The following is a 48,226-nucleotide window of genomic DNA, read 5'->3' as shown; positions in this document are numbered from 1 at the left end:
GCCACGCGGGCAAATTCTTCGGGTTTTCCCATCCGACCTAACGGGCTTTCGCGCGATTGCTTTTGGATTTCTTCCTCAATCGTCGTGCCGTTCATTTCAGCACGGTTGCGCATCAGTTCAATGACCCGTTCGGTTTCGGTCCATCCGGGCAGGATAGAATTGAATCGAATTCCTTTGTGACCCAATTCCAATGCCAAGGATTTCGTTAATCCGACCGTGGCGGCGCGGATGCTGTTTGAGAGAATGAGATTGGGGATGGGTTGTTTGACGGCATAAGAGGTCACTGTAAGAACTGCAGGAGTGGTTGATTTTTCCAAATAGGGTAGTGCTGCCCGAATTAGGCGTACTTGGCTCATCAATGAAAGTTCTATTGCTGCATACCACTTATCGTCATCTAGGCTCGCAAAAGGACCAGGTGGGGGGCCTCCGGCGTTTGCGATGACAATATCCAATTGGCCATATGTCGAAACCACTTCCTGTACGAGGGTTTGAGCCATTTCTGGAGCAGTGATATCCCCGGGTATGGCCAGGACCGGATGCCCGGTTTGTTCTTGGATTGAGGCAACTGCCTTTTGTAAGGCTTCGGCATTGCGGCTGTTGATAGCCACACGGGCGCCCTCCTGGGAGAGCACCAATGCGGTGGCATATCCGAGGCCACGACTGGCTCCAGTGACTAAAGCAACTTTATTGTGTAAACCAAGATCCATGATGAATCCTCCGCGGTGAAGATTGCTTATAGGCATTCGATATGATGTTCAAGGATATCCATATCCGGCCAATTAGCGGCAGTGAAGTTTACCACTTTTTGTAACACCGAGTGGGCATGGGCGGTATCATTGCTGACCAACGCACAAGCGATGACCGCCTCCTGCCAAGCATCATGACAATCAACCTCGGCGGCGGAAATATTGAATTCGCGGTGTAGCCGATGCAGAAGGGGTTTGAGCCGGCTGCGTTTTTCTTTAAGGGAAAGGCAGGTAGGCAGATGTAAATGCATCGTCAAAACACCAATCATAGTCGTACCCTTACAAAAGGTTCTGCCATAACTCTAATCTATCTCTTAATTGACGTCAATAATTTGACCCGGATATGGTGAAAACCTTGCTTACTCTTCCTCTCTCCATTACAATCCCCCTGCATTGAGTACTAGATTGTGGATAGGATTATCTTATGTCTCCATTCACTTACCAACAAGCCCTAGATTACCTCTATAGTTTTGTGGATTACAGCCTGACCCGGCAGTTGCGGTATTCACCAGAGAAATTTGACCTGGGGCGGATGAAGGCGTTTTTGGAACTGTTGGGCAATCCCCATTTGAAGTATCCTACAGTTCATGTGGCAGGGACAAAGGGTAAAGGTTCTACCGCTGCCATGATCGCCAGCATCCTCCAAGCCGCGGGTTATAAGGTGGGTTTTTACAGTTCTCCGCATTTGGAGGATTTTGTTGAGCGGATCCAAATCAACCAAGTACCTTTGAGTCATGAAACGCTAGCGGAACTTGTAGATGAAGTGCGTCCATTTGTGGCTCAAATTGAGCGCTTGACCACTTTTGAGATCACGACCGCGGTTGCCTTTTTAGCCTTTCTCCGTGCTGGGGTTGATGTGGCTGTGATCGAGGTTGGCTTAGGGGGGCGGCTAGATGCTACCAATTTAGTGCAACCTGAGGTATCGGTAATCACTTCAATTTCGTATGATCACATGAAAGTGCTGGGAGAATCGCTGGGACAGATAGCCCGAGAGAAGGCTGGTATTATCAAACCCCATACCCCGGTGGTGGTTGCACCACAGTGTCAGGAGGCTTTGGCAGTTATCCGGGAGGTGGCAAAAGAGCGATTAGCGCCATTAATACTAGTAGGAGATGATTATCGTTACCGCCTTGCCGTTCATTCTTTAGACGGACAGGCTTTTTGGGTCTGGAAGGCAGCTGACCAACCCAAGGTGGATGAATGGATTGAAAATGGAGCTGAGCACGATGAGCCGCTCCGTTTTGAAATGCCGTTGTTGGGCGCCCACCAGGTGGATAATGCGGCCATGGCGTTTGCGGTGGCCGATATTCTGCGTTCACGGGGTTGGGAGATAAGCGATGTGGCTATCGCCAAAGGATTTCAGCACGTTAAGTGGCCGGGACGCTTTGAGGTGCTTTGCCGTGAGCCCTATTTGGTTGTGGATTCAGCGCATAACCAAGATTCGGCGCTTAAACTGAGATTGGCGTTAGAGGATTATTTTCCAGGCAAGAAGGTTGTATTAATCTTTGGGGCATCTGAAGATAAGGACATTGAAGGGATCTTACGAGAATTGTTGCCGAAAGTAAAAGGCGTCATTGCTACTCAGTCGTTTCATCCCCGCGCAATAGCCCCCGAAGTCTTAGTACAAATGGTACACCGCTTCGGTTATCCAGCGCGGGTTGTGGTTCCGGTTGAGGAGGCATTATCGTTGGCCATGAACCAAGTGGGTGATGACTCTCTGGTATTGGCGACGGGGAGCCTATTTATCGCTGCGGCAGTGCGGCAGACCTGGCGGGAGCACTTTCGGGTATAATACCCTGTCCGAAAATTCTTTAATGTTCTGAGCAGATAAGGCATATGAAGAAAAATCATTGGTTTCAAGACAACGAAGACGAGGATTTCAGCACCATTCTGCACCAGCGGACGGAAGAACTTTATCAAATTCCCGATGCAAAACCGGACCGCAAAGGTCTTATTGAGTGCAATGTGCTGATCTTGCGCGATATTGTCATTTTTCCACGCATGGTCTCGCCCATCTTTATTGCACCAGGACCGAACCTGTTGGCTGTGCAAGAGGCTCAATATAATTACGAGACCATGATCGCCTTGGTTTTGAAGGAGGTTGAGAAAGAAACCTTCGATCTGGAGGATTTACTACCCATCGGTGTTGAAGTGGCCGTTGGGCGGTTATTGACCATGCCCGATGGTAACTCTTCGGCATTAGTGCAAGGGCGCCGCCGGGTTGAGGTGGTTGAATTTGTACAAGAGGCGCCGTATTTACGTGTGCGGGCACGCCCAATAGAGGAAAGCGTGGAGGTAGACCGGCAGGTAGAGGCACTCATGCGCACCACGCGTGACCTCTTTGAAAAATGTGTTCAATTGGACCGTAGTTTACCTGAGGAGGCGCATCTCTTCTCGTTGAATATCCACGAGCCAGGCTGGTTGGCAGATATGGTCGCCACAGCCATCTCGTTGCCATTCCCGGAACGACGCGCGTTGCTGGTGCAGACGGATCCGGTTGAGCGTCTTAAGCGGGTGAATTGGCTCTTAGCCCAGGAATTGGATGTTTTACAGTTAGAGGATGAGATCCAGACGCGTGTGCAAAGTGAGGTTGATCGCACACAGCGCGAATTCTACCTGCGGGAGCAGATGAAGGCGATTCAGACCGAATTGGGCGAAGGGGATGTCTTTACCCGTGAGATTAATGAACTACGCGAGCGGGTGGAAAAGAAAGCCATGCCTGAGGAGGCCAAGACTCAGGCGTTAAAAGAAGTAGAACGTCTGGCTCAGATGCCTCCGATGTCGCCTGAAGTGAGTATTATCCGCACCTATCTGGACTGGCTGTTGGAGTTACCCTGGACAGAAGAAACCGAAGATAACCTGGATGTCAATCATGTCGCTGAGGTGTTGGAAAAGAATCACTACGGTCTAGGCAAAGCCAAAGATCGCATCCTGGAATATATTGCCGTACGAAGTTTAAAGCCCAAGCGTTTACGCCAGCCGATTTTGTGCTTTGTGGGTGCGCCAGGTACAGGTAAGACCTCTTTAGGCCGTTCTATTGCCGAGGCTCTTGGTCGTAAGTTCGTTCGTGTGTCATTAGGTGGGGTGCGGGATGAGGCCGAAATTCGTGGTCATCGCCGCACTTACATCGGTGCACTGCCCGGGCGTATTATTCAAACCATGCGTCGCGCAGGAACGATTAACCCTCTGTTTATGCTGGATGAAATTGACAAATTGGGGGCTGATTTCCGCGGAGATCCGGCAGCCGCGTTATTAGAGGTATTGGATCCGGAGCAGAATTTTGCCTTCTCGGATCATTATTTGGAAGTACCTTATGACCTCTCCAAGGTCATGTTTATTACTACCGCCAACACACTGGCGACCATTCCTCCGGCGCTATTGGATCGTATGGAAATCATTGAGTTTCCGGGTTACATTGAAGAAGAAAAGGTAGAAATTGCTAAGCGTTTTCTCATTCCGCGCCAACTGGACGAGAGCGGTCTGGAAGCCGGTGAGGTTGACTTCCAGGAAAAGGCGTTACGCAAAATTATCCGAGAGTACACCTATGAGGCCGGCGTACGTAATTTGGAACGTGAAATCGGGCAGATTTGTCGTAAAATTGCCCGATTGAAGTCCCAAAGGCGTTCATACCCACATCGCATTACCCCGCGCCTGGTTGAAACGTATTTAGGACCGCCTCAATTTTTTATGACCGAAGCTGAGAAAGAGGATGAGGTCGGCGTAGCAACGGCAATTGCTTGGACCGAAAATGGCGGTGAGATTATGCCGGTTGAGGTGCTCATTTTGGAGGGAAAAGGCAATCTCCAAATCACCGGCCAGGTCGGGGAGATTATGCAGGAATCGGCGCAAGCGGCACTCTCTTATGCCAAATCCCGCGCGCGTGACTTCAGCCTCGACCCCGACATCTTTGAACGCCTGGATGTGCACATTCATATTCCTGAGGGGGCGGTGCCTAAAGATGGTCCGAGTGCTGGGGTGACGATCGCTACCGCCCTGATTTCTGCCTTTACGGACCGGGGGGTCGCCAAAGATATTGGGATGACTGGCGAAATAACCCTACGTGGGCGCATCTTACCGGTGGGCGGAATTCGTGAGAAAGTTCTGGCAGCCCACCGCGCAGGGTTAAAGAAGGTACTCTTACCGGAACGCAACCTCAAAGATCTGGTAGATATTCCCAAAAAGGTGCGCTCGGATCTGGAAATTATCCCGGTTTCTCACATGGATCAGGTGATTGAGATTGCGTTACGGCCCCCAGACCGCAGTCACAGCCGGCGCAAGTCAGTGGTCAGGTTGGTTTCACAGGAATTGGCGCGCGAAAAACGGCGCGAGCGTGAAGAGGAAAGGCAAGCCGAAAGCGAAGAAGGGTAAGTATTATTGATTGGATGAGTTAGGAGGAGAGGGGTAACGTTCACTTTGCAAGGTGCGGATACCGTTGCGCACCTGGTTAAGCACACGTTCCAATTCTGCCTCAAGGCGGGTGAGTGTTTCGAGGACATACTCATCCGCCTCGCGGCGGGTTACATCGGCTTCTAAACGGGCCTGATTGATGATTTGCTCCGCGCGCGCTTGGGCGGCCTGGGTGATGGCATCGCGTTCGACGAGGGATTCGGCCTTCTCACGTGCTAACTGCACAATGCGGTTGGCTTCCTCTTGGGCTTGGGCCAGAATGCGGTCGCGCTGGGCAAGCAATTGCTGGGCTTTGCGAATTTCCTCCGGAATAGTAGCCCGCATTTGATCGATAATATCAATCAAGCGATCTTCATCTACCAACACGCTGTGGGTAAACCAGACCTGACGGCTTTGGTTGAAAAGTTCTTCCAGGCGATCCACCAGATGCAAGATGTCCATATCCTCCTCCTTACTCTTCCCTACCCCGATGCAATTTTCAGGCCAGTTTTCTGCTCATTGTTTCTAATCGCGTAGCGAATCGATGATTACAGGTTGATTTCCGGTTTTGTGAAAATTAGCACTGAATTTGGACCGTAACGCTTCGGCAACGTGTGCGGGCACCATGGTAGAAACATCTCCGCCTAAAGAAGCAATTTCACGAACGGTTGAAGATGAAAGAAAAGAATGTTCCTCGCTGGTGATCAGCGCAATAACCTCAATCTCGCGGTCAAGGCGATGGTTGGCCAATGCCATGCGGAATTCGTGCTCAAAATCCGAAAACACGCGTAATCCGCGCACGATGACCTGAGCGTTAACCTGACGGCAGAATTTGACCGTTAAGCCACTGTAACCGGTGACCTTAATTTTTGCTTCGCCATCGAACGCCTGGCGTACCAGCGCAATTCGTTCTTCTGGGCTGAAGAGGGCATTTTTGAGCGGGCGGTCGTATACGGCTACAATCACCTCGTCGAACAGGCGAGCGGCTCGCTGGGCAATGTCAATGTGACCGTAATGAATAGGATCAAATGTGCCGGGGAAGACTGCGCGAACCATTTTCTCTTCTCCTGAAACTAACTGATATCTCCCCGGCCACCTTGCCAGAATCGCTCAAAGTTAAGCCGCAAGGGTTGATGCTCTGGGAGGGATAAATCAGGGTCTTGTTCAAATAGCGACTGGGCTAAGTGGCGGGCTTTTTCGATGAGGTGCACGTTGGCCAAGTTGGCCATACGTAGTTCCGAATAGCCTGCCTGGCGTGTGCCCAAAAACTCACCCGGGCCACGCTGTTGAAGATCAAGCTCGGCTAGCAAAAAGCCGTCATTGGTTTCGACCATGGCCAAGAGGCGTTCATTTTCGATATCATCATTGGTCTCAGGGATGAGCAAACAGTAAGATTGGGCTTGCCCACGCCCAACACGCCCGCGGAATTGATGAAGTTGGGCTAATCCAAAACGATTTGCCCCTTCGATCAGCATGACGGTAGCATTTGGGATGTCCACTCCTACCTCGACAACGGACGTGGAGACTAGAATGTGGAAGTCACCATTCCGAAATGCGCGCATGATGCGATCTTTTTCTGCTGGTGGCAAACGCCCATGTAAAAGCCCAAGGCGAAGATCGGGGAAAATCTCGCGCTGCAGCCGTTCATATTCCTCAACTGCCGCCTTGGCCTCATCATTATTATTGTTTTGGCCTTTTTCGATCAAAGGATAGATAATAAAGGCTTGATGGCCTTTCTTTATCTCTGCCCGGATAAGTGCATAGGCGCGTTCGCGTTCCAGAGGAGAAAGCAAGTAGGTTTCTACGGGTTGACGCCCGCGGGGCATTTCGTCCATGACTGAGAGATCCAGGTCGCCGTAAATCGTCAAGGCCAGCGAACGCGGAATGGGGGTGGCTGTCATGACTAACAGGTGAGGGTTATTCCCTTTGAGACGCAACGCCGCACGTTGTTCCACGCCAAAGCGGTGTTGCTCGTCAATAATGACAAGTTCCAGGTCGGCAAATACGACCGGGTCTTCAATCAACGCATGAGTGCCAATGACCAATTTCACTGAGCCGTTAGCAAGCCCGGCTCGAATGGCTTCTTTCTCGTTCTCGGCGGTATCGCCCACGAGTAGGCGAATAGCATCCGGCGCAAGCAGGGGATTCTCGGGGTTTGAAAGCAATCGGGAGAGATTGCGGTAGTGCTGTTCGGCTAATATGCTAGTAGGGGCCATAAAGGCGGCTTGTGCTCCGTGATAAGTCACCAGGGCAATAGCCAGCGCAGCGACGATGGTTTTTCCGGAGCCAACGTCTCCCTGGAGCAAACGATTCATCGGGTGACCTGAACGCAGGTCATTACGAATTTCGGCCAACACACGCCGCTGGGCACTGGTGAGTTCAAACGGCAGGTTGGAAATGAGGCTTTCAAGCCACGAATCGGGAACCTCGAAGATAGTTGCTGTGTTGGCTTGCCAGGCGCGCTTTTGCTGTAGCACACCTAGTTGGAGCAGGAACAACTCGTCAAACGCCAGGCGGTCCTGAGCGGCTTTCAGGTCTTCATGGCTTTCGGGGAAATGAATGTTTAGTAGGGCGCGTGGCAGGGGCATTAACTCCCCGGCCTGGCGCGCCCACTCGGGAAGGTAATCCTGAATACGCGGGGCCCAGAAAGAGACGGTTTGATACATGATTCGGCGCAGCATCTTCTGGGTTACTTTGGCCGTGAGGGAATACACCGGTACAATGCGATTGGTGTGGAGGTGTTCCTGCTCCAGGGGCTCCCATTCGGGGCTGTTCATCACCAATCGTCCCAGGTACATATCCACTTTACCGGAGAGAACAATCTGCATGCCCGGGGTAATGGATTTTGCTAACCATGGTTGGTTAAACCAGTTCACCCGTAATGCGGCTGTGCCATCGCTGACGATGACCTCGGTCAGGTTGAGCCGACCTCCGCGCGTATCTCGGTTATTGACGCTTTGCACGGTGCCAATGACGGTTACCTCTTCGCCATAGCGCAGGCGATTAATGGGCTTGAGGCGGCTATAATCGTCATAACGACGAGGAAAGTAATAGAGAAGATCTTCTAAAGTCTCCAAACCCAGCTGGCGCAGGGTTTGGGCATAGCGTGGACCAATTCCCGGCAACACCGTGAGAGGGGCTTTAAGTCCGTGGGCTGGGAGGGTGTCGGCGGGCAGGGTATATCCACGTGATCGAGAGCGGGAGGAACTTTTACTCCTCTCGCGCTGCGTCTGGGAGGGAGAAGAAATTCCTGCGGGTCGGATCTGGGGTGAGGCTGTCTCGGTGGTTTCGGAGGCAGTTAGATTATTAATTCTTATGAGGAGAGTCTGCAAACATTCAGCCCGTTCCAGGACGGAGTAAGATGCATAGCCTTCCAAACAATGGATAACGTCTTGGATAAAATCTTCAGGCACCTCATCTTCGCGTGCCTCTTGCTGCCAGACCGGGAGGATTTTATCCAGGCCACCTAAAACTGCCCGGTTGTCGTAGCCACGCTCGGCCTCTAACCTGATAAATTTTTGGAGTTTCTGTAATGCGGGTAACATGTTTTTATTTTACCCTAATCTTAGGGTTCAAAAGCCTCGACGGCAATCAGGCATACGAACCGCGGACCGAAAAGTGTCATCATGGGAAGATTGGCTTTGTGCTCGGTAAAAGCAGTACTGGAAAACGTTTCGCCAACATATTGACGCAATAGATAAGATTCGCTCAGCGGTGCATTGCCGGTTTGGATCAGAGCCACGTGGGTGAGATCTTCAAACTCACTCAGAAATTCGATAAAAAACTCAACGGCGTGGCGATAGTTGCGCACTTTTTCGATGGGCACCAAGTGATCTTCTTCAAGAGTGAAAACCTGAATCAGATTTAGCATTTCTCCCGCGATAGCCTGGGGATGGGAGATTAACCCGTTATAAGCCAAATAGGAAAAGGCGGGTGTACACAGCAAGGTATAGATTTTGGGTACGTTTCGGCGCACCAGAGTTTCGATTTGGTCAAACGTGAGACCCTGAGAAATATATTGGGCTGTGGCTTGGACTAGCAAACCCAATCCTGCTGAAATGGTTTGGGCGTTAATGACAGCGATTCGGGAGGTGCCGTGAAGGATTTCAGCAGCTTGTAGCGCATTCTCATACGTTGGACTTAATTGGGCCGAATGGGTGATGACCAACAGGTGCGAAAAGCGTTGATGTAAAAGGAGATAGTGTTGATAAAATTCTTCCACCGACGGTGGACTGAGGTGAGGGGCTTTTTCCGGTTCCCACCCGATCAAGGTATGGGGAAGATCGAGCGATTTATTTTCGTGACATTCTCCAAGGGGGGCGCCCTGGAACGTAAGTGAAAAGTCAATTAAGATAATTTGATCTTGCCCAGGGAACTTGGGCTGAGGAAAATGGGCGGTAGTGTCGGTGAGGATGCCGATGGATGCCATAAAGATGATTCACTCGATGGAAAGGATCAATTGATAATGGGGTTGTCCCCCTTCATGAATCTCGATCTCATGGCGGGGGTAGATCTCGCGGATTTTATCTGCAATTTTATTGACTTCGGCTTTGGAGATATTTTGACCGTAAAAGATGGTAATCCGCTCACGGTCTTGTGCGTTGGCTTTTTCGAGCAACGTTAAACAAGCATCCATGATGTTGGGCGAGGAGCAGATTAGGTTGCCATTCAGTAGCGCAATGACCTCCCCTTGAGAAACCTTGACCCCATTGATTTCAACCGAACGGGTGGCAGTGGTGATTTCTCCGGTTTCGACGTCATGAAGTGCGGCTTCCATCTCGCTCACGACGGTGTCAAATTCACCATCGGGGTCATAACGTAATAAGGCGCTCAATCCCTGGGGTACGGATTTAGAGGGGATTACCGCGACCTTTTTGACCGTCATACTGGCAGCGTTTTTGGCGGCTAAAATGATGTTTTTGTTATTGGGGAGAATAATTACTTTATCGGTGGGTAAGTTTTCGAAGGCGCGCAGGATCTCTTCGGTGCTAGGATTCATGGTTTGCCCGCCCTCCACAATTGCGGCCACACCAAGGCTGGCAAAAATGCGGCTTAATCCGGCACCCGGGGATACAGTTACAACGGCAATTTGCCCTGGCTCAATTTTAGCCAGGTTGAGGCGGGTACCGGAGCCCTGTTCCTGTTTGCGTTCTTCGATTTGAGCGAGCAGGTTTTCGATGGAGACTTTGGTGATGGTGCCAAGTCCCATGACATAATCAATCGGGCGGTAGCGATTCTCGGTTGGGACATGGATGTGCATACGATACATTCCATCGCCTTCACCCACTTGGATGGATGTACCCATTTCTGCAAGGTCAGAATAAAACTTTTCTAAATCTAAGGGGGCAGTGGGGCGAAAGTCAACCACAACTTCGTAATCTTGCCCAGGCTCTATTTCTTCCATTGTCTCATCCATTTTCATCGCAGAAAGGGGTTGCACCACTGTGGTCAATGGTGTATCGAGTGGTAAACCTTTCACGAACCGCAACATTCCCTCAAGAATGAAGAATAAGCCCTTACCCCCTGCATCAACAACACCTGCTTGCTTGAGGATAGGTAGCAAATCTGGGGTCTTTTGCACCGAGCGGTTCGCTGCCTCGACTAGGGCTTCAAGCATTTCGACGTAAAGATCTTTTCCCTCAAAACTTTCGGCAGCCTGGGCAATATCTTTGATCACAGTCAGAATAGTGCCTTCCACCGGGCGAACGACGCCTTTATATGCGGTGTTGCGTGCTTCCGCCAGGGCTTTAACCAGAAGAGGGGCATCCATTACCTCAAAGTTATCCAATGCGCGGGCAAATCCGCGCCAGATTTGGGAGAGGATCACACCTGAGTTACCTCGTGCTCCAAGCAGAGCCCCCTGGGCGATAGCATGAGCAATTCTGCCAATATTATGTTCACCCAAGGTGGCGATTTCGTTATAGGCCGCCTGCAATGTAAGGACCATATTGGTTCCAGTATCACCATCAGGCACTGGGAAAACATTCAGGGCGTTTACCGTCTGTTGGTTGTTGCGCAGCCAGGTTAATCCTGCTTCGAGGAGGGCTTTTAGCCCTTGTCCGTCCAGGGTGGGTGACTCTAGTAACTTGCGTCCATCCGGAATGGGGGAAAATTGAATCTCATGGCCCATGTGTTTACAACCTTACCTCTACCTTAGGATTGGAATTCAATCGGTATTGCTCACACGCAAACCGCGAATGTGCACATTGACTTCTTTGACGGGTAACCCGGTGCTCTTTTCGATCTGATAACGCACATTATCGGCTACACTGGAAGCAACGGTTTGAATGCGTGTGCCATATTCGACAATGATATAGAGATCAATGACCACTGAATCATCAGTGAAATGGACATCCACACCATGCATAGGTTCTTTAACCAAGACCTGCGCGATCCCTTCGGCAAGATTCTTAGGGGCCAGGCCGACCACCCCATAAGACTCAAGTGCAGCATGATAAGCAATGGTCGCAATTGCTTTTGGCGAAAGATAGATGTTACCATATGGATTGGCCGACTGCTTCATTTCTGCCCACCCTTCCTTCTTATCAGTTTAACCGAATAGGTTGAAATTCGATGCGGAGTGTGATAAAATTCGCCATTGCTGATTAATTCTGGATGCGGAAAGGATTGATAACCATGGCAAAGTGTGAACACTGTGGTAAAACGACGACCTTTGGCCACCGGCGTTCCTTCTCTATGCGCGCCACCAATCGCGCTTTTAAGCCTAACTTGCAGCGTGTTACGCTGTTTATCAATGGGCGCAAGGTGCGTAAGACGTTGTGCGCTAAGTGCATCAAATCCCTGGCCAAAACTTCGTAGTTGTTTCTCTTTCATCATCTCTTGAACAAAAATTGCGGCGTCAGCCGCATTTTTTATTTTACTGCAGTACGCAACGATTTTACCCCCGCTTGAATACCCTGGGGGTGATTAAAGATGGCTGTGGCTGCGACAAAAATGCGCGCGCCAGCCTGATAGGCCATGGGAAGTGTCGCCGCATTTATGCCTCCATCCACCTGGATTAGGGCTGAACTGGGGTGCCGCTTGAGCATGGCTTTTATTTCTGAGATCTTTGTGACACTCTCAGCCAAGAAAGATTGACCAGAGTAACCCGGGTTGACTGTCATAACCAGGATGAAATCTACTACTGGAAGAAGAGCACTGATCGCACAAGCGGGAGTGCCAGGGTTAAGCACGATGCCCGCTTTAGCCCCAAGGCTCCGAATCGTTTGTAGGGTGCGGTGGATATTGGGGTTGCCTTCGACATGGACACTAACATAATTTGCACCGGCGCGAATAAAGGCCTCTACGTAGCGCTCCGGTTTTTCAATCATCAGGTGCACATCTAAGGGCAGAGAGGAAATACGGCGACATGTTTCAACGATGAAAGGTCCCATGGTGATATTAGGGACAAAGTGACCGTCCATAACGTCAATATGCAACCAATCCACCCCGGCGGCTTCAGCTTGAGCAATTTCATCGGCCAGGTGAGCAAAATCAGCAGAAAGGATGGAGGCGGAGAGAATAATGTCGTCCATAATACCTTAGCGGGGAGGGTTAAACGTGAGCCATATCCACAGCCAGAATGGAATCAGCCCGCCGACGGCAATAACAGCCAACAAACCCAGCAGGATTGTAATCCAGTCAATGTTTTGCGTATCATCTGTGTTTTGAACAGGAGGCACTTCGCTTAGGGCATAAGCGGGAGATACCGTTTGAGATTCGGGAGGGGGTTGCGTAATTTCAGAATTTTGAATTTTTTGTAGCCAGTCTTCCAAAACAAGAGCCAATTGCTGAGCAGTGCGATAGCGCCGCGCGGGCTCTTTTTCCAGAAGTTTGAGCACTATTGTTTCAAGTGAGGACGGAATGCTGGGGTTCAAAGTACGCGGAGGACGAGGGGGGGCTTCACGATGTAATCGCGCAAGTTCGACTGGGTCACTGGCATAAAAGGGAGGTTGACCGGTGAGTAATTCATAGAGCACAACCCCAAGCGAATAAACATCGGAGGCGGGGGTAGGGGGGGTGCCGGTGGCCTGTTCGGGTGAGAAGTAGAGTGGGGAACCCCAAACCACATCGGCGCTCTCGTGGGGTTGAATTGAAGCAATAGCCCGCGCGATGCCAAAATCAGTCACCTTAAGCGTTCCATCTGGGGTGACCAACATATTGTGGGGTTTTACATCACAATGAATGACGCCCATACGATGAGCGTAACCGATACCCCTGGCGGCTTGAATCACCAGCTGAACGGCTTGATCGAAAGGTAGAGGGCCTTGGTCTTTGAGAATACTCTTGAGATCCGTGCCCGGTACATATTCCATCACCAAATAAAGGGCGGCCGTGTTTTCGTCATAACCGAAGTCGTACACCGTAACGATGTTGGGATGGGAGAGGTTAGCGGCAGCGCGGGCTTCATTTTGGAAGCGTTCGCGGAAACCTGCCTCACGAGAAAAAGGCTCACGAAGGACTTTTACTGCTACTCGCCGATCAAGCGTTTTATCGTGCGCCAAATAGACTAAAGCCATTCCGCCGCTTCCAATCACGCGTAGAAGGCGATAGCGTCCACCTAATGTCGGCAATGTTTGAACGTTAGAGCCTGCTTTGTCCATTCAGGACCGATTATATCATACCCCGCGTGGCATAAGTTTCAGCCTGCGTTTTGGGTCATACCGTGGTAAATTATATGGGATTGTGAAATCTGGGAGTGGGAGATTAAACGTTGGCAGTAAAAATAGGTGTTTTACTCAAAGATCCAATGAAATGGTTGCTGACAGCAGCACTTTTAGCCATTCTGGCAAAGATCCAGGGATGGGGGGATTATTGGGTGTTTGGACTGTCGGCGCTTGGACTTATTCCTTTAGCCGGGTTAATCGGTGAAGCCACTGAAGCCCTGGCTAGTCATACTGGTCCCAGAATCGGAGGATTACTGAATGCCACACTTGGTAATGCAGCTGAATTGATCATTACTCTGGTGGCTATTCGAGCGGGGTTGTTGGAATTGGTCAAAGCCTCGATTACCGGCTCTATCCTGGGCAATCTGCTGTTTGTGATGGGCTTATCCATGTTGGTGGGGGGCTTAAGACATGGGGTGCAGAAATTTGATCGTCGTCAGGCGTCTAATTATGCCATTCTATTGCTGATCTCCGTTGTAGCATTATTGGTACCTTCATTATTCAGCCACTCCATTGGACCAGAGAATAGCCCAGGCGTAGAAGCGCTTAGTTTAGGGGTGGCAGGAATAATGATTATTCTATATACTGCTGGGTTGATTTATAGTTTGCGGGGGGCGAGAAATCCGGTCGCAATAAGTGGGACACAAATGGAAATGGTGGTGCCGCATTGGGGGGTAAGGACAGCGGTAGGGGTCTTAGCTGTTGCAACGATTGGCGTAGTGGTTTTGAGCGAACTCTTGGTCGGGGTGGTGGAACATGTGGTGGCTTCACTGGGCGTTTCTGAATTCTTTCTAGGGATAATCCTTATTCCGGTCATCGGAAATGTGGCTGAGCACCTGGTTGCAGTTAATGTTGCGGCACAAAATCGGATGGAATTGAGCCTTGAGATTGCAGTGTCCTCGAGTCTTCAAATCGCTTTGTTTGTTGCGCCATTGTTAGTGTTTGTCAGCCTCATCATGGGTAATCCACTAACATTGATCTTCAATCCCTTTGAACTCATTGCGCTTACAGCCACGATTTTCATTGCTGCTCTGGTGGCAATGGATGGCGAATCAAACTGGTTGGAGGGCGCGGCGTTACTTGCGGTTTATTTGATTTTGGGGTTGGCGTTTTTCTTGCTACCCACAAGCGGTTAGGGAGGTGGCAAAAGCCATGTCGAAACCTTCTCTAGTTGTCTTAATCGCCGCTGGCATAGGTTTGGGGGGATTGGGGTTTGTGATATTGCTGGTTTTAATGATCTTGCTCCATACCGGCTCTACCCCGGCTATCGAAGTTACTGCTGTTTATACGATCATCCCTGCTCCCACCTCAACTTCGCTACCGGATGCATTCCAAGCGCCTACGGCGACGTCAACCATAGACCCACTTCTAAATCCAACCGGAATTCGATTGGGAGGGTATGTTCAGGTTTATGGGACCGGGGGTGAAGGACTGCGGTTGCGCATGAAACCAGGTACAAGTTCAGCCGTGATGTTTTTAGCCATGGAGGAGGAAGTGTTTCAGGTTTTGGATGGCCCGGTGCCGGCAGATGGTTATGTGTGGTGGTATTTGCAAGCCCCCTACGATAAAAATCGAAGTGGATGGGCGGCGGCAGATTTCTTAAAAATTGTGGAATTGACTCCACAACCATAATCTTACCGTGGAGAATTGATCATGTCCTATTATCCAGTCTCGATTTCTGCTAATAAAAGCGCAGGTTGGCTGAAAATCACTTGGGATGACGATCATGTCAGCACATACCCTTTCGGTTTACTACGAGCGGCATGCCCATGTGCCACATGCCGAGGGGGGCATGAATACATGCGGTCATCCCCTGACCCCGAGGTCTTTGATGTGATATTGCCCGATTCACCAGCCACACGCCTGAAAAACATTGAGCCGGTGGGGAACTACGCTATCACCATTGAATGGGAAGATGGACACCATTTTGGTATTTATCGTTGGGATTATCTCCGCGAGCTATGTCCTTGTCCCGAATGTCGTGGCATGGCTTGATTCCTATGAGGGATTACAGGTTGTAATAAAGTTCAATCTCATAAGGGTGAGGGCGTAAGCGAACCTGATTTTCCTCATCCAATTTTTTTCGAATCCAATCCTCAATTAGATCAGTTGTAAATACCCCACCTTGAAGGAGAAATTCATGATCGGCCTGGAGAGCCTTGAGTGCTTCTCCTAACGAGGCGGGGAGACTTTTGATTGTTTTGCGTTTCTCAGGTGACCAGGAGAAAACGTCCTCGTCAATAGGACCAAAATGATGCTCTGAAGGGTCTATATGATGGCAAATGCCATCTATGCCGGCCATCAACATGGCGGCCATGGCCAGGTAGGGGTTACAGGTTGCGTCAGGCGGGCGAAATTCAAAACGGAAGGTCTCTGGTTCGGTCGCATATTTTGGAAGACGTATAGCAGCGCTGCGATTGCCGCTGGAGAAGAAGCAGTTGACTGGAGCTTCAAACCCCGGGACTAAGCGACGGTAGGAGTTCGTTGTAGGATTGGTAAACGCCAGTAATGCAGGGGCATGGTAAAGCAAACCGCCAATATAGAAGCGCGCCTCCTGACTGAGATGATCAGGGGCATTGGGATCATAAAAAACGTTTTTCCCATTCCGTTTCAATAATTGGTGAAAATGCATGCCGTTCCCGGCTTCACCATATAGCGGTTTTGGTAAGAAGGTTACAGATAGTCCCTCGCGCCAGGCTGTCATTTTTGTGACATATTTTATGAGCAAGGTGGCATCAGCAGCGAATAGCAACTCCATTAGAGGGATTTCAATTTCACATTGACCGGGTCCTCCAACTTCATGGTGGTGGTATTTTACAGGTAATCTCAGTTCTTCAAGATAATTGACCATGCGGGCGCGGAGGTTGAAGAGTTGGTCATTAGGAGGAATGGCATGATAACCCCTGTGAAGGGCAATATAATGCCCATGTCCTCCAGTACTGCTTTTCCACGCCGATTCGATGGACTCGACCCGATATGAGGACACATTGATGGCATTCTCAAACTCAACATTGCTGAAGATATAGAATTCAAATTCAGGACCCCAAATGGATTGGTCGGCGATCCCAGTTTGTTTAAGGTAAGATTCGGCGCGGCGAGCAATTTCACGCGGATCGCGCGAAAAAGGTTCACGTGTATCTGCTTCATGAACATTGCAGATGAAACTTAACGTGGGCTGTTCCCAAAAGGGGTCCTGGAAACCCGTAGTCAAGTCTGGAATGAGCACCATGTCGCTCGCCCGCACACTCTTAAAACCTACACTAGAGCCATCAAAACCAACTCCATGGGTGAGCAAATCGGGGGTGAATTCGCGCGCCGTAATAGTGACATGACGCCAGCCGCCCCATAAATCGCAGAACTTCAAATCTATTTGATGTATATGATGTTCAACAATGTAAGCCTGGGCTTCCGAAAAATTTTTGAACATCTTTACTCCATGAGGTAAGATTTTCACAGCCTGTGGTTTCCACAGGCTGTGAGGTTCAAGGTCAATGCCGGGATCGTTGGCGCCGTCGGTGCCCCAGCACACCAAAAAGCAATATCAATCCTCCCAAAGCCGCTGCAGCCTGCAGTACAGTTTTCGGCTCCATGCCCGGCATCACGACTTGGCCATCACCATAGGATTTAAAAAGTTTTCCCCATTTTGTCTGTAATGCTGCCTCAACACGCTTGCGACCGATAAAAGGATACCAATAAACGTTGTGATAGAAGTTACTGGCAAAATAACTCCAAGGCACCAGGGGGCTTTGTAAAAGGATTTTCTCAAAAGGTTTGAGCGGGCCATGATAGATCATTTTCTGCCCGCGGGAGGCAAATGTGTCTTCCTGGACAAAATTCCACGGAGGTTCCTGCTCGATATCGTAGCCCACAATCTCTATCTGGCGCGGGTTTCCAATACCTAGATCAAGTTCATGGGCGATGCGGATGAAAGGGATGCTAAGGGGATCAAACCCCTGAAGTTTAGCCGAAACGGCATCAATAGCGACTTGGTCGGCAGAAGCAAGCAAAATATCTTTTTCGTGCCAGCGCATAGCCCGAGGACCAGGGCCATCACCAGCGAAGGTGCCATCCATAACCGCAAAAATGCCCGGATGGATTTCTTGCTGAATCATCAGCAAGTCAACAAGCGTCTCGTGAATGACACTATGAGTCCAGTGACGGTTGCGATGAAGAAGCCCGCCAAAAGCATTCTTCATGGCTCCCGTGATGGTCGTAAATACATGGGTTTTCACCGTTGGAAGGTGAACAATGTTTATCCCAATAAGATCTTTGGGAATATAAACACCCTCTGGGTAGACTTTATCCAGAACCAAGAAGGGACGGGTGCGGGGCTGATAACAAATCCACTCAAATTGATCTTGATAAAGATAGAGACAAGGCACCTGATATTTATCGGTGATGTAGCGATGTTTGTTATTGTATTCACCCACCCTGGTATCTACGACCACTGTATCATTATGAATGCCCACCAAGTCTTGGTATCCCATGTTACGCAAGGCCAGGATCACTCCTTCTAATTGCCAGGGCGTCGTGGAGCAAGCGGGGTACCAGGTTTGCCAGGAAATATTGATTTTCAAGCCTGTCCTTATGCCATGGGGAAGGGCTAGTTCCACGCCAGCCATTCTCATCAGCCGTTCGATGTCTTCAAGTACGATCTCGGGTTTGGTTTTGAGAACGGCGACTTTACCCTTACCGGGAAACTGACTCACCAGAGGACCTCCCTAGAATGATTCTTTCAGTTTATGCCTAGCGGATATTAATCCACGAAGTCTTACATAAGCATTTTAGCCAAGCCCAGAAAGGTCGTCCAGTTGTTTTCGTCACCCTCGAGCTATGCGTTTATCACTCAACAGCGCGGGAAAAACGGATAGGGATCTATGAGTTGATTTGTTGACGAATGCGCTGGGCTAATGCCAAGGCACGTTCGACAGACGTTCCAAGATATTGCGCTGTGTTTTGGAAAATTTCCAATATTTCGTCGGTCGCGAGATAGTTTAGCAGGATTTCATCCTGACTGAGCATTTGAGGAAGAGGATTGGGTTGACCTTGTTGTAAGGCTCTCCATGCCATTAGCGCATGCTGGCGTAAATGCTCATGCATGGTTTGACGGTCGGCACCTTTTTTGACCAGATTCATAAGCACGCGTTCCATGGCCGCGAACGGTAGGTAATTGCTGAGGTTGCGATGTATGGCAGTCTCATCAACTTCTAGTCCTTTCAAAATTGTGAGCGCGCTCATCAGAAGTTCATCGGTCACTAGAAATGCCTCAGGAAGGATGAGGCGACGGTTGGCCGAATCGTCCAAGGTGCGTTCGAGGAGTGAGTGGGCAGCATTTTGCCAAGCAATTGAGGGGTAGGTAGCTAAAAGTCGGGCTAAGGAGTTGATGCGCTCAGCGCGAATCGGATTTCGTTTAAAAGGCATAGCCGATGAACCAACCTGGGTGGTACCAAAGGGTTCACGCCATTCTCCGATCAATGGGTTTTGAAGCAGACGCAGGTCGAAGGCAAACTTATAGAGGGTTGCTCCCAAACTGGCCAGCGCACTGAGGATGACAAACTCCTGTTTTCGGGGGTAGGTTTGGCTGGCAATTGGATAAAAAGGCAAGTTTAGTTTATGGCTGAGAAGTGATTCAAAGCGTTCGAGATTTTCAGCACCAATAAGTTCGGCGTATGATGCTGCACTCCCCACAGCCCCCTTGAAACCTTTGCCTCGAATCTTACCTTGCAATTCACTCAGAGTCTGATAATCCTCGAGAAGATCTTGCGCATAAAGGGACAGACGGTAGCCAAGAGTAATAGGTTCCGCGGGCTGTAAATGCGTATAGCCGATGATGGGCAGATCGGCGTAGTGTTCAATTTTATCGGCGAATATGGCTAGTAAAGAGGAGAGTTTTTCAAGCAATAACCCCAGCCCTTGGCGTAAACGCAAGGCTTCGGCGTTATCCTCAATATCCATTGACGTTGCGCCAAGGTGAAGCACTTTTCCACCCAATGAGCATTGCTCAGCGAAGGTTTTCAGTTCAGCCATGAGGTCGTGTTGAATTTCGCGTTCAATTTCGAGGGCACGTTGCAGATCAATCGCATTTTGATGCTCACGCAGGTCTTGTACTTGCTCCGGCGATACTAACCCAAATTCTGCTTCTGCTTCTGCCAAAGCGACCCAAATCCGACGCCATAGTTGACGTTTAGTATGCTCGCTCCATAGCGTCCGCATTTCCGGGCTTCCGTAACGCCAAGAGAACGGGGATTGGTATGATATTGGGGCAAGGTTCACGGTTAGGGCCCTCAGTAGAGCGGAATTGAAAATCTAACTTTTGAAATTATAATTTATTAAGGTCGCTGGACAATCGTAAGGGGAGTTGAGCGGGATAGATCGTTTGGATTTATTCGTGCATAGCATATAATAGATAAAAACATTTTCCAGTTTATCGGGGCTCGAGGGAGGCAACTCTGGAAACTCAACGTATTACTCAAAGTTTTGGTGGAGGCGGTGTAAACCGCCAACTTCCTCCCGGCTATGTGCTTGTTGATCGGTACTTGATTCAGGAAGTAATTGGTGTGGGAGGAATGGGCTCAGTTTATCGAGCCCGTGATTTGCACTTTCCTAATGTGGTCAAAATTGTTGCGGTGAAAGAGATGATCAATCAGGCGCGCGATCCTATGGTGCGCCAAACCATTTTGCACAATTTTGAACGTGAGGCAAATTTACTGGTTACGCTAAATCATGTTGCCATTCCTAAAATTTTCGATTATTTTACCCATGACGAACGTTCTTACTTGGTCTTGGAGTATATCAATGGAAAAGATTTGGAAGCCATCTTAAATGAAACAGAGGGTTTCCTACCAGAGGATCAAATAATTAAGTGGGCAATCGAGATTTGTGATGTATTAGATTATCTTCATAATCACAAACCCGAGCCGATCATCTTTCGAGACATGAAGCCTTCCAATGTCATGATTAATCATAATGGGCACGTGATGTTGATTGATTTTGGTATTGCCAAAATCTTCCGTGAAGGTCAAAAAGGTACGATGATTGGCACAGAAGGTTATAGTCCACCCGAACAGTATCGAGGTGAGGCAACGCCTGTGGCTGATATTTACGCTCTCGGCGCAACACTACACCATCTACTGACAAAACGCGATCCGCGACTAGAACCTCCCTTCTCATTTTCCGAACGCCCAATCCGCAAGATTAACCCCAGTGTTTCGCCGGAATTGGAGGCAGTCATTAATACTGCGCTCCAATACAACCCCACAGATCGTTTTCCTTCTGCGATTGCAATGAAAGAAGCCTTGCTCGCCGTTGCGCGCAAGACGGGGATCCTTTCCCGCATCACATTACCCGTAACAATGAAAGAGGAAAAGATCAAACCGTTGTGGGTGTTTAAGTGTGAGGATGAGGTGAGAGGATCGCCGTTTTACGATAATGGGGTAATTTACATTGGTTCATATGATAATAATCTGTATGCTCTGGATGCCACCAGGGGGGAATTTCATTGGAAGTTTCCCACTGAAGGTGCTATTGTTGGCCGGCCAATCGTTTATCAGGATATGGTGCTAATTGGCTCTAAAGATTCTAATTTATATTGCATCTCGGCTAAAACCGGAAAGCTTCTATGGAATCATAAAACAGATGGGGCTATTCATAGTTCCCCACGGGTGGGCGAGGGACACGTTTTCTTCGGTAGCGATGATGGCTACTTATATGCGATTAACCTGACTTCTGGACGTCGAGCATGGCGTCTTGATGCGGGTGAAGCGATTCGCTCGACGCCCTTTCTGACCAATGAATTTATTTACTTTGGTACTGAGGCTGGTGACTTCCTGTGTGTGGATTATCGGGGGCAAATTAAGTGGCGCTTTCGCGCCAAACGGGCGATCACCTCTTCGCCAACCGTGACCCAAGGTATGGTGTACTTTACGTCGCTAGACGCGTCATTTTATGCCCTGGATTCAAAATCGGGTTGGATGATTTGGCGTTTTCGGATGGGTAAGGGCTCTGTGTCCTCACCCTGTCGTGTAGATAATTTTGTGTTTGCAGGTTCTGCCGATGGATTTATCTACTGCCTGGACGCCAATACATCTAAAGAAATCTGGCGTTTCCAAACCGATCACCAGGTTAGTGGTTCTCCTGTGATCTACAAAGATAGTTTATATTGTGGCTCGGCAGATGGGAATCTCTATTGTTTAGACTATAAGACGGGGAAATTGCGCTGGAAGTTTGCGACTGATGGCCCGATTACAGGTACACCTATGGCTTTTAATAATGTGATTTATTTTGGCTCGGCGGATCATATGGTTTATGCATTGCTTGCCTGATCCCAACTTCGGTGGGAGGAAGAGGTGATTAAATTTTTAGAACGTTTACTTAATCGGCAAAAACCGAAATCCTCAGGAGATGAGAGCGGATTTGTTCAAACTGCTCCCTTGACCGAGGAGCAATTGCAACCAGTTACAGTAATGCCATTAGTTATAGAACCGGCTCATTTACTAGTCGGGGTCGGACAATCGGTGGGCAAGCAACGTGAGCGAAATGAGGATGCTCTCTTTTCGCTCTCCTCAATTTTATCCGATGGAAACTTAGAATTGCCTTTTGGGGTTTTCATCGTTGCAGATGGGATGGGAGGGCATGAACATGGCGAGATAGCCAGCGGTGTGGCGGTACGAGCCATGGCTGAATTTATTTTGTCCCGTTCTTATCTACCCTTTTTATCCATGGAAGACCGCCAGCGCAGCAGTTTGCAAGAGGTGATGGAAAATGGTGTTGTTCAGGCTCAACAGGCAGTAGTTAGGTATGCGCCAGGTGGGGGGACAACGCTAACGGCTGCCTTAGTGGTAGGCGAACAGGTCACTCTGGCTCATGTGGGGGATAGTAGGGCATATTTTGTTTATCCCGATGGACGAATGCAGGTTGTTACGCAGGATCATTCTTTAGTACATCGTTTAGTGGAATTGGGGCAACTTTCAGAGCAGGAAGCGCAGGTTCATCCTCAAAGAAATGTGCTCTATCGTGCTTTGGGGCAATCTGAACCCTTTCGACCGGATATACACACCCATCCAATGCCTCGCCCGGGCTTTTTACTTATATGTAGTGATGGGTTATGGGGGGTGCTCTCTGAGAAAGAAATGTTTCAAATTATTACTAGCGCACGTAACCCAGCCATAGCGTGTAAGAACTTGGTGGATGCGGCAAATGCGGCTGGTGGACCAGATAATATCAGCGTTATTTTAGTTCAATACCTTTAACAGTGGGTTATGACGACAGGGATAGCCGAGTACTATAATCTCCTACGAGTTCCTATAGATGCAACGGCAGAAGAAATACGTTCAGCCTATTTTGCTGCGACTCGTGCTTATCATCCCGATGTTAACCCTGCACCGGAAGCGCGCCAGCTATTTATACGGGTACAGGAAGCTTATGAAGTGCTATCGAATCCTCAACGGCGTGCTACTTATGACGCGAATATTCCGTCAGACCTTCGCAAGCCCCCGCCTGTTGCCTTAGAATGGATACTGAGCCGCACGGTTATTCCACGACTGAATGAACCACAATTGATCTACCTCATGCTCGATCTAAGGGTTACAACTTTAGAACCGACCGTAGGCCCTCCTGTTCATATTTGTTTAGTAGTTGACCGCTCGACTTCAATGCGGGGTGAGCGGATCGAGATGGTTAAGCAAGGCATTGGACACTTGGTCCGTAACCTAGGACCTAATGATTTAATCTCATTAATTGCATTTGGTGATCGTGCAGAGGTCATTCTTCATGCTACCCCTGTTCAACATCAGATTGATATCCTACACGCCGTTAACCAGTTGCAGGTTAGTGGAGGTACTGAAATTCTACGCGGAATTGAAATGGCGATTAACCTCTCTCGCTATGCCAACCATTTGAACAACACGAGCACCCAAATTTGGTTGATTACCGATGGACATACTTACGGCGACGAGCAGGCAAGCATTGAATTGGCGGCGAGTGCACGCCAAGAGGGAATTACTATCAATGCCTTTGGAATTGGGGAGGACTGGAATGATGACTTTCTAGACGCCCTTACAAGCATTGCAGGCGGAAGTGCTCATTATATTCAACATGTAGAGGATCTGTACCTGTGTTTTGAACGCAAAGGCAGAAGTACTAAGCAAACCTTTGCACGAGGATTAGAACTCTACTTCACAAACGATTCGGGAATCAACATCCGCTATGCGTTTAAATTGGGAGATGAGGTTGCACCTCTGGTCGTTGAGCCGCCAATGCCTTTGGGGGATCTGTATTATGATCAAAAAATGAATGTTGTGTTAGAGTTATTGATTCCGCAATTATCTCCAGAGATCACCGAGATTTATCTTCTGCGCGGTAAGCTAACAATGGAGATTCCATCTCTGGAGGCGCGCTTTTGGCGCATTCCCTTTTCGGTTGCTTGTGAAGTCAGTGATGAGGTGGGATCTGTTCCTGTTCCAGAAGTCCTTCTTCAGTCTTTATCGCGCTTGACACTTTACCGTATGCAAGAGAGAGCACGTCAGGAAATTTCTGTGGGAGAAATTTCTCGAGCGGCCCGGCGTTTACAGTATTTGGCGACCCATCTACTGGCGAAAGGTGAACGAGCTTTGGCCCGCACCGTGCTGTTAGAAGCTGAACATTTACATCGTACACACCAGTTGAGTGGTGAGCGTGGAAAACAAATCAAGTATGGCACGCGATCTCTTCTCATGTTGCCCGAACCACGTAAGGAATAGGCTATGATCACCTGTCCAAATTGTCATCATCAGGAATTGCCAGGCACACTATTTTGCAGTGAATGTGGGGCCCAACTTGTGGTCATGGATCGTAGTGCAACCCAGACCTTTAATACGGTGCAATCTGATTATTTTGAGAGAAAGCGATCTAAGCCGTTGTCTCCCGTTCTAGAAAGGGGAGAAAGTCCGGCAACTACGACGGTAATTGCTCTGCGTATTGTAGACTCGGATGAAATCATCCATCTGGGTGGGCGATCAGAGATCACACTGGGGCGGGTTGTGGAGGGACAGCCGATCTTGCCAGACATTGATTTGAGCCCTTATGAGGCTTATACCCAAGGGGTTTCGCGTTTGCATGCGGCGATAAAGATTACCCCCCAGCGAGTCTCGATTATGGACTTGGGATCGTCTAACGGCACGCGGGTCAATGGCCAGAAAATCGTGCCTCATGTAGAATATCCGCTAAACAATCATGATATTGTTGCTCTCGGTAAATTGAAAATCCAGGTTATTATTCAATAGGCGAGGAAACCATGCCAAGTGTTATCATCCACCTGAATAATGAAGATCCAGTGTTGGGGGAAATTGATGCTCTGCCTTCTCCGACCGACTATTTGATCATCGTCAAGAACCCTCGCAAGCGGGATGGTAAGGATCTTCACTACATCGAGGCGAATGTTACCACAGTGATCTGGCCGGTGAGCCGGATCAATTTCATTGAAGTGTTGCCTGCAGCCGAAGAAGAGGAAGTGATTTCTTTTGTGAGGGAGTGATCTATTTATGACTGATACCAGTCTAAGAGACCGCCTAGTCCTCGTGGTTGATGACGAGGAAAAAATGGCGCGTTTTATTCGGCTTAACCTGGAGCATGATGGCTTTCGGGTGGTAGAAGCCCACCGCGGTGAGGAAGCAATTCGTGTATTACGTGATGCGCTACCGGATCTGGTTATTTTAGATGTGATGTTACCGGATATGGATGGATTCGAGGTATTGCAATTGATCCGTGAAATCAGTCAAGTGCCGGTCATCATGGTTACGGCCAAAGGTGAGGAGGAAGACCGCATTCGGGGTTTGGAGCTTGGTGCCGATGATTACGTGACCAAACCTTTCAGTCCGCGCGAGTTAGTCAGCCGAGTTCGAGCCGTGTTACGGCGCACTGAGATGGCCAGCCCCATTTCTAAAGAGGTGGTTGAGGTAGACGACCGCCTGAAAATTGACTTTGGACGTCGCGAAGTATGGGTAGAGGGCAAACTGGTCAAATTGCGTCCTACCGAATACCGTTTGCTGTATCACTTGGTGCAAAATGCCGGGTGGGTGCTTACCTATGATCAAATTCTTGCCAAAGTATGGGGATATGAATATCGTGATGAACCCCATTATGTGCGCCTTTATGTTAACTATCTCCGTCAGAAAATAGAAAAAGATCCCGCAAATCCCAAATATATCCTGACCGAGCGTGGTGTAGGATATCGGTTTGTGGATTTTCGGCGCCAGAAACCAAGCGAAACAAGCCAGGAATCTACAAAAAATTGATATTTCTCTAGTAAAAATCTTATGCATTGGGCTTATATAAAAGGGTGTCATCAAAACCTTCTTGGCTAGGAGGTGGACGATGGCAAATCTGATGGTCTTTGATCCCATGCGTGAATTGGCTGCTTTGCGCTCGACCATGGATCAACTCTTTGATGACCTCTTCACCCGGCAGGTAGATTGGCTGCGGGGCACAGACTGGATGGCGGTGGACATGTATCAGACCGATAACGACATAGTGGTCAAAGCCACTATTCCTGGGGTAAAGCCCGAGGATGTTCATGTGACGGTCAACAATAATGTGTTGACAATCTCGGGCGAAGTAAAACAGGAAGAAGAGGTCAAGAATGCAGTTTATCATTTGCGCGAACGCCGCTACGGGACGTACACCCGCAGCATTACGTTACCGGTGCCGGTGGAGGTTGATAAAGCCAAAGCCGAATATGAGAACGGCGTGCTAACGCTGACCTTGCCCAAAGCCGAAGCAGTGCGACCGAAGACCATTACGGTAAAGGCGAAATAAGTCCTTAGAAGCAGCCGCCTCGCCAGAGGCGGCTGAAAACCTCTAAGATAAGGAGGTCAAGATGCCAGTTTATCAATATGTGTGTGAGGAGTGTGGGCAACCCTTTGAGTATTTTGCCCGTTCCCAAAACGGGCGCATTCCGCAATGTCCTCAGGGACATCTTCGCGTGCGTAAAGTATATCAGGTGCCTGCTGTTATCTTCAAGGGGAGCGGTTGGTACAGTACCGATCATCGGCCTAAGCCTTCTGCTGAAGAGAAATAAGTCATTGTGACGACCTTGACCTTTAGGATAGTAAAATTGTGATATACTAAACCCGATTTACTTTTGGGTATGAAGGGAGAATGTTAGAATGATTAATTCACCAATTCATGTGACTGATGCCGCGTTTGAGAAAACGGTGTTACAATCAGCCTTACCGGTAGTGGTTGATTTCTGGGCTCCGTGGTGTGGTCCTTGCCGCTTGATTGCCCCGGCACTGGAAAAGATTGCAAAAGACTATGCCGGTAAATTGATTGTTGCCAAGGTTAACACTGACGAAAATCCAGAGTGGGCGACGCGCTTTGGCGTGCAAGGAATCCCCACTTTGCTTTTTGTCGCAAACGGTAAGGTCATCCATCGTCAGGTGGGGGCATTACCGGAGGGAATGCTTCGAGATGTAGTAGAGCAATTTCTGGATGTGGTGCAAACGGCTTCGGCCCAATCCAAATCCTGATTGGAATAACCCATGAAAGTAACAAAAAACCCGGAGTTGCACGCCCGGGTTTTTTGTTATCTGGTTTGGAAAATTTATTCGCGAACACGTTGGATGTGAGCGCCAAGCGCAGCCAGTTTTTCATCCACCCGCTCGTAGCCGCGGTCAATTTGTCCGATATTGCGGATGACCGAGGTGCCGCGGGCAGATAAAGCGGCTAGCACCAGCGCCATGCCGGCGCGAATATCTGGGCTCTCCAGCTTTTCGCCATATAACTCGGTAGGCCCTTGCACAATACAACGGTGCGGGTCGCAAAGGACGATTTGAGCGCCCATGCTGACTAATTTATCCGTGAAAAACATGCGACTGGGGTACATCCAGTCGTGGAAAAGTACAGTGCCCTTGGATTGGGTGGCAACGACCAGGGCGATGCTCATCAGGTCAGTAGGGAAAGCCGGCCAGGGCATGACACTGATCTCGGGAATAGCCCCTCCTAAGTCGGGCTCGATGGTGAGGCGTTGCTCGCGGGGGACAAAAATATCCTCGCCTCGCACGTCCCAATGGACCCCTAGGCGTCCAAATACCAATTGGATCATGTCCAGGTATTCCGGGCCTGCTTTGCGGATGGTGATTTCACCACGGGTTACGGCTGCAGCGCCAATAAACGAGACGACCTCAAGATAATCCGGGCCAATGGTGAATTCACCGCCATGTAAGCGTTCCACGCCAGTAATGTGTAGGGTGTTGGAGCCGATGTTCTCTATTTTTGCCCCCAGTAAGTTCAAGAAGTGACACAATTCCTGGATATGGGGTTCAGATGCCGCATTGCGAATGACGCTTTCTCCCTTAGCCATAACCGCAGCCATAATGGCGTTTTCGGTTGCGGTGACACTAGCCTCATCGAGTAGGATATTAGCTCCGCGCAGACCGCTGGCACGAAAGTAGAAATAACGATCATAAGAGACATCTACACCGAGTTTTTTTAGGGCTAAAAGATGGGTATCAACCCGGCGACGCCCGATGACGTCGCCACCGGGCGGGGGTAGGCGTAATTCACCGGAGCGAGCGCTCATCGGACCGGCGAGCAAAATAGAGGCGCGTATCTTGCGGCACAAATCGGGATCAAGATCCGCCGGCCGCACCTCCTTGGCTTGAATTTTCCACGTATGTTCATCGAGATCAGTAAACTCTACCCCCAATGATTCAAGTAATGCGCGCATAGTACGCACATCTAAGATATTGGGAACGTTGTGTAAGACGACCGGTTCATCGGTGAGTAAACAGGCGGCCATGAGAGGGAGGGCAGCGTTCTTGTTCCCGGAGGGCGTTACTTCTCCGAATAGAGGATAACCACCTTCGATGATAAATTTTTCCATTGCCACCTCCATAGTTATTATATCCATACCTTTGGTGATATGACGAGTTTTTGCTACAATAGGAATTGGTGGGGATTGGAATGGCGAGGAGATGAATGAGGCGCTGAAATGGACCGAGCGACCAAAGAACAACTTTATGATGCGTGGCATACATTTATAACCCGGCATATTATTCTGCCCCAGGTACGACCGATTATTGCTACCTCGTGGCAAAGATGCTGGGCGCGGGTGGATCCCTATGCCTTGCTCAAGCCTCCGCGGCTATCGGATCAGCATCTATTTTCTATGCAGGTTAATCACTTTGAATTAATGGCCATTGCCCGACCTGTGATGGAGGACATTTATCAGTATATCGAAAACTCAAATTCGGTAGTGGTGTTTGCAAACAGCGTTGGTTACTTGCTTGATCGCGTGGGTGATCCGGGCATGCTGGCTACATTGGAGAGCCTCCAGATTGTCCCGGGCGCATTGCTGGCTGAAAGTGAATTGGGCACAAATGCAATTGGGGTGGCGTTGCTTGAGCGCGAACCCTTACAGGTCGTCGGGTATGAGCATTTCTCGCAGCCATTGCATGATTTTGGTTGGGCGGCGGCGCCGGTTTTTGATATTAGCGGTAAGTTGTTAGGGGCATTAGGAATTGCCACCCGAGTGAGCAACTTCCATCCTTATGCTTTGGGCTTGGTGGTGGCAGGCGCACGGGCAATAGAAGCACAGCGCCAATCGGATCAGTTATTGGAAGAGCAAAATAGCCAATTAGCCGGTATCAATGCCGTTCTCTCCGGAATCAACGAGGGAATACTGGTTTGGAACACGGATGGGGTTGTGATTCATGCTAATCCAGCGGCAGCAGAGATCCTCAAGGTGGCTCCTGAAACGCTAATGGGTTCGCATTTGGACGCCTTTGTCAAACTTCCTCCCTATGTGTTAGATGCATTACATCGGCAAATTCCGATTTCTGATTTGGAAGTCAACCTTTCGGTTTTGGGTGAAACGATCTCGTGTTTGCTTAGCCTGCAATATGTGCGCGGGCGGCGTGGCGTACGGGCGATTTTAGCCATTCTGCGCCCGCTGAAGACTCTCCGCGAATATGTACAGCGTCAGGTCGGTTCACCAACGTTTGATCTCCAAAATCTGGTAGGCGAATCGCCTGCGATTCGCCGCGTGCGGCGCTTAGCGCGTAGCGCAGCGGCAGCGCGAGGTTGCGTGTTGATACGGGGTGAAAGCGGGACGGGTAAGAATTTGCTTGCACGTGCTATTCACTATCACAGTCCGCGTAGTCATGGCCCGTTTGTGGTCTTTGCCTGCACTGCTGTGCCGAGTGAATTGGTGCTCCCCGAGTTGTTAGGGGTTGAGCGAGGAGTGGGGGAGGGAATCTCCCATGCCAGTAAGTTTGAATTAGCGGATGGAGGTACGCTTTTCTTCCAGGATGTGGACGCCTTGCCTCTGGAGGCTCAATCGGTCTTATTGAATTACCTTGAACTGGGGATTATACAACGCATTGGCAGTCGTAAGCCCGTTGAAGTGGATGTGCGTATCATTGCCTCCAGTTCAGCAGATTTAGAGCATTTGGTGGCTGAAGGTAATTTTCGGGCCGATCTGTTTTACCGCTTGAGCCTATTTGAAATCGTGTTGCCTCCTTTACGTGAACGTAAGCAGGATTTAGAGTTATTGATTGAGCAGATCCTGCAACGCCTGGCCCGGCAATTGGGACATCCCCTTAGCCTGAGCCGTGAGACCCTTGGAATACTACGGTCTCATTCCTGGCCGGGGAACGTACGGGAATTGGAATCGGTCCTGACGAGAGCAGCGGTACAGGCAAGTCCCGGGCATCTCATCTTACCGGTTCATTTGCCCCCATTACAAACAGGTGCGGAAACGGGTGACAAGGTATGGACTCGTCATTTACCGCCCCTTGAGGAAATCGAACGCCAGGCAATTCTCCAAGCCGCGCGGCAATGTCATGGAAATGTTTCTCAGATGGCTCGACTTTTAGGTGTGGGGCGGACAACATTATGGCGTCATTTGCGACGAATGAACATTTCGCTGGAGGCTTATCGTGAAGATGGTGGCCAAGGGAGTGGTGTTTCAAATTGAAACACAACGCCAAAAAAATGTTTCAAAATGATACATTAAAAAACGTTAAGTTGACAGGTGAGCTGAAAGCCTTACAATGAATTGTGATGTCTTGCGCAATGTGGCTTTATGAGCAGTGGGTGATAACTGCAAACCCTATGCTAATGGCATGGGGGGATGAGTGTGTTTTAGTTTCTTCTTCTTGTGCGCAAAAAATACCGCCATTAGATTAGTCCCGATTGGCGGTATTTTTGCGAGACCCATTGTTAGTAAGTTGCTCAAATTTCATACCAAAGGAGGTGAACGGAGAAATAAGCGAAGCCGTAGTCTGTTGCCCCGTCTATTCTATTCTTCAAATTCTTTATGAAAGGAGAGGTCCGACATGAAATCCAAAGGTTTAGGCGAGTTTCTGGGCGAAGTCATCGGTACTTTTACCCTGATCTTGCTGGGTGATGGTGTGGTTGCCAATGTGGGGCTTGCCCCGCGGTTGGCTGCACCAGCCTATAACTGGAACACTATCACCATCGGCTGGGCCTTCGCAGTCATTGTGGCAGTTTATGTTGCGGGTGGCGTATCGGGCGCTCATCTTAACCCGGCAGTGACCATTGCCCTGGCAGTAAAACGCGGTTTCCCCTGGTCCAAAGTGCCTACGTATATCCTGGGGCAATTGGTGGGGGCTTTCCTAGGCGCGTTAGGCGTGTACCTGGTTTATCGTGAGGGCCTGGTTGCGGCTGGCATGCCCAATGTTTGGTGCACCGGGCCTGGCTCGGTCTTCGGACAGGCGTTCTGGGGCGGTCAGGGTGCTGCGCCACAGGGTTCCTATTCATTGCTCAACGCCAGCATCGCGGAAATTTTCGGCACGATGGTGCTGCTCTTTGGTGTGCTGGCGAGTGGTGATCAGCGCAACCTGGGCTTGAAATTCAACCTGGGCCCCTTCCTGGTTGGCGGCACGGTTCTGTCGGTCGGTCTGAGCTTGGGCGGCCCGAGTGGGTATGCCATCAACCCGGCCCGTGACCTTGGTCCGCGCATCCTCGGCACGCTGGTCGGGACCCAGGGCCTCTTCGATGGTTCCTACTGGATTGTGGCGCCGGTGATTATGCCGATCATCGGTGGTATCTTGGGTGTGCTGCTCTATGATTGGTTCGTGAGCGCCTTCCTGCCCGAGAAGAGCGAGTAATTCATTCTTATATGAGTGGGCCTACCCCTTGGGTGGGGTGGGCCCACCTCAATTGAGCATTACATGGGTAGGTGTGGATGGTGCGCCGGATAGAAAAGTTGCATCAGTCACTAGTGGGTAGAAAGGAAGTGAGGTATGAAGAAGTTAATCAATAAACCCGAAGATGTCGTTCGTGAAGAACTGGAGGGTATGGCGCTTGCCCACCCCGATCTGATCCGGGTGCATTTTGATCCCAACTATATTGTGCGCGCCGATGCGCCGGTCAAAGGAAAAGTGGGTGTGTTATCGGGTGGCGGTTCAGGCCATGAACCGATGCATGGGGGCTTCGTCGGCATCGGCATGCTGGACGCAGCTTGCCCGGGTGCAGTGTTTACTTCCCCAACACCGGATCAGATGCTTGAGGCAACGAAGGCTATCAACGGTGGGGCTGGTGTGCTGCATATCGTCAAGAACTACACCGGCGACATCATGAACTTTGAGATGGCTGCCGACCTTGCCCGCGCCGAAGGGATCGAAGTGGAATCGGTGATCATTGATGATGATGTAGCCGTGCAGGATAGCCTCTATACGGCCGGTCGCCGTGGCGTGGGTAGCACCGTTTTGGCCGAGAAATTATGCGGTGCGGCGGCCGAGCAAGGGCGCTCACTCAAAGAGGTGGCCGATGTTTGTCGCAAGGTCAAGGACTGGGGACGCAGCATGGGAATGGCGCTGACCTCATGCACGGTGCCGCATGTGGGTCGGCCCACGTTTGATTTACCTGAAGATGAAATGGAAATCGGGATCGGTATCCACGGCGAGCCGGGGCGAACACGCATGAAACTCAAACCGGCGGATGAGATTGTGGAAATGCTGATGGAGCCGATCATCAAGGATATCCCCTACAAACCGGGTGACGAGGTGTTACTCTTCGTCAACGGTATGGGTGGGACACCGCTCATCGAGTTGTACATTGTCTATCGCAAGGCGCATCAGATCGCGACCCAACATGGTCTGAAGGTTGTGCGCAACCTGATTGGCTCCTATATCACCAGCCTGGAGATGGCCGGCACCTCGATCACATTACTCAAGATGGATGAGGATATGATCAAGTTGTGGGATGCACCGGTCAAGACGCCGGGCTTGCGCTGGGGCATGTAATCTCTACCATCAACACTTGCCGGGGTTTGCTCTGGGTGAACCCCGGCTATAACGGAGCGTCGTATGGTCATTACTCGGGATAAAGTGTTGGAGTGGATAAAGCGTTACGCTGATCTTCTGGCGGAGAATCGCGATTATTTGACCCAGTTGGATGCTGCTATCGGTGATGCCGATCATGGGGCAAATATGGATCGCGGCTTCAAAGCGGTGTTGAATAAAATGCCAGAACTTGCCGATAAGGACATAGGTACGATCCTCAAAACGGTAGGTATGACCCTACTGGCTACCGTGGGTGGCGCTGGTGGTCCGCTTTATGGCACGTTCTTCCTTCAGGCTGGAATTAAGACCACGGGTAAGATGGAGTTAACTCTAGAGGACTGGGTCAATGCTCTGGAAGCGGGTATCACCGGGGTCAAGAACCGAGGGAAAGCCGAACTAGGGGATAAGACCATGATTGATGCCCTGGTGCCAGCCTGGAATGCGCTCAAACAGGCTGCCGATAACGGCAATAACTTAAGTGAGGCCCTGGAGCGCTGTGCCCGGGCTGCCGAAGAAGGGATGAAAGCCACAATACCGCTTGTTGCGCGCAAAGGTCGTGCCAGTTATTTGGGTGAGCGAAGTGCAGGACATCAGGACCCAGGAGCCACCTCATCCTACCTTATGTTGCGAGCGGCCGCCGAAGTCTGGCGTGACGCGTAAACAATTCTCTCAAACCCAAATCTAAAACTTCAGGAGGTGTGATATGGCCAAGTATGCTGCCGCGATTGATCAGGGTACGACCAGCACTCGCTTCATGATCTTTGACCACAGCGGCAACGTGGTAGGTGTTGATCAGAAAGAACATGAGCAGATTTACCCCAAGCCGGGTTGGGTCGAACACGACCCGATGGAAATCTGGACGCGGACTCAGGAAGTTATTGAAGGAGCGCTGCGCAAGAGCGGTGTGGATCCAAAGGACATTGCTGCAGTTGGCGTGACCAATCAGCGTGAAACCACCATTGTGTGGGAAAAAGCGACCGGAAAACCGGTGTATAATGCGATCGTATGGCAGGACACCCGTACCGACAAAATCTGCAACGAGTTGGCAGCCGATGGTGGCCAGGATCGCTTCCGCCCCAAAACTGGTCTACCGCTAGCCACCTATTTCTCGGGCCCCAAGATCAAATGGATCTTGGATAATGTGCCGGGTGTTCGCGAGAAAGCCGAGAAAGGCGAGGTCATCTTTGGGAACATCGATACCTGGGTGATCTGGAACCTGACCGGTGGTCCGAAGGGTGGTGTACATGTGACAGATGTTTCTAACGCCTCGCGCACCATGTTAATGAACCTGGAGACCCTGGATTGGGATGATGAAATCCTGGGAATCCTGGGTATCCCACGCGCGATGCTGCCGGCGATTCGTCCATCTTCCGAAGTTTATGGGTATGCCAAGGGCTTGCTCGAGGGTATCCCGGTCGCAGGTGACTTGGGTGACCAGCAAGCAGCGCTCTTCGGTCAGGCCTGCTATAGCCCTGGCGAAGCCAAGAACACCTACGGCACTGGCTGCTTCATGCTGTTGAACACCGGCACCCGCCCAGTGCCTAGCAAGAGTGGTTTGCTGACCACGCTAGCCTACAAGATCGGCGATCAACCGGCGGTTTACGCGTTGGAGGGCTCGATCGCTATCACCGGTGCCTTGGTACAGTGGCTGCGCGATAACCTGAAGATGATCGAATCCTCAAAGGATGTAGAGGCGTTGGCCCGCACCGTGGAGGACAATGGCGGCATTTACTTCGTGCCGGCGTTCTCGGGCCTCTTCGCGCCCTATTGGCGCAGCGATGCCCGTGGTGTGATTGTGGGTCTAACCCGCTACATCAACCGTGGTCATATTGCTCGGGCTGCGTTGGAGGCCACGGCTTACCAGACCCGCGAGGTGTTGGACGCGATGAACGCCGACTCTGGCGTGCCGCTGACCGCCCTCAAGGTGGATGGTGGTATGGTCTACAACGAGTTGCTGATGCAATTCCAGGCGGACATCCTGGGTGTGCCCGTCATTCGCCCGAAGGTCGCTGAAACAACTTCCCTCGGTGCAGCGTATGCGGCGGGTATGGCGGTTGGGTTCTGGACCAACTTCGATGAATTGCGCGCGAACTGGCAGGTGGATAAGGTCTGGAATCCGCAGATGAGCTCCGAAGAACGCGAACGGCTCTATGCCGGTTGGAAGAAAGCCGTCCAGCGCACCTTTGGGTGGGTCGAATAATATCATTTGATGTTGGTTGGGGGCAGGGTTTCCCTGCCCCCAAACCTGTGATCATAAGGTGTAGGGCGGTGGGGTCAAGAGGGCAGGGCGCCGGATTGACCGAAAACCGCTCTTTGTATGCCCCTAAAGCGGGTGATTTTTTGAAGTTGCAATGTTAAATAATGATAAAATTCACAGATAGTTGGATGGTGCCTAATGAGTAAAAAGAAAAAACACCAGGTCGAATCGGATCCTTTTGCCACTGGTCAACCTTGGCTATCTATGAAAAGTGCAATTATTACCATGGCTGTGGTTAGTGTCTTGATGGTGGCATGGGTAACCTGGCAAGGTTCTTATTCAAAACCTTTGGGTGAGAGTTTATTGTGGGGTTTGGTGTTTGGCGGCAGTATATGGATCGTGTTTTTGTTATTCTTGTTGATTCATCGTCTTTTCCGCCGCTAGTGATCAGGATTCACGGATGAGGTGAGTTTTTAACAAGGAACTTTAACCCAGGATAGGAGCGATTCTATGAGCCAATATCACGCGATCGTAATAGGCGCCGGGTTTACCGGTGTAGCGATTGCCCATGATCTGGCCCTGCGTGGGTTTCGGGTTACGGTGGTGGAACGGGGGCCAATTGCCAACGGTACCTCGGGACGAACCCATGGTCTGTTACACTCTGGGGCTCGCTACGCGGTGAATGATCAGGAGTCAGCTATTGAGTGCATCCAGGAGAATCAAATTTTACGCTTGATTGTCCCCGATGCTATTGAACCAAACGGGGGTCTTTTCATCGCGGTGGATGAAAGTGATTTGGAGTATCGCGAGAAGTTTATTCAGGGCTGCGAGGAGTGCAAAATCCCGATTCGCGAACTGACGCCTAAGGAAGCCCTGCGGATTGAACCCAATCTGAACCCCCAATTGCTAACCGCCTTCACCGTGCCCGATGGAACGTTTGATCCTTTGCGTCTGGCATTAGCCTTTGCGGCAACCGCGAAATCCAATGGCGCAGTGTTCCATCTCTACACCGATGTGGTGGACTTGCTGACCGATGGACAGGGGAACATTAAGGGGGTGAAGGCTTGGAATCGGGCTACGGATAAACGCTTCGAGATTGAAGGGGATATCGTGGTCAATGCCACCGGAGCATGGGTGGGTCAAATTACCTCCATGGCTGGTATCCGGGTGCCGATTGCTCCAACGCCGGGGGTCATGGTTGCTTATGATAAACGTCTAACTCAACGGGCTATCAACCGTTTGAATAAACCCGGCGATGGCGATATTGTTCTACCGCAGCGGCGGATGATGGTCGTTGGAACCACGTCGTTCTCGATCGAAGACCCCGACTATGTCCCTGTGCTACCGGATCATGTGGCTTTGATGATCGAGCGTGGTTCGGAATTGATCCCTGCCCTACGCCAGACCAAGGAGCGAGGTGCTTATATGGCTACTCGTCCATTGATTGGGAGCGGTGCACCTGGCCGAAGCATTTCACGCACCTTCAAAGCATATGATCATAAAGAAACCGACAATGTTGAAGGATTGGTTACTATTACAGGCGGAAAGGCAACCACCTTGCGCCTGATGGCGGAGAAAACGGTGGATTTGGTATGCAAGAAACTTGGTGTCAATGTTCCTTGCACTACTGCGGAAACGCCACTGATATCATATCGTAAATTCTTCGTCAATTAGTTGGCTGAACTGACCCAAACCTTTGCCCGGAGCACACCTATGAGCGAGGAAAAGTGGACGGTAAATTTTGTGGTGTATCGTAAGAAAGGGGAGGGAGAACCCTATTATCAGACGTTTACGCTTGAGGTCAACCCAGATGAGTACGTGATTGATGGCGTTGAACGTATCTGGGCTTTCCATGATCGTTCGCTGGTTTTTGCCCATGCCTGTCATCATTCCACCTGTGGTGCCTGTGGTATGCGGGTGAACGGGGTGGAAAAGTTGACCTGCATCACGCGTATTCGGGACGTTACCACCAACGGCGGCACACTGCGGATTGAACCATTGCGCAATTTTCCGGTGATCAGCGATTTGGTGGTGGATATGAGCCGACTATATGTGGGGATGGATAAAGTGCATGCACCCGCGGTTCATCCTCTTTCTATGGCGCCGTTGGAAGGTAAGGGCATTAAGCCACCACGTGAAGTCCCCATGGACGATGACAAGGAATATCTGCGTTTGGCAGATTGTATTGAGTGTGGTTTGTGCATCAGTGCTTGTCCGATAGCTGGTACGGCTGAGGAATACCTTGGACCGGCCGTTCTAGCGGCGGCTCAATTACAAGGGCTTAATCGTGCACCGGATCTAGCTGCGATAGTGGATTGCGTGGACGGGGTGTGGCGTTGCCATAGCGCCTATGAGTGCACGGAAGTCTGTCCTTCCAATGTGGATCCGGGTTGGCGGATCATGGATTTGCGGCGACAAGTTTTGGCCCAACGCATCCGACGTTGGTTTGGAGCAGCCTAATCCAAGAGAAGGAGAGTCAACATGGAAAATCCGAAAAAGAAACCCAACACCCGGGGCATTTGGGATTGGTTTGACCCACGCGGGCGAAAGGTTGGTGGATGGGGGTTCATCCTCAACCGCTTATCGGCGATTGGGCTGACCGTGTATCTTTACCTTCACTTGGTGATGTTAGGAAAATTGGCCCAAGGCCCAGAGGCTTATGATTCGTTTATCGCTTTTGCCAAACAGCCGCTGATCCTCTTTGGTGAAATTCTAGTGATTATTGGGGGGCTTTATCATGGCCTTAATGGGATACGCATTGCTTTGAACAGTTTTGGGGTGAGTGTCAATGCCCAAAAGCAGTTGCTTTATGGTGTGTTAACGCTCACCATCGTGGGGTCGTTGATCTTTGGACTGCGCATGATTGCAGCGCATTGATGAGGAGGCGCTATGCAAAATACAATTTCCCAACCCAAAGCCGGTGAAAGTTATCTGTTGTGGTTTATTAAGATTGTGTCCGGTTTATTGATTGTGGTGATTCTGTTTATCCATTTCCTGGTCAATCACTATCTGGCGCCTGAAGGATTGCTCTCACACGCGGAGGTCGTGGCTTATTATCGCAATTACCCCATTGTGCCTATAATGGAGGGGTTCTTCCTGGTTTTTGTGGTATCCCATTCCTTAATCGGTACCCGCAGTATTCTACTGGATTTGAACCCCAAGAAGGCCGTGATGCGTATCATCGACGCATTGTTAGTCCTCATTGGGTTGGTGGCTACGGGCTACGGGATTTGGTTGTTATTTGCTGTTATTAACTGGGGGAGTTAGAGCATCTCATATGGTAAGCCTGGTTCTGGTCTCACATAGTAAGGCGTTGGCCGAGTCGTTAGAGGGCTTAATTCGGCAAATGGCGGGGGAGACGCTAAAAATAGGCGTTGCCGCAGGTGCTGGGCCTGATCATAATGATTTTGGCACCGATGCTACTGACATTGCGCGCGCGATCACCGAGGTGGATAGCCCGGATGGCATCCTGGTGCTGATGGATCTGGGGAGTGCTATCTTGAGTGCGGAGATGGCTTTGGAATTAATCCCCCCTGAGGTACGTCAGCGGGTGCGTTTTTGCCCCGGCCCACTCGTCGAAGGAGGAATTGCTGCGGGTGTCCAGGCCAGCTTAGGCAGTGACATCGAGACCGTGTGTCGGGAAGCTCACCGTGCCCTGCAGCCCAAAACTGAGCAACTCGAAGGAGGCCCTGAGGCTATACCACCTGCTGAAGCGATTACCCCCACCCAAGAGGGGCAGGACTATCAACAGGTTGAAGTTGTGCTCAAAAATGCCCATGGTCTCCATGCCCGTCCTGCGGCGCGGTTTGTTCAACTGGCTTCAAAGTTTGATGCTGAAATTCTGGTCACCAATTTAACCAACCAGAAAGGGCCCGTTTCGGCCAAAAGCCTTAATGCATTAGCAACGCTGGGAGCGCTGCGGGATCATCGCATTCGCATCATGGCGCGGGGTAAACAGGCCACCGAGGCGCTGGAGGAATTACGCAGGTTAGTCGAAGAACGCTTTGGTGAGCCGGTTGGCGTTCTCGCTGAACCGAAGCCGATTTCTATGCCGCCGAAAGTGCCAGAAGGCGAAGCCGTTGCCCGAGAAGGTCCCGGGACTTTCGTGGGGCTTCCGGTTTCGGATGGGGTGGCTGTTGCTCCGCTCTACCACTATGAATCTCTGCCACCGGTAATATCCACCGAGGATGCAGCCGATCCCGAAGCCGAATGGAAACGATTACAGGAGGCAATAGAGAAGGTTCGGCACGCCATCCAAATGCGCCATCAGGAAATGCTAGTGCGCGTTGGTGCGGAGGAAGCGGCGATATTCGAGGCCCATGCGCTTTTACTAGATGACCCCGATTTGTTACAGCCGGCGCGGCAGTTGATTTTTGATCAGCGTTATAACGCTGCGCGGGCTTGGAAAAGCAGTGTTGAGGCTGCGGTGGCTCAGTATCAGCGTTTGGAAGATCCTTACCTGCGCCAGCGCGCCCTGGATGTGCAGGATGTGGGAAATCAAGTGTTGCGTGCGCTTTCCGGAGAAATCCACGAGAAAGTGATCTTTGAGCATCCGGTTATTCTTGTTGCCGATGAGTTGACTCCCACAGAAACAGCTCAATTGGATCTTGAGCACATCCAGGGGATTATTACATTGAGCGGAGGACCCACCTCACACAGCGCTATATTGGCCCGTTCGCTGGGGATTCCGGCGGTCACCGGTTTGTCACCAACGATTAAGCGCTTGCCTCAAAACATCCTCTTGGGTTTGGATGGTTTTCAAGGGCGCGTTTGGGTTGAGCCCGATGAGGAAGTGCAGCGCGAATTGGAAACTAAGCGCAAACGTTGGCTTGAGGAACGTCAGAAGCTTCAAGAGGCCAGCCTGCAACCCGCCATGACCCGCGATGGTTTGCGGATAGAAGTGGTAGCAAATGCGGGTAATCTTGCCGACGCCCAACTGGCGGTTCAAAATGGGGCTGAGGGAATCGGCTTGCTTCGCACCGAGTTCCTTTTTCTAACCCGACAAACGCCTCCCTCAGAAGAAGAACAATTTCAAGCCATTCGGGATATTGGGCTTGCGCTGAAAGGTAAACCAGTTATTGTGCGTACGCTCGATGTGGGAGGGGATAAGCCCTTGCCGTATATTCCAATGGAGCCTGAAGCTAATCCCTTCCTAGGGATCCGAGCGTTGCGCTTATCGCTCCAGCAACCCGACTTGTTCCGAACCCAGTTACGAGCAATTCTGCGAGCAGGCGCTATAACGCCCGTGAGGGTTATGTTCCCTATGGTGGCCAGTTTAGAAGAGGTGGAACAAGCACGTGATTTTCTCGCGCAGGTTCATAACGAATTAGCGCAAGAGGGGATTGCCCATGCCTGGCCGATTGATACCGGGATTATGGTTGAAATCCCCTCGGCGGCGATAAAGGCGGATGCCCTGGCGCCTGTGGTGGATTTTTTCAGCATTGGGACCAATGATCTTACCCAATATACCCTGGCGGCTGAGCGCGGAAACCCTCGTTTGGCTTATCTGGCGGATGCGCTTCATCCGGCAGTGTTGCGATTAATCGAGCAGGTGGTGCAAGCAGCGCATGCAGCGGGCAAATGGGTTGGTGTTTGCGGTGAACTGGCTGGCGAACCCGAAGCCGTGCCTATATTGGTGGGATTGGGTGTGGACGAATTAAGTGTTAACCCCGCGGGTATTCCTAAGGTAAAAGCGCTGATCCGAGCGATGGCGTCAAGCGATGCACAGGTGCTGACCCAAAAAGCACTGGCATGTGCTAAGGCTACTGAAGTGCGTCAATTATCTACGGAGTTTCTAAACACACTGCAGGGTTGAGGCTTAGATAAGTTCCACAAAATCTTCGAATGAGGTAATTGGTTGTAGGCACATGAAGCGATCACACATAAAAACGGTTACCGGAGCTTCTGAAGGGGGGAGATGAGCCCTTACTAAATAAGGTGCATCTGGGGCCGGTGGGATTGCGCTTCCCGCCAATATCGTGCGCGGGCGGTAATGGCGATGAAGGTATTGCAAATAGGGCTTTACCTTTTGGGGATCGTGCCATAAGAAAGCAATTTGCTGCACCGGCCCTTGGACAATATCTATACTGCGCAGGAAGGCGGCAAACCCTAGGGGATAGCGTTGGCATGCTGTGCTAATCCAAGATAAAACGTTCTGTGCCAGGCTGTACCACGAATCTCGTTGCTCCAAAAGGGAGAGAGCCAAAAGGGCTTGTATGGCGAGAGCATTACCGGAAGGTGTAGCGCTGTCCTGGATCTCTTTAGAGCGCAAGGGTAAGGTGGCATCATCGAGAGGAGTGTCAAAGAACCCACCTGATGTATCTTGGAAGAGATGGATCATTTCCTCGGCAAGATTTATCGCCCATTTGAACCAAGCGGTGTCAAAGTCGGATTGATACAGTTCGAGCAGAGCGAGGATTAAAGCGGCATAATCCTCTAGACGGGCGTAGGGCCCGAGCGCGCCTTGTCGCCATGAACGGTGGAGGCGCTGTTCCCGATAGAGTTCATTCAGGATGAAATTGGCGGCATTTTGAGCGGCGGACAGATAGTGGGGGGTTTCCAAGTGGCGGCCTGCTAGAGCAAAAGCACGAATGGCTAACGCATTCCAGGCCACAATGATTTTGTCATCTGTGGCCGGGCGGATACGACGTTGCCGTTGCTGGAAGAGGGGTGAGATCATTTCAGTAACCATGTGCAAGACATCAGAGAGGGGGAGATTTTGACGCTGAGCGAGTTCTAACCATGTCAATTGGGCTTTTAGAACGATTTTCCCCCCATGGATTACAGTATCGTCAAGGCGAAAGGTTTGAGTAAATTGCTCCCAAACGTTTACTTCACCTAGTAGGGTTTTGAGTTCGTCTATTGCCCAGGTGTAGAATTTACCCTCTTCGCCTCCCGAGTCGGCATCTAGGCTGGAATAAAACCCTCCAGAAGGATGCGTTAATTCATTGAGGATAAAATCAAACGTGCGTTCAGTGATAAAGCGAAAAACCTCATCCCGTGTGAGCAAGTAGCCCTGGAGATAAACCGTGGCTAATTGAGCGTTGTCATAAAGCATTTTTTCAAAATGAGGAATGCACCACTCAGCATCGGTGCTGTAACGATGGAAACCACCCCCGATGAGGTCAAAGATTCCCCCATTTGCCATCGCATGGAGTGCATGAGTGGCGAGGGATAATGCCCGATCATTTCCACGGGTGGCCTGAGTGAAAAGGAATTCGATTGCTAGGGGCTGGGGGAATTTGGGTGCGCGTCCCCATCCCCCATGCTGCCAGTCGTAGGTTGTCTCGAGTTGATTTAAGGCGGCAGTAAGCACGGTTTCGAGATCTGCGGGGTGTGGTGAAGCCTGCCAAGTATGGGTTTGACGCAAATGCTCATATACCTTTTTGGCCAAGGTTCGTATATTTTCGCGATCCTGTTTCCAAGAGAGGTGGACGGCTTGTAAGACTTGTAAAAACGAGGGTAAGCCGTAGCGAGGCACGGGCGGAAAATACGTCCCGCCGTAGAAAGGTTCTAATTCGGGAGTGAGGAAAACCGAGAGTGGCCATCCCCCTTGTCCGGACATGGCTATGACGGCATTCATGTAGAGGGTGTCCACATCGGGATGTTCCTCACGGTCTACTTTGATGGAGACGAAGTGAGAGTTTAGATAAGCGGCAATCTGCTCGTTCTCAAAGCATTCGTGAGCCATTACGTGGCACCAATGGCAAGCGGCGTAGCCAATGCTAAGAAAAATGGGCTTATCCTCGAGGCGTGCCCTGGCAATAGCTTCTTCGCCCCAAGGATACCAATTAACGGGGTTATTGGCGTGTTGCAAGAGATAGGGAGAGGCTGAACGTTGCAAGCGGTTCATCGGCTTGTCCACCGCGAAGAAATATGACTTGACTTGTCATAATTATAACCAGAAAGCCTTGTAAAGGATCTTGGGTTATAACAATATGAGACCCTCTTGTCATTATTAAAAATGAGGGTATACTGAAAACCATCTCATCCTTTATACCCAAGCGAGGTCTTATGGCGATCCAAGTTGAATTGTTGGATACGGCGAACAAGGCTCAAGTTGAGGCATTTGTGCGCTTTCCCTTTAAGATCTACAAAGATTGCCCACAATGGGTACCGCCAATTTTGAGCGATATTCGGCTCATGCTTAACCGCAACAAGCATCCGTTTTATGAGCACTCGGATGCGGATTTCTTTGTGGCCAAGCGCGATGGGGAAATTGTGGGGCGTATTGCTGTGATGGAAAATCGCCCCTATAACCAGTATCATGGCACCCAGCAGGCTCAGTTCTATCTCTTTGAGACGATTGAAGATCTGGAGGTGGCACGGGCTCTGTTTGAACGAGCCTACGAGTGGGCACGCCAACGCGGTCTGAACGAAATTGTTGGGCCAAAGGGATTCAGCCCGTTCGATGGGTATGGGATTCTGGTCGAAGGGTTCGAACACCGTCAGATGATGACCATGATGAATTACAACCCACCCTATTACCCGCAATTCATGGAGGCTTTGGGATTTCAAAAAGAGGTGGACTTTGTCTCGTGCTACTTGCATCGAACTAATTTTGTCTTGCCCGAAAAGGTAAAAGAGGTAGCCAAAAGGGTTCAGGAGCGGGGGTATTTTGAAGTTAAGAGTTTTGAGACGAAGAGCGAACTACGCCAGTGGGCTAAAAAAATCGGTAAAGCCTATAACGAAACTTTTATCAACAATTGGGAGTATTATCCACTGACCGAGCGGGAGATTGATTTTGTCGTAGATACGCTTATCACCGTAGCCAATCCTCGTTTGATCAAAATTATCCTAAGCAAGGATAAAGTGGTTGGCTTTTTATTTGGTTTCCCAGATGTATCCGAGGCTTTACAGCGTGCCCGTGGCCGACTAACTCCATGGGCTATCGTGGATTTGCTGTTAGAATTGCGGCGAACCAAGTGGATATCGTTGAACGGGGCAGGGGTATTACCCGAATATCATGGGCGTGGTGGCAATGCGCTGCTCTATGCTGAAATGCAGAAAACGGTTCTTGATTTTGGGTTTGAGCATGCTGAACTGACTCAGGTAGCCGAGTCGGCAGTGCAAATGCGAAAGGATCTCATTACGATCGGAGGTAAAGCGTACAAGAATCATCGGGTTTACTTCCGCCATATTTGATCAGAGGCGCGATAAAGAATCTCAATTAGGCTGTCCAAGCCCAATGTGGCCCACAAGACGAAATACGGGATCAACGGGATGTAGTACCGTTGGAACGTAAGCGGTAGCCAGCCAAGAATAAAGGCGCTTTGGAGGAGTGTGCCTCCGATCAAAACCAGGAGGGGCTTACGCGCGGAGGGGAGGGTATGGTGTTGCCTTAGGGGGAACGAAAATATTCCCAGCGTGGTCAGAGTGAGCAAAAACCCTCCCCCTAACAATCCCCTTAGGGTATGGTGGATTGGAGAGGCCAGGTAACGCTGATAGGATGTTTCTAGAACCTCGGCGTAGTTGGCGGCTTCGCTGGTTTGGGGTGGGGCAAAAAAGACCTGAAGCAGAAGGTTGCGCATCCGATCCGGAAATGACGTTGCAACCAGCAGAGGATTTACGTTGGTAAAGTCGGTGATTTGGGCGGAAAGCAGGCGCTCGCGGGCCGCGAGTGCTTCTTTTAGTGTTTGGAAGGGATATTTCCAAAGCACGGGGTTTAGCGCTAGGCTGAGTAGAATGAAGGTAATCGAAACAATTGCTGTTATCCTTAATCGAGGTTTGAGTGGGTTGTCTTGGGGTTTTTGAAACCATAAAACCACTATGGCAAGTATTAATAAGGGGAGCGTGGTGTATTTTGCATTGAAGGCCAGTCCCGCGCTCAATCCAATTAACCAAGGATTGACTTTAGGTTGGCTTAGAAGCCATAATGTGAAAGTGCTCCATGCTAATAAGGGGCCTTCTGCCATGGCGCGGCGTGTATGGAGTAGAACCAGAGCATTGCTGCTCAATAACGCAAAAGCGATCCAAGCGCTGCGGTATCCCCCAAGGTCTTTTCCTAATTTCCAAATGCTAAAAAGTGATAATGGTAACAGCAGTGTGATTCCCAAGCGAGCAACAAATAGGCTATCAGGTGTTGGTAACGCACCTGTGAGGATGTTTTTCGCCCAATCCTCGCTCCAATTCCAATCGTGAACGGGGGCGGGATTTTGAGTTAATGTAAGCCAGAAGCCGAGCCAAAGTCGTGTGAAGGGAGGGTCGAGGAGACGATACGCAACGCGATCAATGATAGGTACACCAGGTTGCCAGGCGAGATCCCATGGGTTGCGCAATTGGATAGGCAAATCTTGACTCATGTAAAGCTGAGTGCTTTCATCGGGGTGAAAAGGCACTTCAGGAATTCCAAGCGTATAAAATAAAGTGACTAGGGCGATGGCAAAAAATAAGGCTATGGCTTCCAAGTGAGTTTGCACCCATAATCTAATGGGATTTACCCAATTCCGAGGTTGAGGATTAGGTGGTGGTAAAGCCGTCATTGTTTCACAACCAGAGGCAAAAAATATATTGGTTCAGCTGGGCAGGTGGAGTGGTCTTATTGAGTATACTGCTAAAAGCATTCCTTCTTTTTCAGAATGCGTTTCCTTTCAATGCCGATGAGGCAGTGGTTGGTTTGATGGCACGCCACATCTTGCAGGGTGCCCGCCCGGTGTTTTTTTATGGGCAGGCTTATATGGGGAGTTTGGATGCCTGGTTAGTAGCATTGGGGTTTAGCGTGTTTGGTGAGCAGGTTGCGATTATTCGTTTGGTTCAAGTCCTGCTCTATGCGATAACAGTTTTAAGCACAATTATCTTGGGGTGGATGATCTGGAATAACTGGCGGATTGGGATCCTAGCCGGTTTATTTCTTGCTATCCCAAATGTAAATGTTACCCTTTACACTACCGTGAGCCTTGGGGGATACGGTGAAGCATTGCTTATTGGTAATTTTATATTCATTACGCTAATATATATCCTGCGTAAGATGCAAAATTCTCGCTATGCAACGAAGTCTGTTGGAGGATTATGGGTTCTTCTTGGCTTCTGGGTCGGCTTAGGGTTATGGGTGCATGGCATTACTCTGGTCTATAGTGTACCTGCGATGGTAACACTTTTCTGGTTCTCTAGACAAAGAAAATGGGGCATGATATGGGTCTTGAATCTGGGGGTGGGTTTCATTTTAGGGGCGTTGCCTTGGTGGTATTACGCACTTATCCATGGATGGAAACCTTTAGTAGATGAATTGTTAGGCAGTGCGGTGGCTGTGGAAAGCGGGCCTTGGTTGACACGTGTCATACAACATGCACTTAATCTGGCCGTATTAGGCACAACGGTAATTTTGGGGTTCCGACCACCGTGGGCGGTACAGTGGCTCGTTTTGCCATTAATGCCTATGGTGTTAAGTTTTTGGCTATTGGTCGTTTGGGATGGCATTCGGCGCTGGCGAGGAGACAAAAAGATTACACCATCTCGTCTGCTCTTGATAGGGTTAGTGTTCACATTAGTGATAGGATTTCTGTTTACCCCATTCGGCGTGGATCCCTCAGGCCGTTATTTCTTGCCTTTGTTTTTACCCATGGCCTATGGTGCAGCACGATGGGTTTACAGTCTACGTCGAAAACTTTTAGGTATTGCCTGGGCTGGGCTGGTTCTTGTGTATCATCTCTGGGGGACGTTGGCGTGTGCAGCAGTGAACCCGCCCGGAATTACGACCCAATTTTACGCACCTGCACAAATAGATCAGCGTTATCTGGTTGACCTTGTGGCGTTTCTTGAGCAAACCGGAGAAACGCGCGGGTATTCTAATTACTGGGTGGCCTACCCCCTGGCCTTTGTTTCTAAAGAACGGCTGATTTTTAGCCCAAGATTACCCTATCATCCTGATCTCCGCTATACAACGCGGGATGATCGTTATCCGGTTTATACTTCTATGGTCGAAAGAAGCGATCGTGTTGCCTACATCACTACTCACAATCCTGCGTTGGATGAGTATTTAAAGCAAGCGTTTTTGCGTTTGGGGGTTAAATATCGGGAAGTGAAAATTGGGGATTATCATGTGTATTATCACCTTTCCAGGCCCGTACATCCTCGAGAAATTGGTTTGGGTGAGACGAGGTATTAATTCTCTGGGTAATGATGTACATGCCGATCGCGCAAGACCGGGAAGTTGGTGCGGATGTCATAAATGCTTTCCAGAGAGACTGTTGTCTGGACAAAATCTTCATCATTGATGCTTCCGCGGGCTAGGATCTCACCCCATGGGGATAGGATCAGACTCCCCCCTCCATTTGTTACTTTTCCAGATAAGCCGACAGCGTTGCATGCTGCAATGAGGGCCTGGTTTTCGATAGCGCGAGCGCGCAGCAAGATTTCCCAATGGTCCATACGGGATGTTGGCCACTGAGCCACAAGGAAAAACGAATCGGCATCTTGATCAAGATAGGTGCGGAAGAGTTCGGGAAAACGCAGGTCGTAACATATGGCTAATCCACCGGTCAACCCAGCAATTTGGGCTGTAACTGGTTTTTGACCAGGTGAGAAGTATTTATCTTCATTCAAGGGCGCGAAGAGATGGATTTTATGGTATTGACCGATAATCTGTCCTGAGGGAGCAATGAGGATAAAGGTGTTATAATAATGACCCTCCTTAAGGGTGATATAAGACCCACCAATAAAAAATCCGTTTTCTTGAGCCTGTCGGCTTAACTCAGACATCAACTCCAGATTTTGTTGGGCATATAGAGATTGGTTTTTTAAGTCGTAACCGCTACTCCAAAGTTCTGGAAAAAGTACGACTCGAGCGTGGCTTTTGCGTGCTTCCTTGAGGAATTCCAACGCTTTGAGATAGTTCTTCTCCAAATGGCCTTGAAAAATATTCATCTGGGCTAAGGCAATCGTCAGTTCCATCTTTCCCTCACGTTATAATTAGTTCGTCGGTCATTCCAAGGAATCATAAGGATATAACTA

Annotated in this window: 45 protein-coding genes; 27 read left to right on the top strand and 18 right to left on the bottom strand. The window is 50.1% G+C overall.

Translation table 11 applies throughout. From position 1 onward, the window contains the following. Together AC01YT_RS02320 and AC01YT_RS02315 are read right to left on the bottom strand one after the other, a co-directional pair. A partial coding sequence (locus AC01YT_RS02320; protein WP_476672607.1) for an SDR family oxidoreductase occupies nucleotides 1-707 on the bottom strand: 707 nt, incomplete at its 3' end. A gap of 26 nt (nucleotides 708-733) precedes the next feature. After that, a complete protein-coding gene (locus AC01YT_RS02315; protein ID WP_322806916.1) occupies nucleotides 734-1,015 on the bottom strand; it encodes a DUF503 domain-containing protein in 282 nt (93 codons plus the stop codon). A gap of 155 nt (nucleotides 1,016-1,170) precedes the next feature. Between AC01YT_RS02315 and AC01YT_RS02310 the strand changes: the two genes are divergently transcribed. Together AC01YT_RS02310 and lon are read left to right on the top strand one after the other, a co-directional pair. Next, on the top strand, nucleotides 1,171-2,538 hold the full coding sequence (locus tag AC01YT_RS02310) for a bifunctional folylpolyglutamate synthase/dihydrofolate synthase (RefSeq protein WP_476672606.1): 1,368 nt from the start codon (nucleotides 1,171-1,173) through the stop codon (nucleotides 2,536-2,538). 44 nt (nucleotides 2,539-2,582) lie between these two features. Beyond that, entirely contained in the window at nucleotides 2,583-5,114 is a 2,532-nt protein-coding gene (gene lon / locus AC01YT_RS02305; RefSeq protein ID WP_476672605.1) for an endopeptidase La, read from the top strand. Between the two features lie 3 nt (nucleotides 5,115-5,117). On the opposite strand, the gene AC01YT_RS02300 is transcribed toward lon, so the two are convergent. The 9 genes from AC01YT_RS02300 to AC01YT_RS02260 form a co-directional block, all read right to left on the bottom strand. Next, nucleotides 5,118-5,594: an ATP synthase F0 subunit B gene (locus tag AC01YT_RS02300; protein ID WP_315623934.1), complete on the bottom strand. Its 477-nt coding sequence runs from the start codon at nucleotides 5,592-5,594 to the stop codon at nucleotides 5,118-5,120. 63 nt (nucleotides 5,595-5,657) lie between these two features. After that, the gene (coaD, locus tag AC01YT_RS02295; RefSeq protein WP_315623933.1) at nucleotides 5,658-6,188 is read right to left on the bottom strand and encodes a pantetheine-phosphate adenylyltransferase; all 531 of its coding nucleotides are present in this window, start codon (nucleotides 6,186-6,188) and stop codon (nucleotides 5,658-5,660) included. A 17-nt stretch (nucleotides 6,189-6,205) separates the two neighbouring features. Then, entirely contained in the window at nucleotides 6,206-8,677 is a 2,472-nt protein-coding gene (gene recG / locus AC01YT_RS02290) for an ATP-dependent DNA helicase RecG (RefSeq protein WP_476672604.1), read from the bottom strand. A 20-nt stretch (nucleotides 8,678-8,697) separates the two neighbouring features. Next, complete coding sequence (locus AC01YT_RS02285) at nucleotides 8,698-9,561, bottom strand: DegV family protein (RefSeq protein ID WP_476672603.1); 864 nt, start codon at nucleotides 9,559-9,561, stop codon at nucleotides 8,698-8,700. A 9-nt stretch (nucleotides 9,562-9,570) separates the two neighbouring features. Beyond that, nucleotides 9,571-11,262 (bottom strand): DAK2 domain-containing protein, encoded by a 1,692-nt coding sequence (locus AC01YT_RS02280; RefSeq protein WP_476672602.1) that lies wholly within the window; start codon nucleotides 11,260-11,262, stop codon nucleotides 9,571-9,573. A 36-nt stretch (nucleotides 11,263-11,298) separates the two neighbouring features. Continuing rightward, complete coding sequence (locus AC01YT_RS02275; RefSeq protein ID WP_476672601.1) at nucleotides 11,299-11,655, bottom strand: Asp23/Gls24 family envelope stress response protein; 357 nt, start codon at nucleotides 11,653-11,655, stop codon at nucleotides 11,299-11,301. Next, nucleotides 11,652-11,966, bottom strand: coding sequence for a hypothetical protein (locus AC01YT_RS02270; RefSeq protein WP_476672600.1), 315 nt, complete (start codon nucleotides 11,964-11,966; stop codon nucleotides 11,652-11,654). Before AC01YT_RS02270 ends, AC01YT_RS02275 begins: the two co-directional genes overlap by 4 nt. 38 nt (nucleotides 11,967-12,004) lie before the next feature. Continuing rightward, nucleotides 12,005-12,667 (bottom strand): ribulose-phosphate 3-epimerase, encoded by a 663-nt coding sequence (gene rpe, locus AC01YT_RS02265; protein WP_476672599.1) that lies wholly within the window; start codon nucleotides 12,665-12,667, stop codon nucleotides 12,005-12,007. A gap of 6 nt (nucleotides 12,668-12,673) precedes the next feature. Then, a complete protein-coding gene (locus AC01YT_RS02260) occupies nucleotides 12,674-13,735 on the bottom strand; it encodes a protein kinase domain-containing protein (protein WP_476672598.1) in 1,062 nt (353 codons plus the stop codon). Nucleotides 13,736-13,845: 110 nt separating this feature from the next. On the opposite strand from AC01YT_RS02260, the gene cax reads away from it, so the two are divergent. From cax to AC01YT_RS02245, 3 genes are read left to right on the top strand one after another with little or no spacing between them, the layout of a single operon-like run. After that, nucleotides 13,846-14,934, top strand: a complete 1,089-nt coding sequence (cax, locus tag AC01YT_RS02255) for a calcium/proton exchanger (RefSeq protein ID WP_476672597.1) — start codon at nucleotides 13,846-13,848, stop codon at nucleotides 14,932-14,934. Between the two features lie 16 nt (nucleotides 14,935-14,950). Further along, on the top strand, nucleotides 14,951-15,430 hold the full coding sequence (locus AC01YT_RS02250) for an SH3 domain-containing protein (RefSeq protein WP_476672596.1): 480 nt from the start codon (nucleotides 14,951-14,953) through the stop codon (nucleotides 15,428-15,430). Between the two features lie 21 nt (nucleotides 15,431-15,451). After that, a complete protein-coding gene (locus AC01YT_RS02245) occupies nucleotides 15,452-15,793 on the top strand; it encodes a gamma-butyrobetaine hydroxylase family protein (RefSeq protein ID WP_476672595.1) in 342 nt (113 codons plus the stop codon). Nucleotides 15,794-15,806: 13 nt separating this feature from the next. On the opposite strand, the gene glnA is transcribed toward AC01YT_RS02245, so the two are convergent. From glnA to purB, 3 genes are all read right to left on the bottom strand, one after another. Then, the gene (gene glnA / locus AC01YT_RS02240) at nucleotides 15,807-17,225 is read right to left on the bottom strand and encodes a type I glutamate--ammonia ligase (RefSeq protein ID WP_476672594.1); all 1,419 of its coding nucleotides are present in this window, start codon (nucleotides 17,223-17,225) and stop codon (nucleotides 15,807-15,809) included. A gap of 61 nt (nucleotides 17,226-17,286) precedes the next feature. Further along, entirely contained in the window at nucleotides 17,287-18,507 is a 1,221-nt protein-coding gene (locus AC01YT_RS02235; protein ID WP_476672593.1) for a DUF362 domain-containing protein, read from the bottom strand. A 166-nt stretch (nucleotides 18,508-18,673) separates the two neighbouring features. Then, on the bottom strand, nucleotides 18,674-20,071 hold the full coding sequence (gene purB / locus AC01YT_RS02230) for an adenylosuccinate lyase (protein WP_476672592.1): 1,398 nt from the start codon (nucleotides 20,069-20,071) through the stop codon (nucleotides 18,674-18,676). A 176-nt stretch (nucleotides 20,072-20,247) separates the two neighbouring features. Here purB and AC01YT_RS02225 point away from each other — a divergent pair, with 176 nt between their 5' ends. The 9 genes from AC01YT_RS02225 to trxA all read left to right on the top strand — a co-directional run bounded on the left by AC01YT_RS02225 (nucleotide 20,248) and on the right by trxA (nucleotide 27,300). Continuing rightward, complete coding sequence (locus tag AC01YT_RS02225) at nucleotides 20,248-22,119, top strand: beta-alanine-activating enzyme beta-propeller domain-containing protein (RefSeq protein ID WP_476672664.1); 1,872 nt, start codon at nucleotides 20,248-20,250, stop codon at nucleotides 22,117-22,119. Nucleotides 22,120-22,143: 24 nt separating this feature from the next. After that, nucleotides 22,144-23,046, top strand: coding sequence for a PP2C family protein-serine/threonine phosphatase (locus AC01YT_RS02220; RefSeq protein WP_476672591.1), 903 nt, complete (start codon nucleotides 22,144-22,146; stop codon nucleotides 23,044-23,046). Nucleotides 23,047-23,055: 9 nt separating this feature from the next. Then, nucleotides 23,056-24,534 carry a DnaJ domain-containing protein gene (locus tag AC01YT_RS02215; protein WP_476672590.1) on the top strand — a complete coding sequence of 493 codons (1,479 nt, stop codon included), beginning with the start codon at nucleotides 23,056-23,058 and terminating at the stop codon, nucleotides 24,532-24,534. A gap of 3 nt (nucleotides 24,535-24,537) precedes the next feature. Beyond that, the gene (locus tag AC01YT_RS02210; RefSeq protein WP_476672589.1) at nucleotides 24,538-25,056 is read left to right on the top strand and encodes an FHA domain-containing protein; all 519 of its coding nucleotides are present in this window, start codon (nucleotides 24,538-24,540) and stop codon (nucleotides 25,054-25,056) included. An 11-nt stretch (nucleotides 25,057-25,067) separates the two neighbouring features. Then, on the top strand, nucleotides 25,068-25,307 hold the full coding sequence (locus tag AC01YT_RS02205) for a hypothetical protein (RefSeq protein ID WP_315623915.1): 240 nt from the start codon (nucleotides 25,068-25,070) through the stop codon (nucleotides 25,305-25,307). A 7-nt stretch (nucleotides 25,308-25,314) separates the two neighbouring features. After that, nucleotides 25,315-26,067: a response regulator transcription factor gene (locus tag AC01YT_RS02200; RefSeq protein WP_476672588.1), complete on the top strand. Its 753-nt coding sequence runs from the start codon at nucleotides 25,315-25,317 to the stop codon at nucleotides 26,065-26,067. Between the two features lie 79 nt (nucleotides 26,068-26,146). Continuing rightward, nucleotides 26,147-26,587, top strand: a complete 441-nt coding sequence (locus AC01YT_RS02195) for an Hsp20/alpha crystallin family protein (protein WP_476672587.1) — start codon at nucleotides 26,147-26,149, stop codon at nucleotides 26,585-26,587. Nucleotides 26,588-26,648: 61 nt separating this feature from the next. Further along, entirely contained in the window at nucleotides 26,649-26,849 is a 201-nt protein-coding gene (locus AC01YT_RS02190) for an FmdB family zinc ribbon protein (RefSeq protein WP_476672586.1), read from the top strand. An 88-nt stretch (nucleotides 26,850-26,937) separates the two neighbouring features. Then, nucleotides 26,938-27,300: a thioredoxin gene (gene trxA, locus AC01YT_RS02185; protein ID WP_476672585.1), complete on the top strand. Its 363-nt coding sequence runs from the start codon at nucleotides 26,938-26,940 to the stop codon at nucleotides 27,298-27,300. Between the two features lie 74 nt (nucleotides 27,301-27,374). On the opposite strand, the gene murA is transcribed toward trxA, so the two are convergent. After that, nucleotides 27,375-28,655 carry a UDP-N-acetylglucosamine 1-carboxyvinyltransferase gene (murA, locus tag AC01YT_RS02180; protein ID WP_476672584.1) on the bottom strand — a complete coding sequence of 427 codons (1,281 nt, stop codon included), beginning with the start codon at nucleotides 28,653-28,655 and terminating at the stop codon, nucleotides 27,375-27,377. 108 nt (nucleotides 28,656-28,763) lie between these two features. Between murA and AC01YT_RS02175 the strand changes: the two genes are divergently transcribed. From AC01YT_RS02175 to ptsP, 11 genes are all read left to right on the top strand, one after another. Next, on the top strand, nucleotides 28,764-30,749 hold the full coding sequence (locus AC01YT_RS02175; protein WP_476672583.1) for a sigma-54-dependent Fis family transcriptional regulator: 1,986 nt from the start codon (nucleotides 28,764-28,766) through the stop codon (nucleotides 30,747-30,749). Between the two features lie 361 nt (nucleotides 30,750-31,110). Continuing rightward, a complete protein-coding gene (locus tag AC01YT_RS02170; protein ID WP_476672582.1) occupies nucleotides 31,111-31,905 on the top strand; it encodes an MIP/aquaporin family protein in 795 nt (264 codons plus the stop codon). A 135-nt stretch (nucleotides 31,906-32,040) separates the two neighbouring features. Next, nucleotides 32,041-33,042, top strand: coding sequence for a dihydroxyacetone kinase subunit DhaK (gene dhaK / locus AC01YT_RS02165; RefSeq protein WP_315623907.1), 1,002 nt, complete (start codon nucleotides 32,041-32,043; stop codon nucleotides 33,040-33,042). A gap of 63 nt (nucleotides 33,043-33,105) precedes the next feature. Then, complete coding sequence (gene dhaL, locus AC01YT_RS02160) at nucleotides 33,106-33,741, top strand: dihydroxyacetone kinase subunit DhaL (RefSeq protein ID WP_476672581.1); 636 nt, start codon at nucleotides 33,106-33,108, stop codon at nucleotides 33,739-33,741. A 43-nt stretch (nucleotides 33,742-33,784) separates the two neighbouring features. Beyond that, on the top strand, nucleotides 33,785-35,281 hold the full coding sequence (glpK, locus tag AC01YT_RS02155; protein ID WP_476672580.1) for a glycerol kinase GlpK: 1,497 nt from the start codon (nucleotides 33,785-33,787) through the stop codon (nucleotides 35,279-35,281). A 195-nt stretch (nucleotides 35,282-35,476) separates the two neighbouring features. Next, nucleotides 35,477-35,722 carry a hypothetical protein gene (locus AC01YT_RS02150; protein WP_476672579.1) on the top strand — a complete coding sequence of 82 codons (246 nt, stop codon included), beginning with the start codon at nucleotides 35,477-35,479 and terminating at the stop codon, nucleotides 35,720-35,722. A 66-nt stretch (nucleotides 35,723-35,788) separates the two neighbouring features. Then, on the top strand, nucleotides 35,789-36,952 hold the full coding sequence (locus tag AC01YT_RS02145; protein WP_476672578.1) for an FAD-dependent oxidoreductase: 1,164 nt from the start codon (nucleotides 35,789-35,791) through the stop codon (nucleotides 36,950-36,952). A 39-nt stretch (nucleotides 36,953-36,991) separates the two neighbouring features. Further along, nucleotides 36,992-37,738, top strand: coding sequence for a succinate dehydrogenase/fumarate reductase iron-sulfur subunit (locus tag AC01YT_RS02140; RefSeq protein WP_476672577.1), 747 nt, complete (start codon nucleotides 36,992-36,994; stop codon nucleotides 37,736-37,738). Nucleotides 37,739-37,759: 21 nt separating this feature from the next. Beyond that, entirely contained in the window at nucleotides 37,760-38,155 is a 396-nt protein-coding gene (gene sdhC, locus AC01YT_RS02135) for a succinate dehydrogenase, cytochrome b556 subunit (RefSeq protein WP_476672576.1), read from the top strand. 12 nt (nucleotides 38,156-38,167) lie between these two features. Further along, nucleotides 38,168-38,545: a succinate dehydrogenase/fumarate reductase transmembrane subunit gene (locus AC01YT_RS02130; protein ID WP_476672575.1), complete on the top strand. Its 378-nt coding sequence runs from the start codon at nucleotides 38,168-38,170 to the stop codon at nucleotides 38,543-38,545. Nucleotides 38,546-38,555: 10 nt separating this feature from the next. After that, nucleotides 38,556-41,093 (top strand): phosphoenolpyruvate--protein phosphotransferase, encoded by a 2,538-nt coding sequence (gene ptsP / locus AC01YT_RS02125; protein ID WP_476672574.1) that lies wholly within the window; start codon nucleotides 38,556-38,558, stop codon nucleotides 41,091-41,093. A 3-nt stretch (nucleotides 41,094-41,096) separates the two neighbouring features. Here ptsP and AC01YT_RS02120 read toward each other — a convergent pair whose 3' ends face one another. Beyond that, complete coding sequence (locus tag AC01YT_RS02120; RefSeq protein WP_476672573.1) at nucleotides 41,097-43,130, bottom strand: thioredoxin domain-containing protein; 2,034 nt, start codon at nucleotides 43,128-43,130, stop codon at nucleotides 41,097-41,099. Nucleotides 43,131-43,291: 161 nt separating this feature from the next. Here AC01YT_RS02120 and AC01YT_RS02115 point away from each other — a divergent pair, with 161 nt between their 5' ends. Further along, complete coding sequence (locus AC01YT_RS02115) at nucleotides 43,292-44,422, top strand: N-acetyltransferase family protein (protein ID WP_476672572.1); 1,131 nt, start codon at nucleotides 43,292-43,294, stop codon at nucleotides 44,420-44,422. On the opposite strand, the gene AC01YT_RS02110 is transcribed toward AC01YT_RS02115, so the two are convergent. Beyond that, nucleotides 44,404-45,759 carry an ArnT family glycosyltransferase gene (locus tag AC01YT_RS02110; RefSeq protein ID WP_476672571.1) on the bottom strand — a complete coding sequence of 452 codons (1,356 nt, stop codon included), beginning with the start codon at nucleotides 45,757-45,759 and terminating at the stop codon, nucleotides 44,404-44,406. The two genes, AC01YT_RS02115 and AC01YT_RS02110, sit on opposite strands and share 19 nt — an antisense overlap. Nucleotides 45,760-45,818: 59 nt before the next feature. Between AC01YT_RS02110 and AC01YT_RS02105 the strand changes: the two genes are divergently transcribed. Further along, nucleotides 45,819-47,381: an ArnT family glycosyltransferase gene (locus AC01YT_RS02105; protein WP_476672570.1), complete on the top strand. Its 1,563-nt coding sequence runs from the start codon at nucleotides 45,819-45,821 to the stop codon at nucleotides 47,379-47,381. On the opposite strand, the gene AC01YT_RS02100 is transcribed toward AC01YT_RS02105, so the two are convergent. After that, nucleotides 47,378-48,166, bottom strand: coding sequence for a carbon-nitrogen family hydrolase (locus tag AC01YT_RS02100; RefSeq protein ID WP_476672569.1), 789 nt, complete (start codon nucleotides 48,164-48,166; stop codon nucleotides 47,378-47,380). The genes AC01YT_RS02105 and AC01YT_RS02100 overlap by 4 nt on opposite strands. Between the last annotated feature and the right edge of the window lie 60 nt (nucleotides 48,167-48,226).

This window comes from Thermanaerothrix sp. (genome assembly GCF_056331585.1).
The sequence above is the reverse complement of the archived record's forward strand: the minus strand, read 5'-3'. Positions and strand labels throughout refer to the sequence as shown.

Bases quoted from the DNA above. Each gene is read 5' to 3' on its own strand.
- rpe (WP_476672599.1), bottom strand. From the start codon at position 12,667: ATGGACGACATTATTCTCTCCGCCTCCATCCTTTCTGCTGATTTTGCT.
- AC01YT_RS02150 (WP_476672579.1), top strand. From the start codon at position 35,477: ATGAGTAAAAAGAAAAAACACCAGGTCGAATCGGATCCTTTTGCCACT.
- AC01YT_RS02205 (WP_315623915.1), top strand. From the start codon at position 25,068: ATGCCAAGTGTTATCATCCACCTGAATAATGAAGATCCAGTGTTGGGG.
- ptsP (WP_476672574.1), top strand. From the start codon at position 38,556: ATGGTAAGCCTGGTTCTGGTCTCACATAGTAAGGCGTTGGCCGAGTCG.
- AC01YT_RS02285 (WP_476672603.1), bottom strand. From the start codon at position 9,561: ATGGCATCCATCGGCATCCTCACCGACACTACCGCCCATTTTCCTCAG.
- AC01YT_RS02100 (WP_476672569.1), bottom strand. From the start codon at position 48,166: ATGGAACTGACGATTGCCTTAGCCCAGATGAATATTTTTCAAGGCCAT.
- sdhC (WP_476672576.1), top strand. From the start codon at position 37,760: ATGGAAAATCCGAAAAAGAAACCCAACACCCGGGGCATTTGGGATTGG.
- trxA (WP_476672585.1), top strand. From the start codon at position 26,938: ATGATTAATTCACCAATTCATGTGACTGATGCCGCGTTTGAGAAAACG.
- AC01YT_RS02120 (WP_476672573.1), bottom strand. From the start codon at position 43,130: ATGAACCGCTTGCAACGTTCAGCCTCTCCCTATCTCTTGCAACACGCC.
- dhaK (WP_315623907.1), top strand. From the start codon at position 32,041: ATGAAGAAGTTAATCAATAAACCCGAAGATGTCGTTCGTGAAGAACTG.
- AC01YT_RS02190 (WP_476672586.1), top strand. From the start codon at position 26,649: ATGCCAGTTTATCAATATGTGTGTGAGGAGTGTGGGCAACCCTTTGAG.
- coaD (WP_315623933.1), bottom strand. From the start codon at position 6,188: ATGGTTCGCGCAGTCTTCCCCGGCACATTTGATCCTATTCATTACGGT.
- AC01YT_RS02130 (WP_476672575.1), top strand. From the start codon at position 38,168: ATGCAAAATACAATTTCCCAACCCAAAGCCGGTGAAAGTTATCTGTTG.
- AC01YT_RS02215 (WP_476672590.1), top strand. From the start codon at position 23,056: ATGACGACAGGGATAGCCGAGTACTATAATCTCCTACGAGTTCCTATA.
- AC01YT_RS02195 (WP_476672587.1), top strand. From the start codon at position 26,147: ATGGCAAATCTGATGGTCTTTGATCCCATGCGTGAATTGGCTGCTTTG.
- AC01YT_RS02245 (WP_476672595.1), top strand. From the start codon at position 15,452: ATGTCCTATTATCCAGTCTCGATTTCTGCTAATAAAAGCGCAGGTTGG.
- glnA (WP_476672594.1), bottom strand. From the start codon at position 17,225: ATGTTCAAAAATTTTTCGGAAGCCCAGGCTTACATTGTTGAACATCAT.
- AC01YT_RS02170 (WP_476672582.1), top strand. From the start codon at position 31,111: ATGAAATCCAAAGGTTTAGGCGAGTTTCTGGGCGAAGTCATCGGTACT.
- AC01YT_RS02300 (WP_315623934.1), bottom strand. From the start codon at position 5,594: ATGGACATCTTGCATCTGGTGGATCGCCTGGAAGAACTTTTCAACCAA.
- AC01YT_RS02210 (WP_476672589.1), top strand. From the start codon at position 24,538: ATGATCACCTGTCCAAATTGTCATCATCAGGAATTGCCAGGCACACTA.
- AC01YT_RS02145 (WP_476672578.1), top strand. From the start codon at position 35,789: ATGAGCCAATATCACGCGATCGTAATAGGCGCCGGGTTTACCGGTGTA.
- AC01YT_RS02115 (WP_476672572.1), top strand. From the start codon at position 43,292: ATGGCGATCCAAGTTGAATTGTTGGATACGGCGAACAAGGCTCAAGTT.
- AC01YT_RS02275 (WP_476672601.1), bottom strand. From the start codon at position 11,655: ATGAAGCAGTCGGCCAATCCATATGGTAACATCTATCTTTCGCCAAAA.
- lon (WP_476672605.1), top strand. From the start codon at position 2,583: ATGAAGAAAAATCATTGGTTTCAAGACAACGAAGACGAGGATTTCAGC.
- recG (WP_476672604.1), bottom strand. From the start codon at position 8,677: ATGTTACCCGCATTACAGAAACTCCAAAAATTTATCAGGTTAGAGGCC.
- AC01YT_RS02270 (WP_476672600.1), bottom strand. From the start codon at position 11,966: ATGAAAGAGAAACAACTACGAAGTTTTGGCCAGGGATTTGATGCACTT.
- murA (WP_476672584.1), bottom strand. From the start codon at position 28,655: ATGGAAAAATTTATCATCGAAGGTGGTTATCCTCTATTCGGAGAAGTA.
- AC01YT_RS02280 (WP_476672602.1), bottom strand. From the start codon at position 11,262: ATGGGCCATGAGATTCAATTTTCCCCCATTCCGGATGGACGCAAGTTA.
- AC01YT_RS02110 (WP_476672571.1), bottom strand. From the start codon at position 45,759: ATGACGGCTTTACCACCACCTAATCCTCAACCTCGGAATTGGGTAAAT.
- AC01YT_RS02175 (WP_476672583.1), top strand. From the start codon at position 28,764: ATGGACCGAGCGACCAAAGAACAACTTTATGATGCGTGGCATACATTT.
- glpK (WP_476672580.1), top strand. From the start codon at position 33,785: ATGGCCAAGTATGCTGCCGCGATTGATCAGGGTACGACCAGCACTCGC.
- AC01YT_RS02250 (WP_476672596.1), top strand. From the start codon at position 14,951: ATGTCGAAACCTTCTCTAGTTGTCTTAATCGCCGCTGGCATAGGTTTG.
- AC01YT_RS02315 (WP_322806916.1), bottom strand. From the start codon at position 1,015: ATGATTGGTGTTTTGACGATGCATTTACATCTGCCTACCTGCCTTTCC.
- AC01YT_RS02260 (WP_476672598.1), bottom strand. From the start codon at position 13,735: ATGGACAAAGCAGGCTCTAACGTTCAAACATTGCCGACATTAGGTGGA.
- AC01YT_RS02310 (WP_476672606.1), top strand. From the start codon at position 1,171: ATGTCTCCATTCACTTACCAACAAGCCCTAGATTACCTCTATAGTTTT.
- dhaL (WP_476672581.1), top strand. From the start codon at position 33,106: ATGGTCATTACTCGGGATAAAGTGTTGGAGTGGATAAAGCGTTACGCT.
- AC01YT_RS02140 (WP_476672577.1), top strand. From the start codon at position 36,992: ATGAGCGAGGAAAAGTGGACGGTAAATTTTGTGGTGTATCGTAAGAAA.
- AC01YT_RS02200 (WP_476672588.1), top strand. From the start codon at position 25,315: ATGACTGATACCAGTCTAAGAGACCGCCTAGTCCTCGTGGTTGATGAC.